Origin of the sequence: Streptomyces sp. RPT161 (assembly GCF_027533845.1) — a bacterium.
GTDB classification, from domain to species: domain Bacteria; phylum Actinomycetota; class Actinomycetes; order Streptomycetales; family Streptomycetaceae; genus Streptantibioticus_A; species Streptantibioticus_A silvisoli_A.
The window spans coordinates 55,946-105,406 of record NZ_JAPZVN010000023.1; the positions used below are offsets into that span (position 1 = coordinate 55,946).

45 protein-coding genes and 3 pseudogenes (1 of these 48 running past the window's edge) are annotated in these 49,461 nt (G+C 70.3%); 14 read left to right on the forward strand and 34 right to left on the reverse strand.

Annotated features, from left to right (window positions below; all coding sequences use genetic code 11):
• The 5 genes from O5O46_RS30070 to O5O46_RS30090 all read right to left on the reverse strand — a co-directional run.
• Window positions 1-1,198, reverse strand: partial view of a phytoene desaturase family protein gene (locus O5O46_RS30070; protein WP_443072663.1) — the 5' portion only. Its footprint begins 260 nt before the window's first position; 1,198 of the gene's 1,458 nt are visible here — the first part of the coding sequence; the start codon lies at window positions 1,196-1,198; the stop codon falls past the left edge of the window.
• Window positions 1,199-1,316: 118 nt separating this feature from the next.
• The gene (locus tag O5O46_RS30075) at window positions 1,317-2,327 is read right to left on the reverse strand and encodes a TIGR03842 family LLM class F420-dependent oxidoreductase (RefSeq protein ID WP_269858783.1); all 1,011 of its coding nucleotides are present in this window, start codon (window positions 2,325-2,327) and stop codon (window positions 1,317-1,319) included.
• Window positions 2,328-2,336: 9 nt separating this feature from the next.
• Window positions 2,337-3,752 (reverse strand): dihydropyrimidinase, encoded by a 1,416-nt coding sequence (gene hydA / locus O5O46_RS30080; protein WP_269858784.1) that lies wholly within the window; start codon window positions 3,750-3,752, stop codon window positions 2,337-2,339.
• Window positions 3,749-5,098 (reverse strand): aspartate aminotransferase family protein, encoded by a 1,350-nt coding sequence (locus tag O5O46_RS30085; protein ID WP_269858785.1) that lies wholly within the window; start codon window positions 5,096-5,098, stop codon window positions 3,749-3,751. Before O5O46_RS30085 ends, hydA begins: the two co-directional genes overlap by 4 nt.
• Window positions 5,099-5,103: 5 nt before the next feature.
• Window positions 5,104-5,946, reverse strand: a complete 843-nt coding sequence (locus tag O5O46_RS30090; RefSeq protein ID WP_269858786.1) for a nitrilase-related carbon-nitrogen hydrolase — start codon at window positions 5,944-5,946, stop codon at window positions 5,104-5,106.
• 260 nt (window positions 5,947-6,206) lie between these two features.
• On the opposite strand from O5O46_RS30090, the gene O5O46_RS30095 reads away from it, so the two are divergent.
• From O5O46_RS30095 to O5O46_RS30110, 4 genes are all read left to right on the forward strand, one after another.
• Window positions 6,207-6,656: a MarR family winged helix-turn-helix transcriptional regulator gene (locus O5O46_RS30095; RefSeq protein ID WP_269858787.1), complete on the forward strand. Its 450-nt coding sequence runs from the start codon at window positions 6,207-6,209 to the stop codon at window positions 6,654-6,656.
• On the forward strand, window positions 6,653-8,050 hold the full coding sequence (locus O5O46_RS30100; RefSeq protein ID WP_269858788.1) for an MFS transporter: 1,398 nt from the start codon (window positions 6,653-6,655) through the stop codon (window positions 8,048-8,050). The genes O5O46_RS30095 and O5O46_RS30100 overlap by 4 nt, the downstream gene beginning before the upstream one ends.
• A 50-nt stretch (window positions 8,051-8,100) precedes the next feature.
• On the forward strand, window positions 8,101-8,652 hold the full coding sequence (locus O5O46_RS30105; RefSeq protein WP_269858789.1) for an isochorismatase family protein: 552 nt from the start codon (window positions 8,101-8,103) through the stop codon (window positions 8,650-8,652).
• Between the two features lie 90 nt (window positions 8,653-8,742).
• The gene (locus O5O46_RS30110) at window positions 8,743-10,149 is read left to right on the forward strand and encodes a S41 family peptidase (RefSeq protein WP_269858790.1); all 1,407 of its coding nucleotides are present in this window, start codon (window positions 8,743-8,745) and stop codon (window positions 10,147-10,149) included.
• Window position 10,150: 1 nt separating this feature from the next.
• On the opposite strand, the gene ggt is transcribed toward O5O46_RS30110, so the two are convergent.
• From ggt to O5O46_RS30125, 3 genes are all read right to left on the reverse strand, one after another.
• Window positions 10,151-11,977, reverse strand: coding sequence for a gamma-glutamyltransferase (gene ggt / locus O5O46_RS30115; protein ID WP_269858791.1), 1,827 nt, complete (start codon window positions 11,975-11,977; stop codon window positions 10,151-10,153).
• Between the two features lie 116 nt (window positions 11,978-12,093).
• Window positions 12,094-12,846 carry a ZIP family metal transporter gene (locus O5O46_RS30120; protein WP_269858792.1) on the reverse strand — a complete coding sequence of 251 codons (753 nt, stop codon included), beginning with the start codon at window positions 12,844-12,846 and terminating at the stop codon, window positions 12,094-12,096.
• Between the two features lie 142 nt (window positions 12,847-12,988).
• Window positions 12,989-13,240: a TfoX/Sxy family DNA transformation protein gene (locus tag O5O46_RS30125; RefSeq protein WP_255927905.1), complete on the reverse strand. Its 252-nt coding sequence runs from the start codon at window positions 13,238-13,240 to the stop codon at window positions 12,989-12,991.
• Window positions 13,241-13,429: 189 nt separating this feature from the next.
• Here O5O46_RS30125 and O5O46_RS30130 point away from each other — a divergent pair, with 189 nt between their 5' ends.
• Window positions 13,430-15,181 carry a peptide-N4-asparagine amidase gene (locus tag O5O46_RS30130; RefSeq protein WP_269858793.1) on the forward strand — a complete coding sequence of 584 codons (1,752 nt, stop codon included), beginning with the start codon at window positions 13,430-13,432 and terminating at the stop codon, window positions 15,179-15,181.
• 141 nt (window positions 15,182-15,322) lie between these two features.
• Here the strand turns inward: O5O46_RS30130 and O5O46_RS30135 are convergent, their stop codons facing one another.
• From O5O46_RS30135 to O5O46_RS30165, 7 genes are all read right to left on the reverse strand, one after another.
• A complete protein-coding gene (locus tag O5O46_RS30135; RefSeq protein ID WP_269858794.1) occupies window positions 15,323-15,766 on the reverse strand; it encodes a DUF6278 family protein in 444 nt (147 codons plus the stop codon).
• A 49-nt stretch (window positions 15,767-15,815) separates the two neighbouring features.
• Entirely contained in the window at window positions 15,816-16,187 is a 372-nt protein-coding gene (locus O5O46_RS30140) for a cupin domain-containing protein (RefSeq protein WP_269858795.1), read from the reverse strand.
• Between the two features lie 87 nt (window positions 16,188-16,274).
• Complete coding sequence (locus O5O46_RS30145; protein ID WP_269858827.1) at window positions 16,275-17,054, reverse strand: exodeoxyribonuclease III; 780 nt, start codon at window positions 17,052-17,054, stop codon at window positions 16,275-16,277.
• Between the two features lie 44 nt (window positions 17,055-17,098).
• Entirely contained in the window at window positions 17,099-17,746 is a 648-nt protein-coding gene (locus O5O46_RS30150) for an MBL fold metallo-hydrolase (RefSeq protein WP_269858796.1), read from the reverse strand.
• Window positions 17,747-17,860: 114 nt separating this feature from the next.
• Window positions 17,861-19,273, reverse strand: coding sequence for a bifunctional 3-oxoadipate enol-lactonase/4-carboxymuconolactone decarboxylase PcaDC (gene pcaDC / locus O5O46_RS30155; RefSeq protein ID WP_269858797.1), 1,413 nt, complete (start codon window positions 19,271-19,273; stop codon window positions 17,861-17,863).
• A 497-nt stretch (window positions 19,274-19,770) separates the two neighbouring features.
• On the reverse strand, window positions 19,771-20,523 hold the full coding sequence (locus O5O46_RS30160; protein ID WP_269858798.1) for an SDR family NAD(P)-dependent oxidoreductase: 753 nt from the start codon (window positions 20,521-20,523) through the stop codon (window positions 19,771-19,773).
• 396 nt (window positions 20,524-20,919) lie between these two features.
• Entirely contained in the window at window positions 20,920-21,636 is a 717-nt protein-coding gene (locus tag O5O46_RS30165; protein WP_269858799.1) for an SDR family oxidoreductase, read from the reverse strand.
• Between the two features lie 184 nt (window positions 21,637-21,820).
• Here O5O46_RS30165 and O5O46_RS30170 point away from each other — a divergent pair, with 184 nt between their 5' ends.
• Window positions 21,821-22,426, forward strand: coding sequence for a TetR/AcrR family transcriptional regulator (locus O5O46_RS30170; protein ID WP_269858800.1), 606 nt, complete (start codon window positions 21,821-21,823; stop codon window positions 22,424-22,426).
• 374 nt (window positions 22,427-22,800) lie between these two features.
• Window positions 22,801-23,540 (forward strand): annotated as a pseudogene (locus O5O46_RS30175) (SDR family oxidoreductase).
• Window positions 23,541-23,563: 23 nt separating this feature from the next.
• Here the strand turns inward: O5O46_RS30175 and sigJ are convergent.
• The gene (gene sigJ / locus O5O46_RS30180) at window positions 23,564-24,478 is read right to left on the reverse strand and encodes an RNA polymerase sigma factor SigJ (protein ID WP_269858801.1); all 915 of its coding nucleotides are present in this window, start codon (window positions 24,476-24,478) and stop codon (window positions 23,564-23,566) included.
• A 582-nt stretch (window positions 24,479-25,060) separates the two neighbouring features.
• Here sigJ and O5O46_RS30185 point away from each other — a divergent pair.
• Window positions 25,061-25,507 (forward strand): nitroreductase family deazaflavin-dependent oxidoreductase, encoded by a 447-nt coding sequence (locus O5O46_RS30185; RefSeq protein WP_269858802.1) that lies wholly within the window; start codon window positions 25,061-25,063, stop codon window positions 25,505-25,507.
• A 113-nt stretch (window positions 25,508-25,620) separates the two neighbouring features.
• Here O5O46_RS30185 and O5O46_RS30190 read toward each other — a convergent pair whose 3' ends face one another.
• Window positions 25,621-26,205 (reverse strand): flavodoxin family protein, encoded by a 585-nt coding sequence (locus O5O46_RS30190; protein WP_269858803.1) that lies wholly within the window; start codon window positions 26,203-26,205, stop codon window positions 25,621-25,623.
• Window positions 26,206-26,234: 29 nt separating this feature from the next.
• Entirely contained in the window at window positions 26,235-27,242 is a 1,008-nt protein-coding gene (locus O5O46_RS30195; protein WP_269858804.1) for an aldo/keto reductase, read from the reverse strand.
• A 106-nt stretch (window positions 27,243-27,348) separates the two neighbouring features.
• Here O5O46_RS30195 and O5O46_RS30200 point away from each other — a divergent pair, with 106 nt between their 5' ends.
• A complete protein-coding gene (locus O5O46_RS30200) occupies window positions 27,349-28,125 on the forward strand; it encodes a TetR/AcrR family transcriptional regulator (RefSeq protein ID WP_269858805.1) in 777 nt (258 codons plus the stop codon).
• 325 nt (window positions 28,126-28,450) lie between these two features.
• On the opposite strand, the gene O5O46_RS30205 is transcribed toward O5O46_RS30200, so the two are convergent.
• Both O5O46_RS30205 and O5O46_RS30210 read right to left on the reverse strand, forming a co-directional pair.
• The gene (locus tag O5O46_RS30205; RefSeq protein WP_269858806.1) at window positions 28,451-29,308 is read right to left on the reverse strand and encodes a class I SAM-dependent methyltransferase; all 858 of its coding nucleotides are present in this window, start codon (window positions 29,306-29,308) and stop codon (window positions 28,451-28,453) included.
• 19 nt (window positions 29,309-29,327) lie between these two features.
• A pseudogene (locus O5O46_RS30210) lies at window positions 29,328-29,542 on the reverse strand (VOC family protein); the annotation flags it as partial.
• Between the two features lie 6 nt (window positions 29,543-29,548).
• Here O5O46_RS30210 and O5O46_RS35705 point away from each other — a divergent pair.
• Window positions 29,549-29,641: pseudogene (locus O5O46_RS35705) on the forward strand (transposase); the annotation flags it as partial.
• A gap of 131 nt (window positions 29,642-29,772) precedes the next feature.
• Here the strand turns inward: O5O46_RS35705 and O5O46_RS30215 are convergent.
• The 14 genes from O5O46_RS30215 to iolC all read right to left on the reverse strand — a co-directional run bounded on the left by O5O46_RS30215 (window position 29,773) and on the right by iolC (window position 45,057).
• Complete coding sequence (locus O5O46_RS30215) at window positions 29,773-30,060, reverse strand: hypothetical protein (RefSeq protein WP_269858807.1); 288 nt, start codon at window positions 30,058-30,060, stop codon at window positions 29,773-29,775.
• A gap of 160 nt (window positions 30,061-30,220) precedes the next feature.
• Complete coding sequence (locus tag O5O46_RS30220) at window positions 30,221-30,589, reverse strand: hypothetical protein (protein ID WP_269858808.1); 369 nt, start codon at window positions 30,587-30,589, stop codon at window positions 30,221-30,223.
• A gap of 174 nt (window positions 30,590-30,763) precedes the next feature.
• Complete coding sequence (locus O5O46_RS30225; protein ID WP_269858809.1) at window positions 30,764-33,163, reverse strand: phosphotransferase; 2,400 nt, start codon at window positions 33,161-33,163, stop codon at window positions 30,764-30,766.
• The gene (locus O5O46_RS30230; protein WP_269858810.1) at window positions 33,160-34,461 is read right to left on the reverse strand and encodes an MFS transporter; all 1,302 of its coding nucleotides are present in this window, start codon (window positions 34,459-34,461) and stop codon (window positions 33,160-33,162) included. The genes O5O46_RS30225 and O5O46_RS30230 overlap by 4 nt, the downstream gene beginning before the upstream one ends.
• 377 nt (window positions 34,462-34,838) lie before the next feature.
• Entirely contained in the window at window positions 34,839-35,387 is a 549-nt protein-coding gene (locus O5O46_RS30235) for a hypothetical protein (RefSeq protein WP_269858811.1), read from the reverse strand.
• On the reverse strand, window positions 35,384-36,535 hold the full coding sequence (locus O5O46_RS30240; RefSeq protein ID WP_269858812.1) for an ROK family glucokinase: 1,152 nt from the start codon (window positions 36,533-36,535) through the stop codon (window positions 35,384-35,386). Before O5O46_RS30240 ends, O5O46_RS30235 begins: the two co-directional genes overlap by 4 nt.
• A gap of 44 nt (window positions 36,536-36,579) precedes the next feature.
• Window positions 36,580-37,392, reverse strand: coding sequence for an ATP-binding cassette domain-containing protein (locus O5O46_RS30245; protein ID WP_269858813.1), 813 nt, complete (start codon window positions 37,390-37,392; stop codon window positions 36,580-36,582).
• Window positions 37,389-38,420 (reverse strand): ABC transporter permease, encoded by a 1,032-nt coding sequence (locus tag O5O46_RS30250; RefSeq protein WP_269858814.1) that lies wholly within the window; start codon window positions 38,418-38,420, stop codon window positions 37,389-37,391. The genes O5O46_RS30245 and O5O46_RS30250 overlap by 4 nt, the downstream gene beginning before the upstream one ends.
• Window positions 38,417-39,385 carry a sugar ABC transporter substrate-binding protein gene (locus tag O5O46_RS30255; RefSeq protein ID WP_269858828.1) on the reverse strand — a complete coding sequence of 323 codons (969 nt, stop codon included), beginning with the start codon at window positions 39,383-39,385 and terminating at the stop codon, window positions 38,417-38,419. Before O5O46_RS30255 ends, O5O46_RS30250 begins: the two co-directional genes overlap by 4 nt.
• Window positions 39,386-39,495: 110 nt before the next feature.
• On the reverse strand, window positions 39,496-40,251 hold the full coding sequence (locus O5O46_RS30260; RefSeq protein WP_269858815.1) for a GntR family transcriptional regulator: 756 nt from the start codon (window positions 40,249-40,251) through the stop codon (window positions 39,496-39,498).
• Between the two features lie 117 nt (window positions 40,252-40,368).
• The gene (gene iolD / locus O5O46_RS30265; protein WP_269858816.1) at window positions 40,369-42,237 is read right to left on the reverse strand and encodes a 3D-(3,5/4)-trihydroxycyclohexane-1,2-dione acylhydrolase (decyclizing); all 1,869 of its coding nucleotides are present in this window, start codon (window positions 42,235-42,237) and stop codon (window positions 40,369-40,371) included.
• A complete protein-coding gene (iolB, locus tag O5O46_RS30270; RefSeq protein WP_269858817.1) occupies window positions 42,234-43,139 on the reverse strand; it encodes a 5-deoxy-glucuronate isomerase in 906 nt (301 codons plus the stop codon). The genes iolD and iolB overlap by 4 nt, the downstream gene beginning before the upstream one ends.
• Window positions 43,140-43,169: 30 nt before the next feature.
• The gene (locus O5O46_RS30275; protein ID WP_269858818.1) at window positions 43,170-44,048 is read right to left on the reverse strand and encodes a Cgl0159 family (beta/alpha)8-fold protein; all 879 of its coding nucleotides are present in this window, start codon (window positions 44,046-44,048) and stop codon (window positions 43,170-43,172) included.
• Between the two features lie 52 nt (window positions 44,049-44,100).
• The gene (gene iolC / locus O5O46_RS30280) at window positions 44,101-45,057 is read right to left on the reverse strand and encodes a 5-dehydro-2-deoxygluconokinase (protein ID WP_269858819.1); all 957 of its coding nucleotides are present in this window, start codon (window positions 45,055-45,057) and stop codon (window positions 44,101-44,103) included.
• 387 nt (window positions 45,058-45,444) lie between these two features.
• Between iolC and O5O46_RS30285 the strand changes: the two genes are divergently transcribed.
• From O5O46_RS30285 to O5O46_RS30300, 4 genes are all read left to right on the forward strand, one after another.
• Entirely contained in the window at window positions 45,445-46,455 is a 1,011-nt protein-coding gene (locus O5O46_RS30285; RefSeq protein WP_269858820.1) for a substrate-binding domain-containing protein, read from the forward strand.
• Window positions 46,455-47,531 (forward strand): ABC transporter permease, encoded by a 1,077-nt coding sequence (locus O5O46_RS30290; RefSeq protein ID WP_269858821.1) that lies wholly within the window; start codon window positions 46,455-46,457, stop codon window positions 47,529-47,531. Before O5O46_RS30285 ends, O5O46_RS30290 begins: the two co-directional genes overlap by 1 nt.
• A 5-nt stretch (window positions 47,532-47,536) precedes the next feature.
• Window positions 47,537-48,409, forward strand: a complete 873-nt coding sequence (locus tag O5O46_RS30295; RefSeq protein ID WP_269858822.1) for an ATP-binding cassette domain-containing protein — start codon at window positions 47,537-47,539, stop codon at window positions 48,407-48,409.
• 89 nt (window positions 48,410-48,498) lie between these two features.
• The gene (locus tag O5O46_RS30300) at window positions 48,499-49,413 is read left to right on the forward strand and encodes a sugar phosphate isomerase/epimerase family protein (RefSeq protein WP_269858823.1); all 915 of its coding nucleotides are present in this window, start codon (window positions 48,499-48,501) and stop codon (window positions 49,411-49,413) included.
• The last annotated feature ends 48 nt before the right edge of the window (window positions 49,414-49,461 follow it).

A 49,461-nucleotide genomic window follows, 5' to 3' on the forward strand; every position in this document is an offset into this window, starting at 1 on the left:
CGGCCGGGCCGCTGACCGCACGGGCGAGCACCCGGTCCCGGAAGCCGGGGGCGAAGCGTTCCAGCTGCCGCTCGATCGCCTCGGTGGCGTCGCCCCGCCAGCCGTTGGGCACCCGCCCGTAGACCCAGAAGACGTGCTTGCCCTCGGGCGCGCGGGTGGGGTCGAAGAGGCTGGGCTGGGCGGCGAGCAGGTAGGGGTTCTCAGGTGCGCTGCCGTGCAGGGCGGGCAGCAGCCCGGCCTCGACCTCGCTGAGGGTGCCGCCGACGTGGACGGTGCCCGCACGGGTGGCCTGCGGGGAGTGCCAGGGCACCGGACCGTCCAACGCGTAGTCGATCTTGAATCCGGCGGCTCCGTAGCGGAAGCCGCGGTAGTCCTTCGGCAGCCCGGCGATCCTGGTGAGCGCGGTGGGCGAGGTGTCGAAGACGTAGGCCCGGGCGGGCGGCAGTTCCTGCAGCGAGGTCACGGTGGTGCCGGTGTGGATGGTGCCGCCGAGGTCGGTGAGGTATCCGGCCAGCGCGTCCGCGATGGACTGGGATCCGCCGCGGGCCAGTGGCCAGCCGACCGAGTGGCCCGCGAGCAGGAACATCAGCGCCGCGCCGCCCGTGGTCAGCCCGGTGAGCGGAGTGCTCAGATGACCGGCGCAGCCGGCGATCAGGGCGCGCGCGGGAGCGTCGTGGAAGCGGCGGGCCAGTACGGCGGCGGGCAGCCCGCCCAGCATGCCGAACCGCGCGAACAGCAGCGGGCTGCTCGGCAGGCCGGTCCACTGCGCGCGCATCACGTCCCGGGCAAGTTCGTCCCAGTGGCCCAGGAACGGGGCGAGCATCCGGCGGTAGGCGCCCGCGTCACGCGGTCCGAGCGAGGCGGCGGTCTCGCCGACGGCACGGGAGAGCACGGCCGCGGAGCCGTCGGGGAACGGGTGGGCCATCGGCAGGTCGGGGTGCACCCACTCCAGGCCGTACTTGTCCAGCGGCATCGTCTTGAAGATCGGGGAGCCGATGCCGAAGGGGTGCGCCGTGGAGCACGGGTCGTGCCGGAAGCCGGGCAGCGTCAGCTCCTCGGTGCGGGCTCCGCCGCCCACGGTGTCGCCCGCCTCGAACACCTCGACCGCCACCCCGGCCCTGGCCAGCTCGATCGCCGCGGTCAGCCCGTTGGGACCGGCCCCGATCACTACCGCTTCCGTCGTCGGCGAGTGCTTCACAGTCACCACACTGCCAGAGGATCGCGTGGACGCGCAGGCCGGGGTGCGCTTGCCGCGCTGGCGGTTCTTGCTGGTCGGGCAGGCCCCCGGGCCCTCGGTGGGGGCCTGCCCCAAAGCGCTAGCCCAGGGCCGGGATTACGTGGTTGCCGTAGGCGTCGATCACCGCCTCGCGGGCGTCGTGCATGGCGTAGAGGGCGAACTGGTCGACGCCCAGCTCGCGTAGCCGTTCCAGCTTCTCTATGTGGGCGTCCGGGGGGCCCAGTACGCAGAAGCGGTCGACGACGGCGTCGGGGACGAAGGCCGTGTCGGGGTTGCCGACGCGGCCGTGGTGGGAGTAGTCGTAGCCCTGCCGCTGCTCGATGTAGGCGGTCAACTCCTCGGGGACCACGGCCGAATGCTCACCGTAGCGGGCCACGAGGTCGGCGACGTGGTTACCGACCATGCCGCCGAACCACCTCGACTGCTCACGGGCGTGGGCGAGCCCCGCCTCCGTTCCGTCGGTGACGTAGGCGGGCGCCGCCACACAGATGGTCACGTCCCCCGGATCGCGCCCCGCGTCCACGGCGGCGGTGCGCACCGCCTTGACCATCCACTCGGTGAGGAACGGATCGGCGAGTTGCAGGATGAAGCCGTCCGCCTCGCGCCCAGCGAGGGCCAGGGCCTTGGGTCCGTAGGCGGCCATCCACACCGGCAGCCTGCCGTCCTTGACCCAGGGCAACCGCAGCGAGGTCCCGTCCACCGACACCTCGCGCCCCTCCGCGAGTTCGCGTATGACGTGCATCGCCTCGCTCAGCGTGGCCAGGGTGTTGGGTTTGCGGCCGGTGACCCGCATCGCCGAGTCGCCGCGGCCGATCCCGCACACCGTGCGGTTGCCGTACATCTCGTTCAGGGTGGCGAAGGTCGCGGCGCTGACCTCCCAGGCACGGGTGGCCGGGTTGGTGACCATGGGCCCGACGATCAGCCGCTCGGTGTGCTCCAGCACCCGGCTGTGGATGACGTAGGGCTCCTGCCACAGCACGGTGGAATCGAAGGTCCAACCGTAGCGGAAGCCGTTGTGCTCGGCGCGGCGCATCAGTTCGACCACCGCCGATCCGGGCGGATCGGTCTGCAGGACCAGTCCGAAGTCCATCTGCCCTCCCTAGTGTCCCGTCAGGTACTGACACAGGCCGCGCGGCTGGTACTGGCCGTGCCCTGCCCGCCCCACGTAGGTGCGGGCGTCGATGACCAACTCGCCGCGCGACAGCACGGTTTCGACCCGCCCGGTGACCCGTTTGCCCTCGTAGGCGGAGTAGTCGACGTTCATGTGGTGGGTCTCGGCGGAGATGACCTGCTCGGCGTGCGGGTCGTAGACCACGACGTCGGCGTCGGCGCCGGGCGACAGGGTGCCCTTGCGCGGGTAGAGGCCGAACATCCGCGCCGGGGTGGCGCAGGCCAGTTCGATCCAGCGGCGGCGGCTCAACTTCCCCTCCACCACGGCCTGGTGGAGTAGGTCCATCCGGTTCTCCACACCGGGAAGGCCGTTGGGGATCCTGGAGAAGTCACCGCGGCCCAGCTCCTTCTGCCCGTTGAAGCAGAACGGGCAGTGGTCGGTGGAGACCACCGACAGGTCGTCGGTGCGCAGCGCCCGCCACAGCGCGGCCTGGTGCTCCACCGGGCGCAGCGGCGTGGAGCAGACGTACTTGGCGCCCTCGAAGTCCGGCTTGGCCAGGTCGTCGGTGGACAGGAAGAGGTACTGCGGACAGGTCTCGCCGAAGACGTCGAGCCCCAGGTCTCGCGCGTGTGCCAGCTCGGTGACGGCCTCGGCGGCGGAGACGTGCACGACGTACAGCGGCGCTTCGGCGACCCGGGCGAGCTGGATGGCGCGGTGCGTTGCCTCGGCCTCCAGCAGCGCCCTGCGGACCTCCCCGTGGTAGCGCGGATCGGTCTGCCCGGCCGCCAGCGCCTGCTCCACCAACACGTCGATGGCGATGCCGTTCTCGGCGTGCATCATGATCAGCCCGCCGTTGCCCGAGGCGCGCTGCATGGCCCGCAGGATCTTGCCGTCGTCGCTGTAGAACACCCCGGGATACGCCATGAACAGCTTGAACGAGGTGCAGCCCTCCTCCACGAGGAGGTCCATCTCCTTCAGGGTGTGCTCGTTGACGTCGGCGAGGATCATGTGGAAGCCGTAGTCGACGGCGCACTGCCCGTCGGCCTTGGCGTGCCAGGCGTCGAGTCCCTCGCGCAGCGAGTGGCCGACGCTCTGCAGCGCGAAGTCGATGACGGTGGTGGTGCCGCCCCATGCGGCGGCGCGGGTCCCGGTGGCGAAGGTGTCAGAGGCGAAGGTTCCGCCGAACGGCATCTCCATATGGGTGTGCGCGTCAACTCCCCCCGGGATGACGTACTTTCCGGTGGCGTCGATCGTGCGGTCGGCGGTCCATCCGGCCGCGGCGCCGCTGCCGTGCGCGGCCAGCGCCGCGATCCTGGAACCCTCGATGAGGACGTCGGCGTGCACCTCGTCGGCCGCGGTGATCACCAGTCCGCCGCGGATCACCGTACGTTCGGTACGGGTCATGGCGTTGCCCTCCCGTCTCGCAGTCCCGCCAGCGCGGTGCGCAGCGCGTCCTCCAGGATTCCGGCGCCCTCCTCGGCCTCTGCGACCGTGAGGGTGAGTGGCGGTGCGATGCGCAGGACATTGCCCTCGCGACCGCCCTTGCCGACCAGCAGTCCGCCTTCCCTGGCGGCCTCCAGAACCGCGGCGGCGGCCCGCGGCGAGGGCTCGTCGGTGCCGGGCTCCACCAGTTCCACGCCGAGCATCAGGCCCCGGCCGCGTACCTCCCGTACCAGGGGTGAGGTGGCGGCGATCGAGCTGAGCCGGGCGGCCAGCAGTCCGCCGATCCGCCGGGCGTTGCCCTGGAGGTCGTGCTCCAGCAGGTAGGTGAGGTTGGCGAGCGCGCCCGCGGTGGTGACCGGGCTGCCGCCGAACGTCGAAATGGAGTTGGCGGTGAGGCAGTTCATCACGTCCGCGCGGGCGACCACACCACCCATGGACAGTCCGTTGCCGATGCCCTTGGCGAAGGTGAGGATGTCCGGCGGCCCCGACCGGGCGTGCGCCTGCCAGCCCCAGAAGTGCTCTCCGGTGCGCCCCCAGCCAGTCTGCACCTCGTCGGTGATCCACAGGATGCCGCGTGGTGCGAGGACCTCGCGGAACGCGGCGAGCAGTCCGTCCGGCGGGGTGGTGAACCCGCCCACGCCCTGGATGGGTTCGGCGATCAGCGCCGCCACCGAGCCGTTGGCCTGCCCGAGGACGTCCTCCAGGTCGGCCACGCACGCGGCGGTGAACTCGGCGTCGGTGAGATGGGCGTAGGGGCCGCGGCTGCGGACGCCGCCGTGCACGTACAGCGTTTGCAGCGGTGACAGGCTCGTCGGTGACCAGGCGGTGTTGCCGGTGATGCCGATGGCGGAGAAGGAACGGCCGTGGTAGCTGTTGCGCAGCGCCAGCACCTGGTTGGAGCGGGTGTACGTGGTGGCCAGCAGCAGCGCGGTGTCGTTGGCCTCGGTGCCGGAGGTGGTGAAGAAGACCCTGGCGTCCGGGATACCGGACAACCGGGCGATGCGCTCGGCGAGTTCGACCGCGGAGCGGTTCAGGTACAGCGTGGAGGAGTGCAGGATCCTCGCGGCCTGGTCGCTCACCGCCCGGGTGACTTCGGGCAGGGCGTGCGCGGTCATGGTGGTGAGGATGCCGCCGAAGAAGTCGAGGTACCTGTTCCCTTCCGCGTCCCAGACGTGGCGGCCCTCGCCGTGGGTGATCTCGATCGGCTGCTCGTAGTACGTGGTGAGCCAGTCCGGCATGACGGCGCGGTGACGGGCGTGCAGGGTGGCGTGGCTTCCGGGTGCGGAGGTTTCGGTCATGGCCGTCATAACGATCACGGCTCCACAAGGTCGCCGTAGGCGTCGGGCCGGCGGTCTCGGTAGAACGCCCACTGCTGCCTGACCTCGTCGATCATCGCGAAGTCGAGGTCTCGGACGACCAGTTCCTCCTCCTTGTCGCTGGCGGTGTCGCCGACGAACTGGCCGCGCGGATCCACGAAGTAGGACGTGCCGTAGAAGTCGTTGTCTCCGTAGCTCTCCTGTCCGACGCGGTTGATGGCGGCGACGAAGTACTCGTTGGCGACCGCTGCGGCGGGCTGCTCCAACTGCCACAGGTAGGCGGAGAGTCCGCGCGAGGTGGCGGACGGGTTGTAGACGAGTTGCGCCCCGGCCAGGCCCAGCGCCCGCCAGCCCTCGGGAAAGTGCCGGTCGTAGCAGATGTAGACGCCGATCCGGCCGACCGCGGTGTCGAAGACCGGCCAGCCCAGGTTGCCCGGCTTGAAGTAGTACTTCTCCCAGAAGCCCTTGACCTGCGGGATGTGGTGCTTGCGGTACTTGCCGAGGACGGTGCCGTCGGCGTCGATGACGGCGGCGGTGTTGTAGTAGAAACCGGACCGCTCGACCTCGAAGACGGGGACGACGATCACCATGCCGGTCTCGCGGGCGAGTGCGGACATCCGGCGGATGGTGGGGCCGTCGGGGACCGGCTCGGCCCAGCGGTAGTGCTCGGGCTCCTGCACCTGGCAGAAGTACGGGGCGTTGAAGACTTCCTGGAAGCCGATCACCTTGGCACCCTGGGCGGCGGCCGCGCGGGCGTGCGCCTCGTGCTTGGCGATCATCGATTCGGTGTCACCGGTCCAGGTCGCCTGAACCAGTGCGGCGCGTACAACTGTGGCCATCGGACAGCTCCTTTGACGCGACGTCACGCCGTATCTACGCACGTAGATCGCGGCTGAGAGGACGACGGTATGAGCCCTTGGCTCTCCGTGGCAAGACCACTGCGCGGGAAAGGAAGCCTCCCCGGGGGCGCGGCCCCCGAACCCCTTCGGGAACCCGCTCCCCCGAGCCCCCCGCGGGCTCCACCCCCAGAGCGGAGCCCGCCGGAGACGATCAACAGGCAAACTTGCAAGTTTGCCTGTTGATTGTTTACCGTGCAGGCATGACGGAAAAGGCAGCGGGCCCCACAGCCGGCGGCGCCGACGCGGCGACGGAACTGTCTGTCGCCGTGGGCCAGTTGATGCGACGGCTGCGGGCGGAATCCCCCGAAGGGGCGCTCACCCCGACGCAGCGGTCGGTGATGGGGCGGCTGGACCGGGACGGACCGGCCACCACCGCCGCGCTGGCGCGCGCGGAACGCGTTCGTCCGCAATCCATGCGGATGACCCTCGGCGCGCTGGAGGAGCAGGGCATAGTGACCCGCTCCCCGCACCCCACGGACGGCCGCCAGGTGGTCTTCTCCCTCACCCCGGCCGGCCGCAAGGGCCTGACCTCGGTGCGGCACGCCAAGGAGACCTGGCTCGCCGAGGCCATCGCCAACGCTCTCGACACCGCGGAGCGGCGCACCCTGACCGAGGCCATCGCGCTGCTGAAGCGGCTGGCCGAGTCGTGACACGCGTAGGGGCCCGCACCGCGGCGGCCCGCTCGGGCACCGGCGAACACGCCGGATTCGGGCGGAAGTTCATCACTCCGCTGCTGCTCGGATCCGTGCTGAACCCGGTCAACTCGACCATGATCGCGACCGCGTTGGCGGCCATCGGCACAGATCTGCACGTGGGCGCCGCGCAGACCGCCTGGCTGATGGCCTCGCTTTATCTGGCCAGCGCCATCGGCCAACCCTTGATGGGCCGGTTCGCCGACCTGCTCGGGCCGCGCCGCGTCTTCCTGGTCAGCCTGGTGCTGGTGTGCGCCGCGGGCGCGGTCGGCGCCCTCGCGCCCAGCCTCGGCTGGCTGGTGGCCTCCCGGGTGCTGCTGGGCTTCGGCACCTCGGCCGCGTACCCGGCGGCGATGGCGCTGCTGCGCGCCGAGTCCGAGCGACTCGGTCAGGAGACGCCGCGCACCGTGCTCGGGCTGCTGTCACTGGCCGGGCTGTCCAGCGCGGCGGTCGGTCCGGTGCTCGGTGGAGTGCTGACGGCCACCCTCGGGTGGCGCGCGATCTTCGCGGTGAACATCCCGCTGTCGCTGCTCGCGCTGGTCCTGGCGGCGCTGTGGCTGCCGGGCGGCAGGCCCGAGGGACCGTCGCGGACCACGGCGAGGATCGATCCGCTGGGCATCGCCCTGTTCGGTGCCGTGCTCACCACCACCACGGTGTTCCTGATGCGGCTCGACCACCCCCGGTGGCTGCTGCTGCCGGTGCTCGTGGTGCTCGGCGCGCTGCTCACCTGGTGGGAGCTGCGCCGTACCGTCCCGTTCCTCGACCTGCGCATGCTGACCCGCAACCGTGCGCTGACCACCACCTACCTACGGCACTGCGTCGCGTACCTGATCATCTACTGCGTGATGTACGGCTACTCGCAGTGGCTGGAGGAGGCTCATGGCGTCTCGGTGTTCGACGCCGGGCTGGTGATGCTGCCGATGTCGGTGGCCGCCGCCGTCTGCTCGCTGCTGGGCGCCCGCACCAAGGGAGTTCGGGCCCAGCTCACGCTGGCCGCGGCGCTGCTCGCGGTGGGCAGCGCGGGGCTGCTGCTGGCCGGGCGGCACACTCCGCTGGCGGCCGTGCTGCTGATCGGCACGGTGTTCGGCCTGCCGCAGGGACTGACCTCCACCGGCAACCAGGCCGCCGTCTACGCGCAGGCGCCGCCCGGCGGCACCGGCGCCGCGGCCGGACTGCAGCGCACCGCGCAGTACCTCGGCGCGATCGCCGCGTCCAGCCTGATCGGCCTGTTCTACGGGTCGCGGGCGACCGACGCCGGGCTGCACGGCATGGCCGCCACCGCGGGCGTGCTGAGCCTGGTGCTCCTCGTACTGACCATCGCCGACCGGGCGCTGCGCCCCAGGCGCCGTTGACCCGGTCATCGCCAACCGCACACGACAACGCACGGAAGTAGGCACCACCCATGCCAGCAACGGCACTCGACCCCCGGACCGCGCTCGTCCTGATCGACCTCCAGAAGGGCATCGTCGGCCTGCCCACCGTCCACTCCAGCGCCGAGGTCGTCGAGCGCGGCGCGCGGTTGGCGGCGGCGTTCCGCGCCAAGGACCTGCCGGTCGTCCTGGTGAACGTCGCGGGCCGCGCGCCGGGCCGTACCGAAATGCCGCAGCCGGACCGTGAACTGCCCGCCGACTGGGCCGAGTTGGTCCCGGATCTGGACCGGCAGCCCGGGGACATCACCGTCACCAAGCAGCAGTGGGGCGCGTTCCACGGCACCAACCTCGACCTGGAGCTGCGCCGCCGCGGCGTGACGCAGATCGTGCTGGCCGGTATCGCCACCAGCATCGGTGTGGAGTCCACGGCGCGTGCCGCCCACGAGCACGGCTACCACGTGACCGTCGCGACGGACGCCGTGACCGACATGAACGCGGACGCCCACCACAACAGCCTGGAGCGGATCTTCCCCATGCTGGGCGAGACGGACACCACGGACGCGATCGTCAAGCTGCTGGGCTGACGGACGGGTTCGGGGTGGGGCCTTCCCCACCCCGAACCCACATGCTGCCGGGATGCCCCGGCCAGGCGTGTCGCGGACACGATGGTCCGCATGGTGCACAGGACTCGATGCGCGCGAGCGGCCGCGGCCGTGGCGCTGTTGGCGGTGGGTGCCGCCGTGCTCCCGGTGGGCTCGGCGAGCGCCGCGGAGCCCCTGGACGGGGTGTGGCGGATGGACGGCTACGGCACCGTCCTCAGCGTGGCACACGGCCGGCTCCGCGCGTTCCAGACGACGGCGGTCAGCTGCCTTCCGGGCGAGGTGGCCGAGCGGTCCGGCCCGACCGCCCGGGACGGGTCGGTCACGTACACGACGTCCCACAAGGACGTCTACACCGTTCGACCGTCGGACCTGCCGGACAGCGCGGCGTTGCGGGTGGCCGGATCCCCCGGCGAGCGCGGCCTGCGGCGGATCGGTGCGCTGCCCGCCGCGTGCGCGCACAGGGCTCCGTCGGATCCGGTGGCGGTGTTCGAGACGTTCTGGCGGACCTTCGCGGAGAACTACCCGTTCTTCGCCGCCAAGGGCGTCAACTGGCAGGAGACGTACGGCCGTTATCGGCCGAGGGTCAACGCGACCACCTCCGACGGCCAACTCTTCACCGTCCTGCGGGACATGGTCGCACCGCTGAACGACGCGCACGTCCATCTGTACGACGGAGGCGCGCGGTACTTCGGCCAGGGGCGGCCGGGCACGGTGGTACCGGGCCCGGCACTCGACGCCAGGGTGAAGGCGTACGTCAAGGACCGCGACCTGCGCGGGCGGCCGCTACGGGAGTTCGCGGGCGGCCGGATCGGCTACGCCGATCTGCCCGGCGGCCTGGGGTATCTGCGCGTCTCGGGTTTCGGTGGCTACAGCGCCGACCGCGACGACCCGTACACCGCCGACGAGCAGGCACTGGACCGGGCGCTGGACACGGTGTTCAGCGCCGAGCGGACCCGGGCCCTCAAGGGGTTGGCCATCGATCTGCGGGTCAACGGCGGCGGCTACGACGAACTGGGTCTGCGCATCGCCTCCCGGCTGACGGACCGCCCCTACCTCGCGTACGCCAAGCGCCACCGGGACGACCCCGGCGACCCGGGCCGGTTCAGCCGGCCGCAGCCGATCACCGTGCGCCCGGCCGGCGCCCCGCGCTACACCGGCCCGCTGGCCGTACTGACCGGAGGGTCGACCGTCAGCGCCGGGGAGACCTTCACCCAGGCGCTGATCGGCCGACCCGGCAGGACGGTGCGGATCGGCGAGAACACCCAGGGGGTCTTCTCCGACGTGCTGGACCGCGACCTGCCGAACGGCTGGACCTTCGGACTGCCCAACGAGGAGTTCCTGACCCGTGACGGGCGGACCTTCGACGGCCAGGGCATTCCACCGGACATCCGGGAGCCGGTCTTCACCGCCGGGGAGTTCGGCCACCGCCGCGACTCGGCGTTCGACGCGGCGGTGGCGCTGCTCGGCGGGCGTGGCTGACCTACGCGGTGCCCGCCGGGTGGACGACCATGGCCGAGCCGCCGCCGCGCCGTACCGTCTCGGCGGCGGCGATCCACCGGCCGTCCGGCAGCCGCTGGACGCCGGTGGCCGCGCCGATCTCCGGGTTGAGGGTGAAGTGATGGCCGATCTTCTCCAGCTCACCGCGCAGCGGGCTGTTGTACAGGCCGGGCTCCAACTCGGTTGCGGCGGCGTTACGTTGGCTGGCGCGCGGCGCGGCGATGGCGTCCACCAGCGGCAGCCCGCGGTCCACATGGCCGAGCAGCACCTGGAGCACGGTGGTGATGATGGTCGCGCCACCGGGCGAGCCGATCGCGAAGTCCGGCCTGCCGTCCTTGAGCACGATCGTCGGCGAGATCGAGGAGCGCGGACGCTTGCCGGGACCCGGCAGGTTCGGGTCGGGGACGGCCGGGTTGGCCGGGGTGAAGTCGAAGTCGGTGAGCTCGTTGTTGAGCAGGAAGCCACGACCGGGCACCACGATGCCGCTGCCGCCGGTCTGCTCGATGGTGAGGGTGTACTCGACGACGTCGCCCCACCTGTCGGCCACCGTCAGGTTGGTGGTGTTCTGGCCCTCGTACGTGGTGGGTACGGGGGCGCCGCCGTGGGCGCAGCCCGACGACGGATGACGCGGGTCGCCGGGCGGCAGCGGGCTGCTGAGGACCGCGCCGGGCTTGATCAGGCAGGCGCGCGAGTCGGCGAACCGCTGTGAGGTCAGGCCGCGGGTGGGCACGTTGACGTATGCCGGGTCACCGACCCAGCGGCCCCGGTCGGCGAAGGCGATCCGGCTGGCCTCGATGAAGTGGTGCAGGTACTGCGCCGGGCTCATGCCGGACAGGTCGTACCGCTGGAGGATGTTCAGGGCCTCGCCCATCGTGGTGCCGCCCGAGGAGGACGGCGCGATCCCGTACACGTCTCGGCCGCGGTACGTGACGTGCGTCGGCTGCCGGTACCGCACCGCGTACGCCGCCAGGTCCGCGGCGCTCAGCCGGCCGGGCCGCACCCTGCGGGTGGCGGTCGGGCTCACCGGCGGCTTGCGGACGGTGTTGACGATGTCGGCGCCGATGTCGCCGCGGTAGAGGGCGCCCAGGCCGCGCCGGGCCAACTCCCGGTAGGTGCGGCCCAGATCGGGGTTGGTGAAGGTCGAGCCGACCTCCGGCGGTTTGCCGCCCGGCAGGAACAGCTTGGCGGTGGCCGGGAAGTCGGCGAACCGTGCCTGGTTGTCGGCGGTCTGCTGGCGGAACGTCTTGTCCACGGTGAAGCCCTGCTCGGCGAGGCGTTCGGCCGGGGCGAGCGACTGGGCGAGCGAGCGGGTCCCCCAGCGGTCGAGGGCGGCCTGCCAGGTGGCGGGGGTGCCGGGGGCGCCGACGGACAGGCCGCTGGTGACCGCCTGGTCGAACGGCAGCGGCTTGCCGTTCTCCAGGAACAGGCCGCTGTTCGCGGTGTGCGGTGCGGTCTCCCGGCCGTCGATGGTGGATATTCGGTGGGTCCTGGCGTCGTAGTAGACAAGGTAGCCGCCACCGCCGATACCGGCCGAGTACGGCTCGGTCACCCCGAGCGCGGCGGCGGTGGCGACGGCCGCGTCCACCGCGTTGCCGCCGTGCCGCAGGACGTCGATGCCGACCGCGGAGGCGTTGGCGTCCACGCTGGAGACGGCGCCGCCGTAGCCGACCGCCACCGGTGACTTCACCGGGACCGCGGTGGGGGTTCCGGCCGCGGCCGGTGAGCCCGCGGCGAGTGCGGCGACCACGGCGCCCGTGGCGGCAAGTGCCGTTATCCGGCGGCGGGTTGTCGATCCTGCGGCAGGACCCATGCGTACCTCCAAGCGAACGACAGGGCCGGGAGCCTACCGGCGGGACGGGAGTGACGACAGGGGGTCAGGGCCGCCGCGATGATGTTTCGTCCGGCTGTAACGTTTCGCGTCCGGCGTCAGCCGGCCATCGCGATGACCAGCCACATGAACCCGGTACCGGCGACCGTGCACAGCAGCGTGGACAACGAGGGATGCGGGCTGTGCGCCTCGGGCAGGATGTCGGAGGTGGCGAGGTAGCACAGGAATCCGGCGAAGAACCCCAGGTACAGCCCGAGTAGGCCGCGCGGGATGGTGAACGCCAGGGTGGTGGCGGCGCCCACCACGGGCGCCACGGCATCGCAGCCGAGCAGCGCGAAGGTCCGGCGGCGGTCGCTCCCGTGCAGCCAGGTCACCGTGTAGGTGTTGAAGCCGTCCGCGAAGTCATGCGCGATGACGGCGAACGCGACCACCGCGCCGACGGTCGCCCCGGCCTGGAAGGCCGCGCCGATGGCGAAGCCGTCCATGACGCTGTGGGCGATCAGGGCGCTCGCCGCGACGATACCGAGGGCCTGGGGCGGCGCACGGTCGTGCCGGTGCGGGTGGGTGTGTGCGGCGTACTCGCCCTCGTGGGCGCGGTGGATGGCGACCGCGCGCTCCACGGTGTGGATGGCGAGGAAGCCGCCGACGAACAGCAGCAGCGCCGCGGGCACCCCGAACACGTGCGCCGGTCGGGCGGAGAGGGCTTCGGGCAGCAGGTCGAAGCCGACCGCGCCCAGCATCAGCCCGGCGGCGAGCCCCAGTACGAGATGGCGGCGGTCCCCGATACGGTGCGCCACCGCGCCGCCGAGCAGGGTCATCAAGAACGCGCCCACCGCGACCACTACTGCCATGGGGTCATGATCCGGCCGTCGTGGGGCGTCGGCGCTCGGGCTTGGGCCGTATGGGCGGCGCGGCGCCGACCGCTACTCACGCGTAGCCAGCGGGGCGCCCTGGCATGGCGCGCGAGTGGCGTACCGCGCCGCCCTCACCGGGTCAGTCGAAGACGCGCGACGCGAGGGTGGCCCGCTCCTCCTGCGGGATGGAGGTCCAACGGGTGCCGCGGATGGCGCCTTCGAGGGCGAAGAGGGTGTGGCCGCGGGCGTCCTCCGGCAGCTCCGCGCTGATCTTGGCGTACGCCGCCTCCGCGCCGAGCCGGCGCAGTTCCGCCGCGTCGCACACCCCGGCTTCGCGCAGCCGGTCGGCGAGGATCGCACCGATGTTGGGGAGTTTCTCCAGGGATTCCATGTCGTATCTCCCGGTCTGGGTGGTTCGCGGGGTCCCTTCCGCCATGATGCCCGGCTCCGGGCCCGATCCTGTGGATGCGGGGCCGTCCTGACGTCCGATCCGGCGGTCTTGTCGGGCGTCCGGGAGTACGGCAGCGTACGGGCCACGGTGATCACGAATGGTCACGGATAATCAGGAGAGGGTGATCCGATGGCACGGACCAGACGATGGCGGTCACTTGACGGCGGGCGACTGCCGACCGTTTGGCGCCCGTTGGCTGCGCTCGGCGCCGCGGCGGCATTGGCGCTCAGCGGGTTGGGCGCGCCCGCCTCGGCCGCGGCGGCGCCGCGTTCGAACCCGGCGGTGGACTACCAGGATCCGGTGTCCGCCCTGCCCCCCGTCAGCCGCCCGAACACCCGGCACTGCACGGTGGAGGTGATGCGCCATGACTTCGGCAACAACCTCACCGACCCGCCCTACGGCACCACCGTCACCCCGCCCACCCGTTGCGCGGGCCCCTGGACCAAGGTCGTCATGGACTGGTCGGGCAGCGTCAAGGGCCGCCAGTACGACCGGCTCGCCGGGGTGTGGCTGGGGGGCGCGGAGATCTTCCGCACCAGTACCGCCGAACCCGACGAGGACGGCATCAACTGGCACGTCGACAAGGACATCACCGAGTTCGCCCCGCTGCTGAGGAGCCCTCAGCAGCTCGAGGTGGAACTGGGCAACGTTGTCAACTCGACATACACCGGCGTCTACCACATGCGGCTGAGCTTCACCTACTACCTGGCCGACGCCCGGCACCCCGCCGCCCGTACCGCCGACCGGGTGATACCGGTGGCCAGGCACGATCCGAAGACCGCGCCCTGGTTCGAGCTGGGCAAGGGCCAGTCGGCGACCGCCTCGGTGGCGTTCCCGACCAATCTGACCCGGGCCCGGCTGGAGCTGTACGCGCGCGGTGGGGGCTGCGACGAGCAGTGGTTCACCGCCGTACCGGACGACCTGGCCAGGACGGCGCCCGACTACCTGTGCGGGGGCGGCCCGTACCGTGAGGTCCTGGTCTCGGTGGACGGCCGCCCGGCGGGTCTGGCGCAGCCGTACCCCGTGGTGTACTCGGGCGGCATCGTGCCCACGCTGTGGCGGCCGATCCCGGCCATCGACCAGTTCCGCACCGAGGCGTACGACATCAACCTGACGCCGTTCGCCGGCCAACTCGCCGACGGGAGGCCGCACTCGCTGACCATCAGCCCGTACGCCGCCAACGACACCTGGACGGTGGGCGGTTCGCTGTTCGTGGACACCGACCACGGTCGGGCCCGCACCGGCGGCGCCGTCACCGCGGACTCACTGGGCGCGGCTCCCCGGGTCGCCACCGCGGAGACCAAGCGGGCGGACGGCGGTACGGATGTCGCGGTGGACGTACACCGCGACTGGTCGATCAGTGGATATGTCGACACCTCCCATGGGCGGGTGGCCACCACCGTGGAACAGCACCTCGGGTACCGCAACACCGACGCGGTCTCCATGACCGGCCAGCGGCAGGTGGTGCACCAGCGGGACACCGGGAGCACGACGGTGCGCACCGCTGGTCCCGGCGGCGACCAGCAGACCGTGCGGCACTCCTGGGCCTACCCCATCGACGTGGACAGCGATGCGGTCTCCAACGTCGACTACAACAACTACGACCTGCGGGCGGCGGTGACACAGGGGCGCGCTGAGACGGACGCGGTGCGGGCCGGGCGCGGCGGCTGGCACACCACGGCCGACGTGAACGACCGGCTCACCGCCACCGGGGAACTCGCGCGCAAGAACGGCGCGGTGCTCACGGCGGACGGCACGTCCACCGAGCGCTACCGGGAGTTCGACGACTCCGGATTCTGCTACGACCGGGAGTTGCGCGCGGCGCATGGGTGGATCACCTCGGACACGGGTGGCGCCCGGGCGCGGTGCTCGCGGCCGTAGGCCGCTGACGGACGATGCGGCGCCGCCCGGCCGCACCCCGTGGCAACTCGCCGCCGCGGCGGCGAGCCACCCCATGACGTGGCCCGGCGGCGAGCCACCCCATGACGTGGCGCCCACGGGCGAACTCCGCCTTCGGCGGGGTCAGTGGCCCTCCGCCGCCTCCGCGTGGACCTGGGCCAGTTCCGGCGTTCCACCGCTCGCCCAGGCGTGTCCCGCGGCGACCACGTCGATCTCCCGGCCGGAGGCCAACCGCACCACCGGGTGGCCGTTCGGCCAGATCTGCCAGACGGCGCCGGGTACGCCGCGCACGATGACCGTGCCGAGGTACAGCCCGGCGTCGTTGCCGAGCCAGGAGAGGTTGTCCGGGTCGTCCCGCCACTGCGGCGGAAGCTGGTCCAGAGCCGCCAACGAGGCTGCGGTGTCGTCGAGTTCGACCCCGGCCGCCGACGCCTGCTCACGCAGCAGCTCGCACTCCGCGAGCAGTTCCGCGACCCCCTCCTGGTCGACGGCGCCCGGCGCCGTCACGGAGACACCGCGCGCGGTGCCGTGCCGCTTGCGCCATTTGTCGAAGAACGAGATCTCCATACCGACAGACTGGCACCGCCCGCCCGCCGCACGGCGTCAGACGCGGCGATCAGATACGGACGCTGTACGCCTTGCGCAGCGTCTCGTGCACCGTCCACGTCGTCCGGTCGCCCTCGCGCAGCACACACACATCGCCCGGTCCGACCTCGAAGACCGGGCCGCCCGCGACCTCGATCGTGGCCCGGCCGCCGATCACCACGAACATCTCGTCGGCCTCGGTGTCGGTGACCACTCCCGGGGTGATCTGCCAGATGCCGTGCGCCCGGGTGCCGTCCGCCGACTCCCACAGGACCGCGCCGGTCACCTCGGGGCTGCCCGAGACGATCTGCGCCGGATCGAGCGGTTCCGGCGACAACTCGGCGTCGGCGATGTGCAGGGCGAAGCTGGGCACGAGTTGGCGGCCCGGGTCATTGACGGTCATGGCCGGTGAGCGTACGCGGGTCGGCCGGGACACCGGGGCGGCACAGTGTGTGCGCTCCGCGGCCCGGCCGTACAGGTCGTAAAGCGGTTACAGCTCCAGGTCCACCACGACCGGGGCGTGGTCGGAGGCGCCCTTGCCCTTGCGCTCCTCGCGGTCCACGTAGGCGTCGCCGACCGCCTTCGCGAAGGGCACGTTGCCGTAGACCAGGTCGATGCGCATGCCCTTGTTCTTGGGGAAGCCCAGCTCCCGGTAGTCCCAGTAGGTGAACGGCCGGTCGTACTTCAGCGGGCGCGGTACCACGTCGGACAGCCCGGACTCGCGCAGCGCGGCCAGCGCGGCGCGCTCCGCCGGGGTCACATGGGTCAGCCCCTCGAAGACGGAAGGGTCCCATACGTCGTCGTCGGTGGGCGCCACGTTGTAGTCGCCGAGGACGGCGAACGGCCGGTCCCCGGCGGCGTCCTCGGCGACGGCCTGCCGCAGCGCGTCGAACCAGCGCAGCTTGTAGTTGTAGTGGTCATGGCCGACCTCGCGGCCGTTGGGCACGTACACCGACCACACCCGCACCGCACCGCAGGTGGCCGCCACCGCGCGCGGCTCCTGGGCGCCGTCGTACTCCGGGCCGTCGGGCAGGCCGACCACCACCTCGTCCAGCCCGACCCTGGACAGCACCGCGACGCCGTTCCACCGGCCGGTCGCGTTGACCGCCGCCTCATAGCCCAGCTCACGTAGCTGGTCGTACGGGAACTGCTCGGCCGCGCACTTGGTCTCCTGTATGCACAGCACGTCCGTGCCGCTGCTCTCCAGCCAGGCCAGCAGCCGCGGCAGGCGGGCGGTGATCGAGTTGACGTTCCAGGTCGCGATGCGCAGTGACATGTCCCGCAATCTACCGCCCGCCACCGACAGCCGGACGGCTACGCCAGTTCCACGCTCTCCCCCGGGGCGATCCTGCGGTGCTCCGCCTCGCCGATACCGGGGCCGGACGGGCCCAGCAGGGTGTTGTAGATGCCGTGCCCGTTGTCGCTCAGCAGGCCGTCATGGATGGAGAACGCCCGGCGCGGTGCGACCTCGCGCACGTAGTCGATGATCTCGGACACCTTGTTCCACGGAGCGTGCACCGGCAGCATCAGCGTGGCCACGCCCTTGTCCGGCACGGTGAGCGCGTCGCCGGGGTGGAACAGCGAACCGTCCACCAGGAAGCCGATGTTGGTGATCCTGGGCCGGTCGGGATGGATCACCGCGTGCAGTTCGCCGTGCACCTCGACGTCGAAGCCCGCCGCGCTGAAGGTGTCGCCGTTGCCCACCGTGTGCACCCGGCCGGGGAAGGCTGGGGCGATCTGGTCGGCGACGCTGCGCAGGGTCCAGATCTCGGCGGCCGGATTGGCGTCCAGCGCGGCCCGCAGCCGACCCTCGTCGAAGTGGTCCGGATGCTCATGGGTCACCAGGACCGCGTCCGCGCCGACCGCCGCGTCCGCCTCGCTGAAGTTGCCGGGGTCGATGACCAGGGTCTGCCCGCCGTTCTCCAGCCGGACGCAGGCGTGCCCCTTCTTGGTCAGCTTCATGGTTGTCTCCCCTACCAGGCCGTCCCGGGAACCGTTTCCCCAACATCATTTCACCGGGGCGGCGCCCCACCACGGCTATGGCAGGGCGCGCCGATCCGGGTATCCGGCGAGCCCTCAGCGGGGCAGCTGGGCGACCTCCCGGATGACCCGCTGGGCCACCGCGAAGGCCGAGTTGGCCGTGGGGACGCCGCAGTAGACGGCGGTCTGCATCAGCACCTCCTTGATCTCGGCGGGCGACAGCCCGTTGCGCAGCGCGGCGCGGACATGGAAGGCCAGCTCGTCCAGATGGCCGCCGGCGACGAGCGCGGTCAGGGTGATGCAGCTTCGGGTCTTGCGGTCGAGCCCCGGCCGGGACCAGATCTCGCCCCAGGCGTAGCGGGTGATGAAGTCCTGGAAGTCCGCGGTGAGTTCGTCGGCGTTGGCGGCGGCCTGGTCCACGTGCGCGTCGCCCAGCACCTCGCGGCGGATCCTCATCCCCTCGTCGTACGGGTCGGGACGCTGCGGGGGCGCGGCGGCGGGCGGCTCGGGTACGACGCTGGGCGCGGCGGTCGGCGTGACCGTCGGTACGACGGGCGGCGGGACGGTCGGGGGGACGGCCACCGGCGGCGGGGGCACCGGAGCCGCGAACGGCGGGGTGATCACCTGCGGCGGTGCCGGGGCGGCGGTCGGATGCGGCGCCGTCGGCTCGACGGGCGGCCGGAACGGCGGCTGGGTGGGCGCGGGACGGTCCAGCCAGGCGGTGGAGAAGTGCCGCACCACCAGATCGGTGAACGCCCTCGGCTGCTCCACCGCGACCAGGTGGGAGGCACCGGGGACCACGGCGAGCCGGGCGTCGTGGATGCCGGCGACCAGCGCGCGGGCCTCGGCGGGCGGTGTGGCGTGGTCCTCGGCACCGGCCACGACCAGCGTGGGCACGGCGATTTCGGCGAGTTCGGCCCGTACGTCGTGGGTGGCCAGTGCCTCGCAGGCGGCGATGTAGCACTCGGCGTCGGTGGTGCGCACCATCTGCACGCCCCACTCGACGATGGATGCCTGTGCGGCGCGGAAGGCCGGGGTGAACCAGCGCTCCGGGGTGGTCTGGGCGATCTGGGCGAGCCCGCCGGACCGGACCACGACCCCGCGCTGCCGCCAGCCGTCGGGAGTGTCGAAGCGTGCCGCCGAGGAGACAAGGACCAGCGAGGAGACCCGGCACGGGCTGCGCAGCGCCAGGTCGAGGCCGACGGCGCCGCCGATCGAGCAGCCCACGTAGCCGAACCGTTCGATGCCGAGGTCGTCGAGGGTGGCGAGCAGCCGGTCAGCCAGCTCGCTGATGGAGGACGCGGGTTCCGCGGGCGCGCCACCGTGTCCCGGCAGATCGAAGCGGAGCACCCGCCAGTGCGCGGTCAGCTCGGGTATCTGCCGGTCCCACATGTGCCATGTGGTGCCTAGAGCTGGCCCCAAGACCAGAACCGGCGCGTGTTCTGGCCCGTCAAAGCGGTATTGCAGGTGTTCGGTCGCTGTCGTGCTCACCAGGCCACGCTCCCACATCTCACAATTTCTCAAGGCGGGGGGTCGGGGACGCTCGCCAGACCTTCCCATGCCTCCACCGCCCCACGCAGATCCTCCACGTCAGGCTTGACGTACCACTTCTTGGTCGTCTTGACGTTGGTGTGCCCTGCCCACCGGGCCAGGACGTGATCCGGGACACCGCTGTCCGCGGGTACGTAAAGCAGGAAGCGCGGGCATCGTACAAGCGGACCCTGCGAAGGCCGTTCTCGTGCTTCCCGAGCGTGACGGTGATGGTGATGGTGCGGCCTATCGGCAGCGACAACGCACGATGTCCATGCAGTCGCCGGGGTTTGCGGGGCGGAAGGCCGCCTCCCGGGCCGGTCCCGGGCCGGTGGTCCGGTGGACGATGTCGAGGAAGACCGCGCGGCAGCCCGCTGTGGGAAGCGTCGGGCTCCGCGGGGCGGTGGGTGTGCAGCAGCAATACCGGCCGGACCCGCCGCGGCGCGAAGGGGGCGGTGGGCGGCGCGAAATTGGGGTCACACCGCCGTGCGGCCGCCGTCCACGGCCAGGTGGGCGCCCTGGACGAAGCTGGCGGCGTCGCTGGCCAGGTAGGCGATGGCCTCGGCGATCTCCTCCGGTTCGGCCGCGCGGCCCGCGGGGGCCTGTGCGGCTACGGCGTCCATCGCCTCGCTCATGCCCTCCATTCCCTCGGTGCGGGTCGGGCCCGGCACGACGGTATTGACGCGGACGCCGCGCGGGCCGTACTCGGCGGCCCACGCCCGGGTGAGCTGGTTCAGCGCCGCCTTGCTCGATCCGTACAGCGCCAGTCCCGAGATGCCGTAGTCGGCCGCCATAGTGCTGACGTTGACAATCGCCCCGCCGCCGCCTTCGGCCATGGCCGGCGCCAGCGCCCCGACCAGGTAGAAGGGAGCCTTCACGTTCAGGTCGTAGACGGCGTCCACCTCGGTCGGTGTCGCCTCCTCGGTCGGACCGCCGGGGTAGACACCCGCGTTGTTGACGAGGATGTCGACCCGGCCGCCGCCCAGCTCGGACGCCTCCCGGGCCAGCCGCCGCACGGCGTCCGCGGCGCGCAGGTCGGCGGCGACGAAGTCCGCCTTGCCGCCGCGCTCCCGGATTGCGGTGACCACCGCCCCGCCTCGGGTCGCGTCACGCCCGGCGACCAGCACATGGGCGCCCCGCTCAGCTAGCAGCGCGGCGGTGGCGGCGCCGATACCGCTGGTCGCACCGGTCACCAGGGCCACGCGCCCGGTCAGATCAACAGAAGCCATGAGGTCTTCCTCTTCATCGAATGAACCAAGGGGTGCGGCGGGCCGCTGTGCGGCGTTCGCCGCTTCGGCCATCGCCGGATCCGAGAACCGCCATAAAAGGAACGGGTTACTGCTCGCTGGCCTGCGGCTCCTGGCTGATCGTCGCCAGCTTCCGGTCGGGGTGGCCCACGTCCTCCCGGGTTACGCCGCAACCGGGGGCCTGGCGCAGGGCCTGGGTGCGGGCCCGATCCCTCGCGATCCACTCCGCAACCTCAACCTGCTCGACCGCTACAGCTTCACTGCGGTCAGCGCCTTACGCCCCTTGCGTGATCCGGACGCATCGGAGCTGGACGAGGACGACGGCGGGGCGTCAGAAACTCACGAGGGCGCTGATCGGCCTGCGCCTGCCGCAATTGCCTACACGGGGCGGGTATGAACGCCGATGCCGCCGGAGACGATCAGATTGTCGCCCGTTATGTAGCTGGCGCTGTCGGATGCGAGGAAGGCGACAGCTTCAGCAATGTCGGCAGGGGCTCCGACGCGGCCGAGGGGAACGCCTTCACCCCAGGAGGCGATCGTGTCGGGGGAGATGCCCATCTTGCTGTACGCGGGGGTGTTGACCAGGCCGGGGCTTACCGCGTTGACCCGGATGCGGCGTGGGGCGAGTTCGATGGCCAGGGAGCGCACGAGAGGCAGCAGAGCTCCCTTGGCAGCGGTCATGGCAGCGCCGAGTCCCTCGCCGGCACCGACGGTGAACACCACGGACGCGCCTTCGTTCAGCAGGGGGAGCGCCTTTTGCAGTGTGAAGAAGTTGCCCTTGACGTTGATGTTGAACAGGGCGTCGAAGGCGGCCTCATCGGTGGACTCGATCGGGCGGGGGCGAGAGATGCCCGCGTTGAGGTAGAGCAGGTCGAGGGAGCCCAGGTGCTCACGCGCCTGGTCCACGGCCCGGCCGATGTCGGTCAGGGAGCCGGCGTCGGCCTGGACAGCGATGACGTCTCCAGGAAGGCCGGCGTCATCGATATCGCCGAGGCCGGTGACCATGACGCGATAACCGCGCGAGTGGAGCAGTTCCGCGGTGGCCTTGCCGATCCCGCTGGTTCCGCCGGTGATGAGGGCTGTCTTTGCTGCCAACGGTTGTTCTCCTTGCTGAATGCGCCAGGGCGCCTTCAGCCCTGTCGCCAGAGGCAGAAAGGACTCAGAGGCAAAGCGCCGCGCAGGCGCCCGGGCTCGCTTTCACGACAGCGTACGCCCGAGTGGCAGTGACTGCCAAGACTCCTGTAAGCGCCAGGCTGGCAGGCCGCGCTAAGCTGATGGCATGGCACAGGGAACGCAAGGCAAAGGGGCGGCTACACCCACACTGTGGGATCGGACGCGGCAGCTGGCCGCACAGGAGATCCTCCAAACCGCGTTGCGCCTGTTCACGCAGCAGGGCTACGAGGAGACGACCATCGCGCAGATCGCCCGCGAGGCCGGCGTCTCCCAGCGCACCCTCTTCCGTTACTTCGGCACCAAGGAAGACCTCATCGGTGGCAGCGAGGAGCGGTTCGTCACCCTGCTGACGGAAACCGTCCGCGAGCAGCCCGTCGATGCCGACGCCTGGGAGGCGTTGCGTGCCGCGTTCAAGGCCGCGCTCTCCCTGCATGCGACTCCCGAGGAGGCACTGGAGCGCTTCCGCTTGGTGCACCACACCGACTCGCTGCGCGCCGCCTACCTCGGGAAGCGCGTGCGCTGCCAGGAGGAGCTGCTGCCCCTGCTCGAAGCCAGACTGGCCGCCTCGGGGACGAACCGAGGGCAAGCCCGCGCCATCGTTGCGACAGCGTTCGCATGCTTCGATGCCGCCACCGCGACGTGGCTCGATGGCAACGGGCAGGGCGACATTCTCGACCTGTACGACCAGGGCCTGGCTGCGGTACGCAGCTAGCGTTCTCGCAAACGGTCCTTTGCCCGAGCAAGGTCGATAACCGCGGTGGGCACCAGTCACCAGAACGGTCCGAAAGTCCTCAGGGGCGCGATCGGGGTCCTCGTCCTCCATCAGGTTCCCGGCGATGTCCTCCATCAGGTTCCCGGCGACGCCGCCGTCCGGGCCGTAGAGATGGTCGGTTCCGTAGGCGAAGGACGCGCTGGGGCGGGAGGTCCGCAACCACGACTGACCGGCCCGCCCACCTCAGGGGCGTCGACCTCGGCTGTCACAGACCTGGCTGCTGCCCTGTCTTGTTGATGTGCGCGTTCACGCACCGGGTCCGGCGAGGTGTCGCCGGTATCCGTCGGAAGCCGAATCAACGAACGGAGGCAGTGATGAAGATCGTGGTCGTCGGCGGTACGGGGCTCATCGGCTCGCAGGTGGTCGCGCTGCTGCGCGACAGTGGTCACGAGGCCTTGGCGGCCGCTCCCTCCACGGGCGTCGACACCCTCACCGGTGAGGGTCTGGCGCAGGCTCTGACGGGCGCGGACGTGGTCGTGGACGTGCCGAACTCCCCCTCCTTCGATCCGGAGCCGGCGCTGGACTTCTTCACCCGCTCGGAGCGGAACCTGACCGAGGCCGAAAAGGAGGCGGGTGTCCGCCACCACGTCGTGCTCTCCATCGTCGGCGTCGACCAGGTGCCCGACTACGGCTACTACCGGGCCAAGGTCGCCCAGGAGGAAGCCGTGCGGAACAGTGGCGTTCCCTACACCATCGTGCGCGCCACCCAGTTCTTCGATTCATCGCCCCGGTGATGGACATGACCACCGAGGGCACGCAGGTGCACCTGCCGTCCCTGCGGCTGCGCCCGATGGCCTCCGCCGACGTCGCCGCCGCCGTCGCGGACGCGGCGCTGGGCGAGCCGCTGTACGGCGTACGCGACATCGCGGGCCCCGAGGTCGAGCGGCTCGACCGGCTCGGTGAGATCACCCTCGCGGCGAAGCCGGACGGCCGCTCCATCGTCACCGACGAGGCCGCGAGCCCGTTCGCGGGCATGCCCGACGGGGTTCTCATCGGCGACGACACGGCCCGTCTCGCGTCCACCCGCTACGAGGACTGGCTGAAGCAGAGCTGACCGGTCTCCCGTTGTCAGAGCGGCTACGGGCGTCCCGTGGGTCTGCGGGTCGACCGCTCGTAGCCCCTCAGTTTGTCGGGCGCCAGGACCCAGTACAGCCCGTCTAGACCGTCCGGTCCCACGGTGACGCTCACCAGAGCGACCGTGACCCCGTCCTGGACGAGCAACAGACTGGGCCGGCCGTTCGCCTCGGCCACTGCGTACTCGGCCCCGGGGAAGAACTTCCTCGCGAAGGCGCTGACCCTGGCCACGCGCTCGGCTCCCACGATCTCCACACGTGCCACGCCGCGCATGCCGTTCCCGTCCGCGTAGGCGACGACGTCCGCCGACAGCACGCTCTCGAGCGCGGCGACGTCACCGTGCTGCGCGGCGACGACGAAGGCCTCGACCAGCCGTCGGTGCTGGGCCGCCTCGACGGGTTCCCGACGCTCGGCGGACAGGCGCTTGCGGGCCCGGCTGAGGATCTGCCGCGTATTGGCCTGGCTCAGCTGGAGCATGCCCGCGATCTCGTCGTACGCGTAGCCGAACGCCTCCCGCAGCACGTAGGCCGCCCGTTCCACGGGGTTCAGCTTCTGAAGGACCAGCAGCACGGCCAGCTCCAGCGCCTCGCCGCGCTCCGCGCCGACCTGCGGATCCACACTGGTGTCCACGGGCTCCGGCAGCCACGGCCCCACGTACGCCTCACGGCGAACCCGCGCCGACTGAGCCACGTTGATCGCCAGACGCGTGGTGATCTTCGCCAGAAACGCCCCGGGATCCCGCACCGCGCTCCGGTCGGCGCCCTGCCAGCGCGGCCACACGTCCTGCACCACGTCCTCAGCCTCGGACACGCTGCCCAGGACGCGGTAGGCGATACCGAACAGCTGTGGACGCAGTCGCTCGAACACGTTCGCCGCTTCGTCGAGGGAGTCGTCGGTGAGCTGCTGCCGCCCGTCCATGCTGCCGATGCCTCCGCAGGTCAACCGTCGTGCGCCCAGGTGAGCGCCCTCCGGCGCGAGGACGGCCCGCCCGCTGCGATCCTACGGCGGCTGCGTCTGCGCATTCGCCGCGTTGGGCTGTCACAAACGGGCAGGCCGTCCTGTGCTTCCGGTGGACATCCCTGTTTGGAGGAGAACATGCGCGCTGAGTTGAGGTGATCGTGTCCCTGCCGGAAGCGGCGGCCCGGATTCCGGCAGGCGCCGAGGCCAGGGCCTTCCGGGTCACCCTGCCACCCGGTGCCCCTGGTGCGCCGCCGCACCAGCACCCCGTGGATCGACATGGGCATCACGACACCAACCACCGTTCGGTGCGCGGCCCCCCGACAGCAGCGACGCCCCGGCCTGTGAGACCACCGACCGGCCACCGCCCCCGACACGAACACGCGGGTAGCGCCCGACATGCTCCTCATCTGGAAGGTGCCTCCGACTGGAGTGGGAACAAGGGCCTCGACAATCCTCGTCTTGCTGGTCGTGGGCACTCTGCGTTTTACCTGACCACCTGGCGGACACCACACTTCATGACGTGACGATGGGGTGAATGCGATGCCTCTTGAGGGCGAGTACGAGCCAAGTCCGGCGCAGTGGGTGCGCGATCAGGTCGAGCTGTACGAGAGTTCGGGCGGCACGCAGGGATCGACGCTCTGGGACACGGGCCTGCCCGTCGTCATTCTCACGACGCGCGGCGTGAAGAGCGGCAAGATCCGCAAGATCCCGTTGATGCGCGTGGAGCACGAGGGGCGGTACGCGGCCGTGGCCTCGAAGGGCGGCTTCCCACGTCACCCGGTCTGGTACTTCAACGTCAAGTCCGACCCGCACGTGGAGCTCCAGGACGGGCCCGTACGCCGGGACATGACAGCCCGTGAGGTCACCGGGGATGAGAAGGCCGAGTGGTGGGAGCGCGCGGTCGCCGCGTATCCGCCGTACGCCGAATATCAGGAGAAGACCGACCGTGTGATCCCCGTCTTCGTGCTGGAGCCCGCGCGCGGGTAGGACCCGACGCTTCTTCCTTCGTGAAAGCGCGAGGCCAACGAGGGGTGGTGGACCTCGTGACGCGGTCCCGACTGGCGCTTGGCGGGGCAGCCGTTGTCGAGTCGTTCGCGGGTCTATGACGCGACAGGATGTTGGTAGCGCAGCGCCTGGGTCGCGACCCGGGCTCCGAGGTGGCGTGCCGTGGACAGGTCGGCGGCGTGGACGGCGTCCGGGCCTTGGTCGTTCCAGGTCTGGGCGCCCGCGCCGAGGTAGAAGCCGAGGCGGTTGTCGTCCTGTTCGCTGCTGGTGGTGGTGTTCCAGCCGGGCATCAGGCCCAGGCTGACCCAGTGCATGCCGTGCTGTGCGGCGAGCAGGGCCAGGTACTGCAGCGTGTGCAGTTTGTCGCCGCTCATCGATCCGGAGTTGGTGAACCCGGACGCGAGTTTGTCCAGCCATTGCTGGGTCATCCAGCGCTTCGACGTCGCTTCGGCGAATGTGTGGAACGCCCCGGATGCCGATCCCATGTAGGTCGGTGTCCCGAAGATGATCGCGTCGCTGGCATCGAGGATCGCCCACTTCGCGTCGGTCATGTCGGCCACGTCGACCATGTCGGCGCGGGCCTCGGGTACCGACTCGATACCGTCACGCACGGCCTTGGCGATCTCGAGGGTGTGCCCGTAACCGGAGTAGTAGGCGATGGCGATTTGAATGGATGGCATGTCAGTTCCTTTCGTGGTGCAGGGCTCGCCTAGGATTCGCGTGAGCCTGCGGTCTCGGTCATGTCCGGGTAGCGGTCGCCGGCAACCTGCTCGGCGATCGGGTCCAGGCGTGCGAGTTCGTCGTCGGTGAGGGTGATCCGGAGCGCGGCCAGGTTCTCGGCCAGCCGCGTCGGCGTGCGGGTGCCGGGGATCGGCACCACTGTCAGGTTCTGTACGACGGCTTGTCGGTGCAGCCAGGCCAGGGCGATCTGTGCCATCGAGGCGCCGCGAGCGTCGGCGATCCGGGCGAGGGGTGTGAGCAGTTCGGCGTTGCGCCGGGCGTTCTCGCCGGTGAAGCGGGGGAACACGGTGCGGACGTCGTTGCCCTGCAGTCGGGCGGGCATCGAGCCGGTCAGGAAGCCACGCCCGAGCGGCGAGTAGGGCACAACGGCGACGCCGAGTTCGGTGGCGGCCGGCACCAAGGTGCGCTCGATGTCGCGAGTGAACAGCGACCACTCCGACTGCACGGCAGCGATCGGGTGGATGGCGTTGGCTTCGCGGAGCTCATCGCCGGTGACCTCGCTCAAGCCCAGATAGCGCACTTTGCCCTGCGTTACCAGCTCGGCCATCGCTCCGATGGAGTCGGCCAGCGGCACCGTCGGGTCGCGGCGGTGCATGTAGTAGAGGTCGATCACCTCAAGCCCGAGACGGGACAGGCTGCCGTCGACAGCCTGCCGGACATAGCGCGGGTCGTTGCTCACGGACATCGAACCGTCCTCGCCGCGGACGCTGCCGAACTTCGTGGCGACGGCGACCTGCTCACGGTGAGCCTGCACGAACGGGGCGAGGAAGCGTTCGTTCTCGCCGCGGCCGTACATGTCGGCCGTATCGAACATCGTCACGCCCCGCTCAAGAGCCGCATCCAGTGTCGCGCGAGCGGCCGACTCGTCGGTATCGCCGTAGAACTCGCTCATCCCCATGCAGCCGAGGCCCTGCGCCCCCGCCGTCAGACCCCGACTACCGAGCCGGACCTGCTTCAACCGCCTGCGGTCAGCCACTTCTGCTCCTCGAGTCCACTTCCACTCCTCGCTTGTTGACGTCGGTAACGCTAGGACCGTACCAGCGTCAGTGTCAACGTCAACAACTATCGGTTATCATCGGCACATGCCAGACAACGATCGACGCGGCAGCGGGTCGGACGATCAACGCGAGCGCATCCTGAGCGAGGCAGTGAAACTGCTCGCAGAGGCCGGGCCGTCCGGGCTCTCCACCCGAGCCGTCGCGGCGGCTGCCGGAGTCCAGACGCCGACGCTGTATCGGCTCTTCGCGGACAAGGACGGGCTGCTCGACGCGGTGGCCAGCTTCGGCTTCGAGAGCTACCTCGCCGAAAAGCGCGCCTTCGAGCCCAGCGAGGACCCGGTCGAGGACCTGCGCCGAGGTTGGGACGTGCACGTCGAGTTCGGGTTGGCCAACCCCGCCATCTACATGCTGATGTACGGAAACGTGCGGCCGGGCCACCGGCCCGCGGCGGCGGCGGAAAACCGCGCCATCCTGCGCGGCATGCTCGAACGCGCCAATGTGCAAGGCTTGCTCCGTGTGCCCGTCGAGGCGGCCACGGTGGCCATCGAGGCGTCCACGACCGGCGCGGTTCTGCTCCTGCTGGCCCAGCCGGAACACGCGCGACACGCCCAACTGATCCGACCACTGCGCGACATCGTGCTCGACGCCGTTACGGAGCAGGCGACATCCCGCGTCGGCGACCGTTCCCCCATCGTCGACCGCGCACAATCACTACTCGGGATCGTCACCCCCGCCGGCGACGCCGACCCCGTCACCGACGCAGGCTTCAGCGTCTTCGAAGCCGGCCTGCTGCGTGAATGGCTGGTACGGCTCACCGAGGCCCACCGACCCGCCGATGGCAGCGACCGGAGGTCTCGGTAACTGCGGCTAGCGGAGAATCGGCGGATGGCCCTGGAACCGACTCCTGCTGGCGAGTCCGAGGTCCTCGCCGCTGCCTTACGCGCGCACGGACAAGCTGCGCGACGAGGCCCTCCGCGGGCGCCCCGCGCTGTGGATCCGCTGGCACGGAGCGCCGCGTGCCGAACTCCCGGCAGGCATCGCCCGCCTGCATCTGCCGACGCGATCCAGCCGCTCTCCGCTGCCCTCTTCCGGGTAGGGGTTCCGGCTCGACTGACCGACTGTCTCCCTGCGCGGGCAGTCGTAACCCGACCTTCGCTTTCGGATCAGGTGGCGTGGCCGAATAACGTCAGGTGGTGGCGACCAGCAAGTCCTCTCCGCTTGACGGGCGAAGGCCGTCGGTCCGGTCGGCGAAATAGCGGTCGGCCAGCGCAGTTCCCGACACGTGCTGGGCATCCTTGAAGCCGGCGTCACGGGCCAGTGCCAGCATCTCTCGGGGGGTGTAGAAGCTGATGAAAGGCGTTCCGGATGCTTGCGCCTGTGGCTTGGTCGCCTCTAGTGCGGGGCGATCGGCGTCCTCGATGAGTTCGGTCGGCAGCATGAATGTCATGGCGAGCGTCGAGCCGGGGGCAAGATCGGCGAGTCGGCGCAGGGTCGCCGCGGTGGCGTCTTTGGTGAGGTACATGGTGACGCCGGTGGATACGACGACCGCCGGCCGGCCGGGATCGAAGCCGGCGTCGGACAACTGCTTCCACCAGTCCCCGCCCGCCTCGAAGTCGACCGGCACCAGTCGCAGCCAGTCGGGGACCCCGTAGCCGAGTTCGATCAGGCGCTGGCGCTTCCAGGCCTGGGTGCCCGGCTGGTCGATCTCGAAGACCCGTAGGCGGGCGGCGATCTCCGGTCTGCGCTGGGCAAAGGTGTCGAGTCCGGCCCCCAAGATGACGTACTGGGGGACGCCGTGGTCGACCTGTTCGGCGACCAGGTCCTCGATGAAACGAGCGCGGGACACAATGGCCGCCCGAAACCCGCTGGTGGCGCGCGGGTCCATGTCCGGGCGGCGGCGCCATCCATCGTCAGAGACCGCCAACTGCAGGCCGACCTCGTCCTCGAACACGTGAGGCGGCGCGTCGACCTGCACATGCATCGCCCGCCAGAGGGCGACCCGCACCGCGGTGCTGTCCGGCACCTCGTTCTGCTCGTGTGCCACGATGTCCCTCTCCTTACGGTCAGTTCTTGGCCGGGGCCTGGAGGCGCCACAGACGTCCGTCGAGGTCACGGGCGGTCATCTCCCTCGTCCCGTAACGGGTGTCCTCGAACGGCGTGACCACCTCGACGGCAGGATCGGGACGGAACGCAGCCCCACGGCCACGTTCAGCACGATCTGCATCTGGGGCTCCCGGTCCTCGGGGACCTCGGCGATGAACATATAGGGACCGTCGCCCTGACAGGGCGGCGCGTCCGCCGCTACATCATCTGGCGAAACCGCCACGCCGACGATCAGCGGCTACGAGCCGTGATCGACAGGACGAACGTTGCCTGATGCGGCACTGGGACGCAATCCCCCCGGAAGATCACACCAGCACTGCGGCCCCGGCCTGGAACAGGCCAGGGCGCCGACTGCCCGAGGAACGCTCGATGGGTCTGACCCCGCACAGCGCGGCGAAGGACGCCTCACTGCCCAGGCGTAGCTGCCGCCCGTACCGAACGGAACTCGTTGACCACCGGTATCTGCACGTCCAGGTCAAGGCCGCTGCGGTGCACAGCCACCGGCACGGCTACCTTCATGGTGCTCGCCGCATCGTAGGGGACGTCCCAGTTGTGCAGCAGCACCGGCTCGCTCCCCCCGGGGGCTCCGCCACCGTCGACAGCATGCCCGCATCGCATCGACCAGCGCAGCGGAGCCGGACTTGCCGCCGGGATGCGCGCGCACCCCAGCAACGACCTGTTGAACTCCTTCATGCCAACGTTGCTTGTCAGCCCGGCCGGGCCACCGCTCGTGCCCGGCCCCGGCGCCGCCTCTTACAGCGCGCTGTTCGGGGCGGCCCACCCCGGTGCGTCCCGTGGGAAGGCAGGTGACGTCGGATGACGTCGCCATCCCGGGGTGGCCCGCCTGCGTGCCCTACTTCTCTTCGGTGACGCAGGTGGTGTGATTGAGGATTCCGACGGTCTCCGTCCCGCAGTTGTTGCTGAAGCCGGAGGTGTTGCGGGAGTCGATGTTGGAGAGCAGACCGCCGCTCGGGCCGGTCACCTGACGGTCCTTGTCGTGGCGGTTGTGGGAGTCGTACCGGACCACGCAGGTTCGGTCGTTGAGGAGACCCACCCTGTTGGCGCCGCACAGGTTCGAGTGCGTCGAGGAGTTCTTACCACTGATGTTGGACAGCAGGCCGCCCGTCCCCAGATCGATCGTGTCGGCACTCGCGGCCCCGATGCATGCGGGGGAGGCCAGGACCGCCACGAGAACGCCGGACAGAACTGCGAATCGCTTCATTGAACCCACTGGTCCGCCTTTTCCTGTTCGATGGGATACGGCACGGTGAGAAGCGCGGCCCGCGTCGTGCGGTACTACCGTCAGCTCTCATCCAGTTGGCCTAACGGAACAGCACGATCAGAGTTACGACCCGAAGAAATACAAAGCGGCAAAATTGCCGTCCGGGGCCGGGAGTCAGCTCCCGTCGGCAGCTTCTGCCAGGTCGATCAGGGCCCAGAGGTTCCGCCACCACTGCTCGAGAAAGCCGTAGTGGCGAACGGTGTGCGCCACGAAGTAGAGCCCGAAACGGTTGACGGCCAGGTCCCTGAGGGCGAGGCGGTACCCGGATTCCCACTGGGCCCTGTCGATTGCGGTTTGGGCATGGGCTTCGAGCGACCTGCGGTGGACTTCCGAAAGCTCCTCGACCACCGCGGCATTGATGTCGGCGGGTTCCAGGGCGGTGCAGAGCAGTTCCGCCAGATCGTGCTGGGGAATGTGCAGGGTGGCGAGCTCCCAGTCGTACGCACACAGTCTGCCGTCCGTCCGGATGGCGAGATTGCGGGGGTTGAAGTCGTTGTGTACGAGAGTCCTCGGCATTTCCTCGATCTGCGGCCACCAGCGGTCGATGGTTCCGATGCAGGACACCAGCCGATCGTGGTGGCGTCCGTCGACGAACTCGGGGAACTCTTGCGCCGAGTGGTCGGCCAGGGCCAGCCACAGGTCCCGCATCTCCACCATGTCCGCGGCATTAGGAACATGCCCGATCCACGGCATGCCGCGGAGCACGGATTCCTTGCCGTACCAGATGGAGTGGAGTTGCCCGAGGTCGCGCAGGGCGATGCCGAGATGCCGACGTGACCATCCGCGTGCGTGATCCGAGGTGTCCATCAGCTCCATGCCGCCGAGGCACTCCATCACGATGACATACGCCTCCCTCCGGTCATCGCGATGGGTTCGGTACACCTTCGGCACCAGGCTGGTGAAGCGGGTGTCGGTCTGCTCGTACAAAGCCAATTCCTGTACATCGCATCCCACGAAGCCGAGGCGTTGGTCGAACCTGCGGTAGTGGGTTGCCACCGGACCGCCGCACAGGGCGGCTGCCAGCCCGGCCATCTTGATGACTTCCCGGTCGGTGGGCTTGACCTTGACCATGACGTCAAGCTTCTGTTCCACGTCGTCGTGTTCGACCCTCAGTTGCATCGGAAAGAGTCCGACGGGTTTCTTCACGGTTCGCGATGTCAGCTCCGACAGGACGCTGGGCCCCATGGGGATGTGGGTGGTCTCGACGCTTGCGACCTTGACGCCGGGCATTTCGGAGTGGCCCAGCGCCGATTCGAAGAACTGGGCGTCGAGCTCCTCGAGTTGGAGCCAGCGGACCGGCCTGTTGCGCCCGAGGCGTTCATGGGCGCTGGCGAACTGCCCGGAAACGGCTGCCGACACCGTCGAGAGGTCCAGGGCCAGTGCGAAGCCGGCAATGATTTCCGCCAGCCGGGCCGCGCTTCCACGGCCCGTACATCCCATCGATTCCAGGAGTTCGTGTTGCGTGGGGAGGTGGGTGCCGCCGCCGACCGTGCCGACGGCCAGGCCGGGGAGGGTGATGCTCGCATAGACGCCGTCCGGCGTCCGTTCGAGGATGAACTGCCCCACGCTCGACTCGTGCACGCAGGCGATGTCCTGGCCCGTCGCGGTGAAGATCGCCGCCACGATGTTGGCGGTGTTCGCGTTCGAGCCCAGCACTCCGCTGTGGACGGCTCCGGCCGCGATGTGCTGATAGCCCCTGACCAACTCGTCAGGGGTTGTCTTCAGGACCCGCTCGACAACGCCTCCTGGCAGGAGGCAGTCAGCGGACACCCTGATCCCGCGGCCTTCCGCCATGGCCTGGGACGACGCCTTCTTGTCGCCCGAGGTGTTCCCCTCGATGATGAAGGATTCGAGCTCGCCTCCCGCGATCAGGTGAGGCTGGTCCAGGATCCACTGGCAAGCGTGCCAGGTGCAGGCGGTGGTCATGTTCTGCCCTGCCGCGTCCCCGGTGGTGTACCTGAACCTCAGGTGAACGGTCCTGCCCAGCACCACGGGTTCGATCGAGATGAGTTCGGCATGGTCGGAGACGCGCCGGATGGCCGCGCGGAGGTCGCCGAGGTGCTGGAGAACCGCTGAGGCGAAACGGCCGGCGGCCGACAGCCGGGAAAAGGCGAAGACAGGTGCACGTGTCATCGCCTGTGAGACGGCACGGGTGCTGACGCCACCTGCCATGGTGACGGCCAGGGCTCCCCGCGTCGCCGACGAGACGAGGGCGCCCTCCGTGGTCGCCATAGGGGCATAGATCTCACCCTGGACGTTCTCTCCGCAAAACCGCAAGGGCCCCGCCACGCCAACCGGGACCTCGACGGCACCGACGAACCCCTCGATGTTTCCGGTGAGTTGGCTGGCGTCGAGCTGTGTGTGCTGCAAGGAGCCCAGTCCCAGCCGGGTAACGGAACGAAGCCAGTCAAGCCGCTGAAGGCGCGCCGACTCCGTGTAGATACCCCTGACGGGAACGTACCGTCCGACGGGGCGGGATTGACGGGGCTGGCCCGGAATTCCCCCACGGCTCATGCAGCATCACTTTCCTTTTGCGGGCAAGCGCTTGCCCGATGGGCTTCTTCGGGGACGGCGGAGCCCTGGGGCACGCCGGGGAGCGAGGCAGATCGCAGTACGAGGAGCGGGATGGCCAAGGCGAGGGTGCCGATGGCCAGGCCGTTCCGCAGCCCGAGCCAGGTCCCGGCAGCGCCGGCGAGGAGGGCGGCCACCGGCTGGGAGCCGTAGACGACCCAACGGCTCGTGGCGAGCATGCGGCCCTGAAGTGCGGGGTCGCAGACGGCCTGACGGATGGTGCGTTGGGTGGAGCCCTGAACGACGGCACACCCCAGTTGGACGAACATCCCCACACCGACGGCCACCTGCCAGGCGCGCCCGGGCGTGGCGAGCAGGAGCGGCACCTCGGTGAACGGGGCCAGGGCCAGAGCGGTGAGCATGACGCGCACCGGTCCGTACCGCGCGACCACCCGGCGGACGACGAGCGCGCCGCAGAACCCACCGAGCGCGGCCACGCTCAGCGTCGCGCCCAATGCCCCACTGGAGTAGTGGAGTTGGCGCAGCAGGTAGACGGACCACAGCGTGCTGAGGAAGGCCATGACGGCGACGTACGCGGTGGCGGCGAGCACCAACGACCGAATCGTGGAATGGGACCACACATAGCGCATTCCCTCGGCGATCTCGGCCCGGAAGGTCGTGTTCCTCGCGGATCGCGCCATGGCCGGTTCGCGGGTGCGGATACGGGTGAGGAGGAGGGCACAGGCCAGGTAGGAAGCGACGTCCAGGTAGATGGCATGGGCGGCGCCGAGGACGGTGACCAAGGCGCCGCCGAGCTGAGCGCCGGCACTGTCGGCCAGGGAATTGACGCCGCCGAGCTTGGAGTTGGCCTCCAGCAGCCGCGAACGGGGCAGCAGCGAAGGAAGGAAACTGATCCGAGCGGTGGAGCCGAACACCTCCGCAACCGCGCTCACCAACGCCACCCCGTACAGCAGCCCCAGGGACAGCCGCCCCGTGACGTCGGCAAGCGGGACGAGCAGGAACACCGCACCGCCGGCCACCGCCGCGCCCACCATGACGGGACGCTTGCGGTGCCGGTCCGCGAGCGCCCCGGCGGGGAGCGACACCAGCAGGGGCGGGAGTTTCTGGGCGAACGACAACAGCGCGACCTGCCAGACGGACGCGTGCAGCGCCACCACCGCGACCAGCGGAAGTGCCACCTGCGTGACACCACTGCCCACGAGGTCAACGGCGTTCGCGCTCCAGTAATGGAGAAAGCCCCGATGCCGCCACAGGCTGCCGTCCGCCATGGCGTCACTCACCACGCCCCGCCCTCCTACTGTCGTACTTCTACGACAACGATCTGCACGGGAAAGGGTTCGGGGGATTCCGTCACCCTCCCCTGACAGGTGGGGAGTTGGGCGAAGCTGGGACCTCGCTCCCAGCCTGCGGCTGTGCGAGGTTGTGATCAGATCCAGGTTCCGTCCACGTGCGGGACGGAACCTGGCAAGGCGCTGTCGTGACGCGCAGGCAACTCACTGAGGATCAGTGGATGTTCATCGGGTCGTACCTACCGGTGACTCGACCTGCATCCCGGGGCCGCATGAGCGGTTCGCCCGAAGCGCCGCGATCACCGGTATTCCCACTCCGCGGTCACTGTCGCAAGGATTCCGGCAGCAACCCCCACGCCCGCTGCGCCTCAGTGAAAGGTCGTCGTGGAAACCAGGTAAACGGATGGTTTATCCGGGTTGTCGAGGTTGACGGTGATCTGGTGCTGCGGCTTCTCACCGTGACCGGGCAGGGTGGTGCCCGCCCAGTCGTGCCCCGGCGAGAACTTCCAGCCGACCCGCTTGGACTGGTCGGCCGTGACGGTCACCGCGCCGTTCCTCAGGTCCTCGCGGCCCGCGCCCAACTGCGCCAGGAACGTGTCCAGTCCACCCGCGGTGGTGGTGAACTGCACGTAGAGCGAGCTGGTCTGCCACGAGTTGGACTCGAAGTACGCGACCTTGGTGGCGTTGTACGGAATCGGCACCTGGTAGATGCTGCGCTGCGTCCGGGCGGGCCAGTCGTCCACCAGCCCGGCCATCTCGGCCTTCAGCGACTTGGCGCCGTCGCTGTCCCGGCTCTGCACGGCGGCGACCGCTCCGTAGCCGGACGGGATCAGGATCAGCAGGGCGACCACGATCCACTGCACCCAGCGGCGCCGCTTCTTCGGCGGGTACTCGGGGAGCATGGCGGGTGCGGTCATCGTTCGTCCTCCCGGCCGCGCGGCACCAGCCGTGTGCTGAGCCCGGCGCGCTCGTACCGTTCCACCCGCCGCCGGTTGGTGCGGCGGAAGCGGCGGGCGACCAGCCGGGCGAGGTCCGCGGCGCCCACCATGCCCGCCTCCGGGCCGAGTTCGGCCTTGACGATGCGGGCCTCCGGCCGGTAGCCGCGACCGGTCAGGGTGCGCCGGAAGGCATCCCTGGCCGGGCCGATCAGCAGGTCGTCGGCGGCGCTCACGCCGCCGCCGATGACGAAGCAGGACGGGTCGAGCGCGGCGGCCAGGTTGGCGATGCCGACGCCCAGCCACTGTCCGATGTCCTGGAACAGCTCGACGCACATCGCGTCGCCCTCGCGGGCCAGCTCGGTGATCAGCGGTCCGGTGATCTCGGCGATGTTGCCGCCGACCCGGTCGATGATCCCGTACGCCACCGGTGACTCGGCGGCGGCCAGTTCGCGGGCCTCGCGGACCAGGGCGTTGCCCGAGCTGTACTGCTCCCAGCAGCCGCGGTTGCCGCAGGGGCAGCGGTGCCCGCCGGGCACCACCTGCATATGGCCGAACTCGCCCGCGACCCCGTACCGGCCGCGCTTGACCTGGCCGTCCTCCAGGATCGCGCCGCCGATGCCGGTGCCCAGCGTGATCATCACCAGGTCGTCCGCGCCCCGCCCGGCACCGAACCGCCACTCGGCCCAGGCCGCGGTGTTGGCGTCGTTGTCCACCATGACCGGCACCAGCAGCCGCTCGGCGAGCTTGTCCCGCAACGGTTCGTCACGCCACGACAGGTGCGGGGCGAACAGCACCCTGGAGCGGTCGGCGTCCACCCAGCCCGCGGCGCCGATGCCCACGGCGTGCACGTCGTGCCGCTCGGACAGGTCCAGTACCAGCTCGACGATGGTGTCCTCGACCACCTTGGGGCTCTTGGACTTGTCCGGGGTCTCGGTACGCACCTTCTCCAGGATGTTGCCGTCGGCGTCCACGACGCCCGCCATCACCTTGGTGCCGCCGATGTCGATGCCCACCGTGGGCACCCGGGGCGCGGTGAGATGGGAGCGGCGTTCGCGGCGGCCGACGGTCTGCAGGACGGTGGCTCGCGCCGCGCCCGTACGGTGGACGCGTTCGCGGTAGGCGCTCAAGGGGCTTCTCCGGGTCGGGGGCTCTACTGGCCGATTCTGCCTCATCACGCGTTCCGGGGGCCAAGCCCGTCCGCCGCGACGCCCGGTCTGCTCAGCTCATGGCTGAGCTGTTCCAGCTCGCTGCCGCCCGCCATCTGGCGGGTCAGCTCGTCCAGGGTGATCTGCGACCTGGTGTGGCTGCCCGCCATCGCACCGCGCTTGAGCAGTACGAAGCGGTCGCCGACCAGGTACGCGTGGTGCGGGTTGTGCGTGATGAGGACCACACCGAGTCCCGCGTCACGTGCCGCGGCCACGTACTTGAGCACCACGCCGGACTGCTTGACGCCCAGCGCGGCGGTCGGCTCGTCCAGCACCAGGACCTTCGCGCCGAAGTACACCGCGCGGGCGATCGCCACGCACTGCCGCTCGCCGCCCGACAGCGTGCCGATGGGCTGGTCGACGTCGCGCAGGTCGATGCCCATCCGCAGCAGTTCGGCGCGGGTGGTCTCGCGCATCGTGCGCACGTCGAGGCGCTTGAAGGGACCGCGGCCCCTGCGCGGCTCGGAGCCGAGGAAGAAGTTCCGCCACACCGGCATCAACGGGACGACCGCGAGGTCCTGGTAGACGGTGGCGATGCCACGGTCCAGGGCCTCCCGCGGCGAGTTGTGCCGGACCTCCTCTCCCTCGACCCGGTAGCTGCCGCCGTCGTGCTGGTGCAGTCCGGCGACGATCTTGATGAGGGTGGACTTGCCGGCGCCGTTGTCGCCCAGCACGCAGGTGATCTCGCCCCCGCGCACTTCGAGCGAGACGCCTTCGAGCGCCTTGATGTTCCCGTAGAACTTGCTGACGTCGGTCAGCTCCACCAGTGGTGCCGTCATGTCGCGGCCTCCGCGCGCTTGCGTACCCAGTGGTTGAGCAGGGTGGCGAGCAGCAGCATCGCCCCGAGGAAGAACTTGAACCAGTCGGGGTTCCACTGCGCGTACACGATGCCCTTGCTGGTCATGCCGAAGATGAACGCGCCGACCGCCGCGCCGATCGCGGAGCCGTAGCCGCCGGTCATCAGGCAGCCGCCGATGACGGCCGCGATGATGTACAGCAGCTCGTTGCCGACGCCCTCACCGGACTGCACCACGTCGAACGAGAGCAGCAGGTGCTGTCCGGAGATCCAGGCGCACAGCGCCACGGCCGTGTAGAGGCCGATCTTGGTGCGCGCCACCGGAACGCCGACCGCGCGGGCCGCGTCCGCGCTGCCGCCCACCGCGAACACCCAGTTGCCCGCCCTGGTACGCAGCAGCACCCAGGTGGCCACCGCCACCAGGCCCAGCCACCACAAGATGGTGACCTGGAGGTCCACGGAGCCGATGGTCAGGTGCGAGGCGAAGACCGCGCGGGCCGAGTCGAAGCCCTGCATGTCGGAGATGCTCTTGGTGGCGACCGTACCGCTGATGAGTTTGGTGCAGCCCAGATTGAGTCCGGTGAGCATCAGGAACGTGCCGAGCGTGATGATGAAGCTCGGCAGCCTGGTACGGGTCAGCACGAAGCCGTTGAAGAATCCGACGGCCAGCGTGACCAGCAGCGAGACGCCCACGCCCACCCAGACGTTGGCGGTCATCTGGTAGCTGAACATCGAGGAGCACAGCGCGGAGGTGGTGACCATCACCCCGGCCGACAGGTCGAACTCGCCGCCGATCATCAGCAGCGCCACCGGAACCGCCATGATCCCGATGGTCGACGAGGCGTACAGCACGGTGCCGAGGCTGGACGGCTGGAGGAACGCGTCGGCGGCGAGGGAGAAGAAGAGGAACACCGCGACGGCACCGACCACCGAACCCAGTTCGGGGCGGCTCAGCAGGCGGCGCGGCAGTGAGCGCCCCGTCAGGCGCTCGTCGAGGGTGGCTTCGGTCATCGGGTCCCCCGCTGGGTGTACTGGCGCAGCGCCTCCGCGTCGTCCTTGGTGACGATCTGCGGACCGGTGAGCACCGGCTTGCCGCCACCGAGGGCGTCCCGGTTGTACCGGTACAGCCACATCAGGTCCACCGCCTCGTACCCCTGGAGGTACGGCTGCTGGTCCACGGCGAAGCCGAGACTGCCGTCGGACAGGCCCTGGGCGACCTGGGTGTTGAGGTCGAAGGTGTCGATCTCCGCGCCGCTGCCCGCCTGCTGCTTGGCCTTGACCGCGGTCGCGGCGAACGGCGCGCCCAGGGTGACCACGGCGTCGATCGACTTGTCGGACTGGAGCTTGGCCTGGAGCGCGGACTGGACGTCGGGCATGTTGGTGCCGTTGACGTAGAGGTTGTCCACGGTGCCGTGGAAGGACTGCTTCACTCCGGCGCAGCGCTGCTCGTGGCCGATGTTGCCCTGCTCGTGCAGTACGCACAGGGCGTGCTTCCTGCCGCGCTTGTTGAGCTCGTCGCCGACCGCCTGCCCGGCGATGGTCTCGTCCTGGCCGATGTGGGTGAGGGCGCCGAACGCCTTGGACTCCTCGGCCCCGGAGTTGATGGTGATCACCGGGATTCCGGCCCGCTCCGCCTTGGCGACCACGTCCTTCATCGCGTCCGGCTTGGCGAGGGTGACGATCAGCCCGTCGACGTGCTGGTCGATGGCGGCCTGGACCAGCTGCGCCTGCTGGTCGCTCTGGTCGCTGGCGGAGTACAGGAAGTTGATGTTGTCCTTGACGGCGGCCTGCTTGGCGCCGTTCTGGACGATGTCCCAGAAGGTGTCGCCTGCTCCCGAGTGGGTGACCATGGCCACCGTCCACCGCGGGGTGGTGACCACCTTGCCGTTCGCCGCGGCCTGCTTGGCCCGTTCCTCCGCGCGCAGGCCCCCGGTGCTGCTGCACCCCGCCACGGTCGCGGCCACCACGGCCGCCATGATCGCGCCGAGCGCGCGCAGCCGCCTTTCTACCCTCGCCACTGGTTCCTTTGCCTTCCTCGGGGACCCGCCAGCCGTCCATTGTCCCTGACGGCGGCGGGAACCCGAGATCAGGGGCGGACCAGCAGCTGGAACTCGAACGCGTAGCGGGAGGCGCGGTAGATGTGGGTGCCGTACTCGACCGCGCGGCCGGTGTCGTCGTACGTGGTGCGCTGCATGGTCAGCAGGGCGGCGCCCTCCGGCTCGGTGAGCTGCTCGCCCTCCTGCGCGGAGGCGTTGCGGGCGCCGACCGCCTGGCGGGCGCTGTGCAGGGTGATGCCCGCGGCCCGCATCAGCCGGTACAGCCCGGTCTGCTCAAGGCGTTCGCTGTCCAGGTCCAGCAGTTCGGCGGGCAGGTAGTTGCACAGGTACGCCATCGGCTCGCCGTGGGTGAGCCGGAGCCGCTCGATCACCTGGACCTCGCCGCCCTCGGCGATGCCGAGGGCGGCGGCGACCTCCGCGGAGGCGGGCTCGGTCTCGTTGCGCAGCACCCGGGTGGCCGGGCTCTGTCCGGCGGCCTGGAGGTCGTCGTAGAGGCTGCTCAGTTCCAGCGGGCGCTTGACCTGGCTGTGCACCACCTGGGTGCCGATGCCGCGGCGGCGGACCAGCAGGCCCTTGTCGACCAGGGACTGGATGGCCTGGCGGACGGTCGGCCGGGACAGGCCGAGCCGTCCGGCCAGTTCGATCTCGTTGCCCAGCAGACTGCCCGGGGCGAGCCGGCCGTGCTCGATGGCGCTCTCCAACTGCTGGGCGAGTTGGTAGTAGAGCGGCACGGGGCTCGACCGGTCCACCGCGAAGTCAAGGCTTGCAGGCTCAGGCTTGGGCACGGGCCGAGAATATCCGCCGGTAAGGCTGACAGGAAAGTCAGACATCACATTGTCCTGACATGTGACCGTGAGGGAAATCCCCGATCAGGGAATCGGAGGCTCGGCCCTCGCCGGGGCTCACAGGTGGTGGCGCCGGGACGCCCGCTGCCGCTCGTACTCCTCGCGCGCCTTGACGGCGGCGGGCCGGGTCGCGGTCTCGGCCACCGGTACGTCCCACCACGCCTCGGCGCCGGGGGTGGTGGACGTGGTGTCCGTTTCGACGTACACGCAGGTCGGCCGGGCCGAGGCGCGGGCGGCCGCCAGCGCGGCGCGCAGTTCGCGGACGGTCGCCGCGCGGATCACGTCCATGCCGAGGCTGGCGGCGTTGGCGGCCAGGTCGACGGGCAGCGGATCGCCGTCGTAGGAGCCGTCCGCGGACCTGAACCGGTAGGCGGTGCCGAAGCGTTCGGCGCCGATCTGCTCGGACAGCCCGCCGATGGAGGCGTAGCCGTGGTTCTGGATCAGCACGATGTTGACGTTGACGCCTTCCTGGACGGCGGTGACGATCTCGGTGGGCATCATCAGGTACGTGCCGTCGCCGACCAGCGACCACACCGGCCGGTCCGGCGCCGCCAGCCGTACTCCGATGGCGGCCGGGATCTCGTAGCCCATGCAGGAGTAGCCGTACTCCAGGTGGTACTGGCGGGGGGAGCGGGCGCGCCACAGCTTGTGCAGGTCGCCCGGGAGCGAACCGGCCGCGTTGATGATCACGTCGTCGTCGCCGACCACCGAGTCCAGCACGCCCAGCACCTGGGTCTGGGTGGGCCGGGAGTCCTCGTCGTCGGCCGTGTAGGCGGCGTCCACGACCAGTTCCCAACGGGCCTTGCCGGTACGGTATTCGGCCTCGTACGCCGCGTCGACGCGGTGGTCGCCGAGGGCCTCGGTGAGCGCCTGGAGTCCGGCCCGGGCGTCGGCGACTAGTGTGGTGCCGCTCAGCTTGTGGGCGTCGAAGGCCGCGACGTTGAGGTTGACGAAGCGCACCGCGTCCGCGGCGAACAGGGTGCGGGAGGCGGTGGTGAAGTCGGTGTACCGGGTGCCCACGCCGATCACCAGGTCGGCGCCGCGGGCCAGTTCGTCGGCGACCGCGGTGCCGGTGTGGCCGATGCCGCCCACGTCGGCCGGGTGGTCGTGGCGCAGCGAGCCCTTGCCGGCCTGGGTGGACGCCACAGGGATGCCGGTTGCGTCCACCAGCGCCCGCAACGCCTCCTCCGCCTCGCTGTGGTGGACGCCGCCGCCCGCCACGATCAACGGCCGCCGGGCGCCGCGGATTTCGGTGACCGCCGCCGCCAACTCCACCGGATCGGGGGCCGCTCGGCGCACCCGCCACACCCGGTCGGCGAGGAACTCCTCGGGCCAGTCGAACGCCTCCGCCTGTACGTCCTGCGGCAGCGCCAGGGTGACCGCGCCGGTCTCGGCCGGGTCGGTGAGCACCCGCATCGCCTCAAGCGCCGCCGGGACCAGCGCCTCCGGGCGGGTCACCCGGTCGAAGTAGCGGGACACCGGCCGCAGCGTGTCGTTGACCGAGACGTCCCCCGCGTACGGCACCTCGAGTTGCTGGAGCACCGGGTCGACGGCGCGGGTGGCGAAGATGTCGCCGGGCAGCAGCAGGACCGGGATGCGGTTGACGGTGGCCAGTGCCGCGCCGGTGACCAGGTTGGTGGCGCCCGGGCCGATGGAGGTGGTGACCGCCTGGGTGGACAGCCGGTTGGACTGCCGGGCGTAGCCGACCGCCGCGTGCACCATGGCCTGCTCGTTGCGGCCCTGGAGGTACGGCATGGCCGAGCGGCCGGACTCCAGCAGCGCCTGGCCGAGTCCTGCCACGTTGCCGTGCCCGAAGATGCCCCAACAGGCGCTGATGAGACGGGACTTGCGGCCGTCGCGCTGGGTGTACTGGTGGGCCAGGAACTCCACCAGGGCCTGGGCGACGGTGAGCCGTCGTGTGGTCATCGCTCTTGTGCTCCTTCGGAAGCGGCGGTGTAAAGGGGTAGCCGGGAGTCGACGGGCCGGCCTTCCCAACTGCCGCGGATCCAGGCGTGGTCGGGGTGGTCGCAGATCAGCCACTCCCGCTCGGCGCCGGGTCCGGCCATCACGTTGAGGTAGTACATGTGGTGGCCGGGTGCGGCGATCGAGGGCCCGTGCCAGCCGTCGGGGATCAGTACCGTGTCGCCGTCGCGGACCTCGGCGAGCACATCGGGGCCGCGGCCGTGTCCGGAGGGGGTCACCCGCTGGTAGCCGACTCCTTCCGTGCCGTGTGCGGCGGCGATCTCGAAGTAGTAGATCTCCTCCAGTCGCGACTCCTCACCCGGTCGGCACTCGTCGTGCTTGTGCGGCGGGTACGAGGACCAGTTGCCGCCGGGGGTGAGCACCTCGACGGCGATGAGCCTGTCGCACTCGAAGACACCGGCCGCGGCGAAGTTGTTGACCTGGCGGGAGCAGTTGCCGGTGCCGCGCAGTTCCACCGGCACGTCCGAGGCGGGGCCGTAGCGGGCCGGGAGCCTGCGCTCGCAGCGGGCGCCGGTGAGGGCGAAGCGGCCGCCCGCGCCGCTGGCGATCCGGGCGTGCGCGTCGCGCGGCAGATAGGCGAAGTCGGTGACGGAGCCGAAGACGCTGTCCCTGCCGTGCAGTTCGAAGTCGCGCCCCTCGGTCACCACGGTGCAGCCGCCGCTGAGCGGCAGCACGATCCACTCGCTGTCACCGGTGGCCAGCGAGTGCGAACCGCCCGGCGGCAGTTCGAGCACCCGTAGCGAGGAGTAGCCCCAACCGGCCCGCTTGGGGTCGATGTCCACCGTGTACGGGCCGTCGGCGGCGGATCCGGCGGGGAGGTGGAATTCCTGGGAGTACGAGGTCATGGTCTCAAGTCTCCTGACCGCTGGGCGGATTCACAGCAGGCCGACGGCGGTGTCGACGGCGGACTCCACACTGCCCCGCGCCGGGTAGAGCAGTGAGCGGCCTACGACCAGGCCCTGCACGGTGGGCAGCCGCAGGGCCTTGCGCCACTTCTCGTACAGCCCTTCCTGGTCCCCGCCCACCTCGCCACCGAGCAGTACGGCGGGCAGCGTCGAGGTCTCCATGACGGCGGCCATGTCGTCCACGTTCTCGGTGACCGGCACCTTCAGCCAGGTGTAGGCGGAGGTCCCGGCGAGGCCCGAGGCGATGGCGATGGATCTGGTGACGGCCGCCGCGCTCAGGTCGTTGGCGACCCTGCCGCCCACCCGGCGGGAGATGAACGGCTCCACGAAGACCGGCAGCCGCCGCTCCGCCATCTCGTCGATGGCCCGGGCGGTGGAGTGCAGGGTGCTCAGCGACCCGGCGTCGGCGTAGTCGATGCGCAGCAGCAGCTTGCCCGCGTCGAAGCCCAACCGGGCGATGTCCTGGGCGCGGTGGCCGGTGAACCGGTCGTCCAGTTCGAACGAGGCGCCGGCCAGGCCACCGCGGTTCATCGAGCCCATGACGACCTTGCCGTCGAGCGCGCCGAGCAGCAGCAGGTCCTCCAGTATGTCGGCGGTGCCGAGCACCCCGTCCACTCCTGGCCTGGCCAGCGCGGTGCACAACCGCTCCAGCAGGTCGACCCGGTTGGCCATGGCCAGCTCGCGCTCACCGATGGCGAGCGCGCCGCGCGCCGGATGGTCGGCGGCGACGATCATCAGCCGGCCGCCGGGCCCGATCAGAGGCCGTCGGACCCGGCGCGCGGCGGCCTCGGCGATGGCCTCGGGATGCTGGGCCCGCACCTTGACGAGGTCGCTGATGCTGATGCTCAAGGGGTGCTCTCCTTCACCGGGATCTCACCGGAGTTCACGGGGCGGCGGTAGGTCAGCCATGCGCGAGGAGGTCCTCGACCTCGGACTCGGTGGGCATGGCGGAGGAGCAGGCGAGCCGGGCGGCGACCAGTGCTCCGGCGGCGTTGGCGTACCGCGTCACACGGTCCAACTCCCAACCGGCGAGCAGCCCGTGGCACAGCGCGCCGCCGAACGCGTCGCCCGCGCCAAGGCCGTTGACCACTTCCACCCGCACCGGTGGCACCTCGGCGGACCGGCCGTCGCGGTGCACGGCCAGCACGCCCTCGGGGCCCCGCTTGACCACCGCCAGTTCGACCCCGGCCGCCAGCAGGGCGCGGGCGCAGGCCCACGGCTCGCGCACGCCGGTGGCGATCTCGCACTCGTCGAGGTTGCCCACGGCGACGGTGGCGTGCGCCAGCGCCTCGGTGTAGTGCGGCCGGGCTGTTTCCGCGGCGTCCGGGCCGTCCCAGAACATCGGCCGCCAGTCGAGGTCGAAGACCGTGGTACCGCTCTTGCCGCGGGCGCGCAGCGCGATGAGCGTGGCCGAGCGGCTGGGTTCGGCGCACAGCCCGGTGCCGGTCATCCAGAAGATCCGGGCCTCGCGCACGGCGTCCAGGTCGAGTTCGGCCGGGTGGATCTCCAGGTCGGGGGCCTTGGGCTGGCGGTAGAAGTACAGCGGGAAGTCGTCGGGCGGGAAGATCTCGCAGAAGGTGACCGGGGTCGGGTACCGCTCCACCGGGGTCACCCAGCGGTCGTCCACCCCGAACTCCTTCAGCGCCTGGTGGATGTACGTGCCGAACGGGTCCTGCCCGGTGCGGCTGATCACCGCGCTGCTGCGGCCGAGCCGGGCGGCGGCCACCGCCACGTTGGTCGCCGAGCCGCCCAGGAACTTGCCGAAGGTCTCGACCTGCGGCAGCGGCACGCCGACCTGCAGTGGATAGATGTCCACTCCGACCCGGCCCATCGTGATCAGGTCGTACGGCTCGGTCATGGGCATGGCTCCTTGGGGTCCGTCATGCGCCGGTCCGAACGCCCGGCCGAGACAGGTCTAACGGCTGCGCACGGACATTGTCAACGCTTTGTCCTTACATTCGAACGTCCTAACCCGAGGGGAGGTGTGGAGATCCGGGGCGACCCTCCGGGCCCCACACGACGGGGGTTTCGGGGACTTACCCCGGGCCCCGATCCCTCCGCGCGCTCCGCGCGGCCCATCACCCTGGCGTTATCGCGTCGTTACGTCGAGATGAACTGATGTCATAACAAACCCTTGACAGGGCTGTCGGCAAGAGGTTGGCTCCGCTGTGCAACAGGCCGCGTTGCCCCGATCCGCCTCCCCTCCCCGCAGCTCCCCATTCCCCGCAGCGAGGTATCAGGACCGATGGAAAGTTCCGCCAAACCCCGCAGAGCAGCCGCAGTCGCCGTGCTCACGGCGAGCAGCCTCCTCCTCGCCGGATGTGCCAGCGGCTCCGGCGGCAAGAAGGCCGCCGAAGCCGCCAACGGCATATCGGCGGGCCACGCCGACACCCCCCGGATGAAGGTCGCGATGATCACCCATCAGGCCCCGGGCGACACCTTCTGGGATCTGGTGCGCAAGGGCGCCCAGGCCGCCGCCGCCAAGGACAACGTCCAGCTCGTCTACTCCGCCGACCCCAGCGCCGCCAACCAGGCCAACCTGGTGCAGAACGCGATCGACCAGAAGGTGGACGGCATCGCGGTCACCCTGGCCAAGCCCGACGCGCTGAAGAACGTGGTCGCCAAGGCCGAGCAGAGCGGCATCCCGGTGGTCGGACTGAACGCGGGGATCGACGTCTGGAAGCAGCAGGGCCTGCTGGAGTACTTCGGGCAGGACGAGACCATCGCGGGCCAGGCGGTCGGCGACAAGCTCAACCAGCTCGGCGCCCACCACGTGGTGTGCGTCGTCCACGAGCAGGGCAACGTCTCGCTCGAGGACCGCTGCGCGGGAGTGAAGAAGGACTTCAAGGGCACCACCGACCTGCTGTACGTCAACGGCCAGGACATGCCGTCGGTGAAGGCGACCATCACCGCCAAGCTCCAGCAGGACCACTCGATCGACGAGGTCGTCACCCTCGGCGCGCCGTTCGCGCTCACCGCCACCCAGTCGGTGTCCGACGCGGGCAGCAAGGCCAAGGTGGCCACCTTCGACCTCAACAAGGACCTGGTCGGCGCCGTGCAGGACGGCAAGGTCCAGTTCGCCGTCGACCAGCAGCCGTACCTCCAGGGCTACCTGGCCGTCGACGGGCTGTGGCTCTACAAGAACAACGGCAACTTCAGCGGTGGCGGCGCCTCCCCGGTGCTGACCGGCCCGGCGTTCGTGGACAAGGGCAACGTCGCGGCCATCGCCAAGTTCGCGCAGAACGGGACCCGGTGATGACGATGACCGAGCAGGCTGCGTCGGCGGCCGACCCGCAGTCGGCCCCCGTTCCGCCCGGTACCGACGGCCGAACGGCCCAGCGCTCACCGGCCCGCAGGCTGCTGGCCCGACCGGAGGTCGGCGTGGCGGTCGGCGCCATCGCCGTGTTCCTCTTCTTCTTCGCCGTCGCACCCACCTTCCGGCAGGCCGACTCGCTGGCCACGGTGCTCTACCAGGCCTCGACCATCGGCATCATGGCGCTGCCCGTGGCGCTGCTGATGATCGGCGGCGAGTTCGACCTCTCGGCCGGGGTCGGGGTGGTCAGCTCGGCGCTGACCGCCAGCATGGTCAGCTACCAACTCACCCAGAACGTCTGGGTGGGCGTGGTCGTGGCGCTGGTGTTCTCGCTGGCGGTCGGCGCGTTCAACGGCTACCTGCTGGTGAGAACCGGGCTGCCGAGCTTCCTCGTCACGTTGGGCACCTTCCTGATGCTCCAGGGCCTCAACCTGGCGGTCACCAAAATGATCACCGGCAACGTAGCGACCGACTCGATCAGCGACATGGACGGCTACAACCAGGCCAAGGCGGTCTTCTCCTCCGACATCACCGTCGCGGGGGTGTCGGTCAAGATCACCGTGTTGTGGTGGCTGGTCTTCGCCGCCCTCGCCACGTGGGTGCTGCTGCGCACCAGGTACGGCAACTGGGTGTTCGCCGTCGGAGGCGACAAGGAGAGCGCGCGGGCGGTCGGCGTACCGGTGACGTTCACCAAGATCACGCTGTTCATGGCGGTGGGCTTCGGCGCCTGGTTCGTCGGCATGCACCAGTTGTTCGCCTTCGACACCGTGCAGTCCGGTGAGGGCGTCGGCAACGAACTGCTCTACATCGCCGCGGCGGTGATCGGCGGCTGTCTGCTCACCGGCGGCTACGGTTCGGCGATCGGCACGGTCATCGGCGCGTTCATGTTCGGCATGGTCACCCAGGGCATCGTCTACGCCGACTGGAACCCCGACTGGTTCAAGCTGTTCCTGGGGGTCATGCTCCTGGGCGCCACCCTCATCAACCTGTGGATCCGCCGTCAGGCAACCCGGAAGTGATCACCATGGCAACCAAGGAAACCCCCGGCACCTCGCGGCCCGTCGTCGAGCTGAGCGGCGTCGGCAAGTCGTACGGCAACATCCGCGCCCTGCACGGGGTGGACCTGGCGGTCAGCCCCGGCCAGGTGACCTGCGTGCTGGGCGACAACGGCGCGGGCAAGTCCACCCTCATCAAGATCATCTCCGGGCTGCACCAGCACACCGAGGGCGAGTTCCGCATCGACGGCGAACCGGTACGGCTGGGCTCCCCGCGCGACGCGCTGGACCGCGGCATCGCCACCGTCTACCAGGACCTGGCCACCGTGCCGCTGATGCCGGTGTGGCGGAACTTCTTCCTCGGCTCGGAACTGACCCGGGGGCGCTGGCCGCTGCGCCGGCTGGACATCGCCCTGATGAAGAAGACCGCCGACGAGGAACTGCGCGCGATGGGCATCGTCCTGGACGACCTGGAGCAGCCCATCGGCAGCCTCTCCGGCGGCCAGCGGCAGTCCGTGGCGATCGCCCGCGCGGTGCACTTCGGCGCCCGGGTACTGATCCTGGACGAGCCGACCGCCGCGCTCGGCGTCAAGCAGTCCGGCGTCGTCCTCAAGTACATCGCCGCCGCCCGGGAACGTGGCCTGGGCGTCATCTTCATCACCCACAATCCGCACCACGCCTACATGGTCGGCGACCACTGCACCGTGCTGCGGCTGGGCACGCTGGAGCTGAGCGCGGCCCGTGCCGAGGTCAGCCTTGAGGAGCTGACCAACCACATGGCGGGCGGCGCCGAACTGGCCGCGCTCAAGCACGAGTTGGCCCAGGTACGCGGCGTTGACACCGACGTGCTGCCGTCCGCCTCCCGCGGGGCGGGGGAATCATCGGGGGACCTCGTCCCCTGACGTGTGCCCCCGGGGCCGTGTCGCTGGCCCCCGCGTCCTGAACGTCCTTCACAACCGGCCACCTCCAACCGGCAAGGAGACCACCGCAGATGACCACCAGCTCCGCCCCCGTACTGGACCGCATCCGGGTCGGTTCGGCACCAGACTCCTGGGGGGTGTGGTTCCCCGACGACCCGCAGCAGGTGCCCTGGGCCCGCTTCCTGGACGAGGTCAGCCAAGCCGGTTACGAATGGATCGAGTTGGGGCCGTACGGCTATCTGCCGACCGATCCGAAGCGGCTCACCGACGAACTCGCCCGCCGCTCCCTGAAGGTCTCCGCCGGAACCGTCTTCACCGCACTGCACCGCGGCCCGGCGGTCTGGGACGCCACCTGGGCGCATGTCGCGCAGGTCGCCGAGCTGACCAGGGCGATGGGCGCACGGCACCTGGTGGTCATCCCGTCCTTCTGGCGGGACGACAAGACCGCCGAGCTGATCGAGAGCAGCGAGCTGACCGGCGCGCAGTGGGGCCATCTGGCCAGCGGCATGCAGCGGCTCGCCCATGAGGTGCGGGAGCGCTACGGGCTTGACATCGTGGTCCACCCGCACGCCGACACCCACATCGACACCGAGGAGCACGTCGTCCGCTTCCTCGACTCCACCGACTCCGACCTGGTCAACCTCTGCCTGGACACCGGCCACTACGCCTACTGCGGCGGCGACAGCGTCAAGCTGATCAGGACCTACGGCGAGCGGATCGGCTATCTGCACCTGAAGCAGGTGGACCCGGAGATCCTCGCCGATGTCGTCGCCAACGAGGTGCCGTTCGGCCCCGCGGTCCGGCGCGGGGTGATGTGCGAGCCGCCGCGCGGGGTGCCGGATCTGCCGCCGGTACTGGCGGCGGCGCAGGATCTCGGCGTGGATCTGTTCGCGATCGTGGAGCAGGACATGTATCCGTGTCCCGCGGACCAGCCGCTGCCGATCGCCCAGCGCACCCGGCGCTTCCTGCGCGGCTGCGGAGCGTAGGCCTCGCCGGCCGGGCCGGAGCGGAGGTGGGTGTTTTCCCGGGGACAG

Excerpts from the sequence above, each read along its gene's own strand:
- O5O46_RS30075 (WP_269858783.1), bottom strand. The coding sequence starts at position 2,327 with ATGGACTTCGGACTGGTCCTGCAGACCGATCCGCCCGGATCGGCGGTG.
- hydA (WP_269858784.1), bottom strand. The coding sequence starts at position 3,752 with ATGACCCGTACCGAACGTACGGTGATCCGCGGCGGACTGGTGATCACC.
- O5O46_RS30085 (WP_269858785.1), bottom strand. The coding sequence starts at position 5,098 with ATGACGGCCATGACCGAAACCTCCGCACCCGGAAGCCACGCCACCCTG.
- O5O46_RS30090 (WP_269858786.1), bottom strand. The coding sequence starts at position 5,946 with ATGGCCACAGTTGTACGCGCCGCACTGGTTCAGGCGACCTGGACCGGT.
- O5O46_RS30095 (WP_269858787.1), top strand. The coding sequence starts at position 6,207 with ATGACGGAAAAGGCAGCGGGCCCCACAGCCGGCGGCGCCGACGCGGCG.
- O5O46_RS30105 (WP_269858789.1), top strand. The coding sequence starts at position 8,101 with ATGCCAGCAACGGCACTCGACCCCCGGACCGCGCTCGTCCTGATCGAC.
- O5O46_RS30110 (WP_269858790.1), top strand. The coding sequence starts at position 8,743 with ATGGTGCACAGGACTCGATGCGCGCGAGCGGCCGCGGCCGTGGCGCTG.
- ggt (WP_269858791.1), bottom strand. The coding sequence starts at position 11,977 with ATGGGTCCTGCCGCAGGATCGACAACCCGCCGCCGGATAACGGCACTT.
- O5O46_RS30120 (WP_269858792.1), bottom strand. The coding sequence starts at position 12,846 with ATGGCAGTAGTGGTCGCGGTGGGCGCGTTCTTGATGACCCTGCTCGGC.
- O5O46_RS30125 (WP_255927905.1), bottom strand. The coding sequence starts at position 13,240 with ATGGAATCCCTGGAGAAACTCCCCAACATCGGTGCGATCCTCGCCGAC.
- O5O46_RS30130 (WP_269858793.1), top strand. The coding sequence starts at position 13,430 with ATGGCACGGACCAGACGATGGCGGTCACTTGACGGCGGGCGACTGCCG.
- O5O46_RS30135 (WP_269858794.1), bottom strand. The coding sequence starts at position 15,766 with ATGGAGATCTCGTTCTTCGACAAATGGCGCAAGCGGCACGGCACCGCG.
- O5O46_RS30140 (WP_269858795.1), bottom strand. The coding sequence starts at position 16,187 with ATGACCGTCAATGACCCGGGCCGCCAACTCGTGCCCAGCTTCGCCCTG.
- O5O46_RS30150 (WP_269858796.1), bottom strand. The coding sequence starts at position 17,746 with ATGAAGCTGACCAAGAAGGGGCACGCCTGCGTCCGGCTGGAGAACGGC.
- pcaDC (WP_269858797.1), bottom strand. The coding sequence starts at position 19,273 with ATGTGGGAGCGTGGCCTGGTGAGCACGACAGCGACCGAACACCTGCAA.
- O5O46_RS30160 (WP_269858798.1), bottom strand. The coding sequence starts at position 20,523 with ATGGCTTCTGTTGATCTGACCGGGCGCGTGGCCCTGGTGACCGGTGCG.
- O5O46_RS30170 (WP_269858800.1), top strand. The coding sequence starts at position 21,821 with ATGGCACAGGGAACGCAAGGCAAAGGGGCGGCTACACCCACACTGTGG.
- sigJ (WP_269858801.1), bottom strand. The coding sequence starts at position 24,478 with ATGGACGGGCGGCAGCAGCTCACCGACGACTCCCTCGACGAAGCGGCG.
- O5O46_RS30185 (WP_269858802.1), top strand. The coding sequence starts at position 25,061 with ATGCCTCTTGAGGGCGAGTACGAGCCAAGTCCGGCGCAGTGGGTGCGC.
- O5O46_RS30190 (WP_269858803.1), bottom strand. The coding sequence starts at position 26,205 with ATGCCATCCATTCAAATCGCCATCGCCTACTACTCCGGTTACGGGCAC.
- O5O46_RS30200 (WP_269858805.1), top strand. The coding sequence starts at position 27,349 with ATGCCAGACAACGATCGACGCGGCAGCGGGTCGGACGATCAACGCGAG.
- O5O46_RS30215 (WP_269858807.1), bottom strand. The coding sequence starts at position 30,060 with ATGAAGGAGTTCAACAGGTCGTTGCTGGGGTGCGCGCGCATCCCGGCG.
- O5O46_RS30220 (WP_269858808.1), bottom strand. The coding sequence starts at position 30,589 with ATGAAGCGATTCGCAGTTCTGTCCGGCGTTCTCGTGGCGGTCCTGGCC.
- O5O46_RS30225 (WP_269858809.1), bottom strand. The coding sequence starts at position 33,163 with ATGAGCCGTGGGGGAATTCCGGGCCAGCCCCGTCAATCCCGCCCCGTC.
- O5O46_RS30235 (WP_269858811.1), bottom strand. The coding sequence starts at position 35,387 with ATGACCGCACCCGCCATGCTCCCCGAGTACCCGCCGAAGAAGCGGCGC.
- O5O46_RS30245 (WP_269858813.1), bottom strand. The coding sequence starts at position 37,392 with ATGACGGCACCACTGGTGGAGCTGACCGACGTCAGCAAGTTCTACGGG.
- O5O46_RS30250 (WP_269858814.1), bottom strand. The coding sequence starts at position 38,420 with ATGACCGAAGCCACCCTCGACGAGCGCCTGACGGGGCGCTCACTGCCG.
- O5O46_RS30255 (WP_269858828.1), bottom strand. The coding sequence starts at position 39,385 with ATGGCGGCCGTGGTGGCCGCGACCGTGGCGGGGTGCAGCAGCACCGGG.
- iolD (WP_269858816.1), bottom strand. The coding sequence starts at position 42,237 with ATGACCACACGACGGCTCACCGTCGCCCAGGCCCTGGTGGAGTTCCTG.
- iolB (WP_269858817.1), bottom strand. The coding sequence starts at position 43,139 with ATGACCTCGTACTCCCAGGAATTCCACCTCCCCGCCGGATCCGCCGCC.
- iolC (WP_269858819.1), bottom strand. The coding sequence starts at position 45,057 with ATGACCGAGCCGTACGACCTGATCACGATGGGCCGGGTCGGAGTGGAC.
- O5O46_RS30285 (WP_269858820.1), top strand. The coding sequence starts at position 45,445 with ATGGAAAGTTCCGCCAAACCCCGCAGAGCAGCCGCAGTCGCCGTGCTC.
- O5O46_RS30290 (WP_269858821.1), top strand. The coding sequence starts at position 46,455 with ATGACGATGACCGAGCAGGCTGCGTCGGCGGCCGACCCGCAGTCGGCC.
- O5O46_RS30295 (WP_269858822.1), top strand. The coding sequence starts at position 47,537 with ATGGCAACCAAGGAAACCCCCGGCACCTCGCGGCCCGTCGTCGAGCTG.
- O5O46_RS30300 (WP_269858823.1), top strand. The coding sequence starts at position 48,499 with ATGACCACCAGCTCCGCCCCCGTACTGGACCGCATCCGGGTCGGTTCG.